Origin of the sequence: Breoghania sp. JC706 (genome assembly GCF_037026715.1) — a bacterium.
Taxonomy (GTDB): domain Bacteria; phylum Pseudomonadota; class Alphaproteobacteria; order Rhizobiales; family Stappiaceae; genus Breoghania.
Genome location: NZ_JBANCG010000001.1, coordinates 343,156 through 400,826, shown reverse-complemented (window position 1 = coordinate 400,826; position 57,671 = coordinate 343,156). Strand labels below are relative to the sequence as shown.

General features: G+C 64.9%; 46 protein-coding genes (2 of these 46 only partly in view). 25 read left to right on the top strand and 21 right to left on the bottom strand.

Annotated features, from left to right (window positions below):
• The 7 genes from V2L18_RS01720 to flgB form a co-directional block, all read right to left on the bottom strand.
• On the bottom strand, nucleotides 1–2,556 hold the 5' portion of the coding sequence (locus tag V2L18_RS01720) for a response regulator (protein WP_336176021.1). 36 nt of this gene lie to the left of the window's left edge; 2,556 of the gene's 2,592 nt are visible here — the first part of the coding sequence; it begins with the start codon at nucleotides 2,554–2,556; its stop codon lies beyond the left edge, outside the window.
• Nucleotides 2,557–2,794: 238 nt separating this feature from the next.
• Entirely contained in the window at nucleotides 2,795–3,871 is a 1,077-nt protein-coding gene (flhB, locus tag V2L18_RS01715; protein WP_336176020.1) for a flagellar biosynthesis protein FlhB, read from the bottom strand.
• 12 nt (nucleotides 3,872–3,883) lie between these two features.
• Complete coding sequence (fliR, locus tag V2L18_RS01710; protein ID WP_336176018.1) at nucleotides 3,884–4,648, bottom strand: flagellar biosynthetic protein FliR; 765 nt, start codon at nucleotides 4,646–4,648, stop codon at nucleotides 3,884–3,886.
• Between the two features lie 11 nt (nucleotides 4,649–4,659).
• Nucleotides 4,660–4,929, bottom strand: coding sequence for a flagellar biosynthesis protein FliQ (fliQ, locus tag V2L18_RS01705; protein WP_336176016.1), 270 nt, complete (start codon nucleotides 4,927–4,929; stop codon nucleotides 4,660–4,662).
• 372 nt (nucleotides 4,930–5,301) lie between these two features.
• The gene (locus tag V2L18_RS01700) at nucleotides 5,302–5,619 is read right to left on the bottom strand and encodes a flagellar hook-basal body complex protein FliE (RefSeq protein WP_336176014.1); all 318 of its coding nucleotides are present in this window, start codon (nucleotides 5,617–5,619) and stop codon (nucleotides 5,302–5,304) included.
• A gap of 69 nt (nucleotides 5,620–5,688) precedes the next feature.
• Entirely contained in the window at nucleotides 5,689–6,099 is a 411-nt protein-coding gene (flgC, locus tag V2L18_RS01695) for a flagellar basal body rod protein FlgC (RefSeq protein ID WP_336176012.1), read from the bottom strand.
• Nucleotides 6,100–6,170: 71 nt separating this feature from the next.
• Nucleotides 6,171–6,572 carry a flagellar basal body rod protein FlgB gene (gene flgB, locus V2L18_RS01690; RefSeq protein WP_336176010.1) on the bottom strand — a complete coding sequence of 134 codons (402 nt, stop codon included), beginning with the start codon at nucleotides 6,570–6,572 and terminating at the stop codon, nucleotides 6,171–6,173.
• A 602-nt stretch (nucleotides 6,573–7,174) separates the two neighbouring features.
• Here flgB and V2L18_RS01685 point away from each other — a divergent pair.
• Together V2L18_RS01685 and fliP are read left to right on the top strand one after the other, a co-directional pair.
• Nucleotides 7,175–9,487 (top strand): flagellar biosynthetic protein FliO, encoded by a 2,313-nt coding sequence (locus tag V2L18_RS01685; protein ID WP_336176008.1) that lies wholly within the window; start codon nucleotides 7,175–7,177, stop codon nucleotides 9,485–9,487.
• On the top strand, nucleotides 9,484–10,248 hold the full coding sequence (gene fliP / locus V2L18_RS01680) for a flagellar type III secretion system pore protein FliP (RefSeq protein WP_336176006.1): 765 nt from the start codon (nucleotides 9,484–9,486) through the stop codon (nucleotides 10,246–10,248). The genes V2L18_RS01685 and fliP overlap by 4 nt, the downstream gene beginning before the upstream one ends.
• A gap of 446 nt (nucleotides 10,249–10,694) precedes the next feature.
• On the opposite strand, the gene V2L18_RS01675 is transcribed toward fliP, so the two are convergent.
• The 5 genes from V2L18_RS01675 to V2L18_RS01655 all read right to left on the bottom strand — a co-directional run bounded on the left by V2L18_RS01675 (nucleotide 10,695) and on the right by V2L18_RS01655 (nucleotide 17,957).
• On the bottom strand, nucleotides 10,695–14,696 hold the full coding sequence (locus V2L18_RS01675; RefSeq protein ID WP_336176004.1) for a hypothetical protein: 4,002 nt from the start codon (nucleotides 14,694–14,696) through the stop codon (nucleotides 10,695–10,697).
• Nucleotides 14,697–14,873: 177 nt separating this feature from the next.
• Complete coding sequence (locus V2L18_RS01670) at nucleotides 14,874–15,659, bottom strand: hypothetical protein (protein ID WP_336176003.1); 786 nt, start codon at nucleotides 15,657–15,659, stop codon at nucleotides 14,874–14,876.
• Nucleotides 15,656–16,192 (bottom strand): DUF6468 domain-containing protein, encoded by a 537-nt coding sequence (locus V2L18_RS01665; RefSeq protein ID WP_336176001.1) that lies wholly within the window; start codon nucleotides 16,190–16,192, stop codon nucleotides 15,656–15,658. Before V2L18_RS01665 ends, V2L18_RS01670 begins: the two co-directional genes overlap by 4 nt.
• Nucleotides 16,189–17,427, bottom strand: a complete 1,239-nt coding sequence (gene fliM, locus V2L18_RS01660; RefSeq protein ID WP_336175999.1) for a flagellar motor switch protein FliM — start codon at nucleotides 17,425–17,427, stop codon at nucleotides 16,189–16,191. The genes V2L18_RS01665 and fliM overlap by 4 nt, the downstream gene beginning before the upstream one ends.
• Before the next feature lie 11 nt (nucleotides 17,428–17,438).
• The gene (locus tag V2L18_RS01655) at nucleotides 17,439–17,957 is read right to left on the bottom strand and encodes a flagellar basal body-associated FliL family protein (protein ID WP_336175997.1); all 519 of its coding nucleotides are present in this window, start codon (nucleotides 17,955–17,957) and stop codon (nucleotides 17,439–17,441) included.
• A gap of 336 nt (nucleotides 17,958–18,293) precedes the next feature.
• Here V2L18_RS01655 and flgF point away from each other — a divergent pair, with 336 nt between their 5' ends.
• From flgF to flgH, 4 genes are read left to right on the top strand one after another with little or no spacing between them, the layout of a single operon-like run.
• The gene (gene flgF / locus V2L18_RS01650; RefSeq protein WP_336175996.1) at nucleotides 18,294–19,043 is read left to right on the top strand and encodes a flagellar basal-body rod protein FlgF; all 750 of its coding nucleotides are present in this window, start codon (nucleotides 18,294–18,296) and stop codon (nucleotides 19,041–19,043) included.
• A gap of 36 nt (nucleotides 19,044–19,079) precedes the next feature.
• Nucleotides 19,080–19,859, top strand: coding sequence for a flagellar basal-body rod protein FlgG (gene flgG, locus V2L18_RS01645; protein WP_336175994.1), 780 nt, complete (start codon nucleotides 19,080–19,082; stop codon nucleotides 19,857–19,859).
• A gap of 19 nt (nucleotides 19,860–19,878) precedes the next feature.
• On the top strand, nucleotides 19,879–20,898 hold the full coding sequence (flgA, locus tag V2L18_RS01640) for a flagellar basal body P-ring formation chaperone FlgA (protein WP_336175993.1): 1,020 nt from the start codon (nucleotides 19,879–19,881) through the stop codon (nucleotides 20,896–20,898).
• Nucleotides 20,895–21,635 (top strand): flagellar basal body L-ring protein FlgH, encoded by a 741-nt coding sequence (gene flgH, locus V2L18_RS01635; protein WP_336175992.1) that lies wholly within the window; start codon nucleotides 20,895–20,897, stop codon nucleotides 21,633–21,635. Before flgA ends, flgH begins: the two co-directional genes overlap by 4 nt.
• Before the next feature lie 692 nt (nucleotides 21,636–22,327).
• Here the strand turns inward: flgH and dksA are convergent.
• Entirely contained in the window at nucleotides 22,328–22,744 is a 417-nt protein-coding gene (gene dksA / locus V2L18_RS01630; RefSeq protein ID WP_336175991.1) for an RNA polymerase-binding protein DksA, read from the bottom strand.
• A 267-nt stretch (nucleotides 22,745–23,011) separates the two neighbouring features.
• A complete protein-coding gene (locus V2L18_RS01625) occupies nucleotides 23,012–23,437 on the bottom strand; it encodes a flagellar assembly protein FliX (RefSeq protein WP_336175990.1) in 426 nt (141 codons plus the stop codon).
• 283 nt (nucleotides 23,438–23,720) lie between these two features.
• Here V2L18_RS01625 and V2L18_RS01620 point away from each other — a divergent pair, with 283 nt between their 5' ends.
• The 9 genes from V2L18_RS01620 (at nucleotide 23,721) to flaF (ending at nucleotide 33,818) form a co-directional block, all read left to right on the top strand.
• Nucleotides 23,721–24,833 carry a flagellar basal body P-ring protein FlgI gene (locus V2L18_RS01620; protein ID WP_336175988.1) on the top strand — a complete coding sequence of 371 codons (1,113 nt, stop codon included), beginning with the start codon at nucleotides 23,721–23,723 and terminating at the stop codon, nucleotides 24,831–24,833.
• Nucleotides 24,833–25,168 carry a rod-binding protein gene (locus tag V2L18_RS01615; protein WP_336175987.1) on the top strand — a complete coding sequence of 112 codons (336 nt, stop codon included), beginning with the start codon at nucleotides 24,833–24,835 and terminating at the stop codon, nucleotides 25,166–25,168. Before V2L18_RS01620 ends, V2L18_RS01615 begins: the two co-directional genes overlap by 1 nt.
• Nucleotides 25,165–25,665, top strand: a complete 501-nt coding sequence (locus V2L18_RS01610) for a flagellar protein FlgN (RefSeq protein WP_336175986.1) — start codon at nucleotides 25,165–25,167, stop codon at nucleotides 25,663–25,665. Before V2L18_RS01615 ends, V2L18_RS01610 begins: the two co-directional genes overlap by 4 nt.
• Nucleotides 25,666–26,104: 439 nt before the next feature.
• Nucleotides 26,105–26,527 (top strand): flagellar protein FlaG, encoded by a 423-nt coding sequence (locus tag V2L18_RS01605; protein ID WP_336175985.1) that lies wholly within the window; start codon nucleotides 26,105–26,107, stop codon nucleotides 26,525–26,527.
• 750 nt (nucleotides 26,528–27,277) lie between these two features.
• Nucleotides 27,278–28,831: a flagellin gene (locus V2L18_RS01600; RefSeq protein ID WP_336175984.1), complete on the top strand. Its 1,554-nt coding sequence runs from the start codon at nucleotides 27,278–27,280 to the stop codon at nucleotides 28,829–28,831.
• A gap of 406 nt (nucleotides 28,832–29,237) precedes the next feature.
• A complete protein-coding gene (locus tag V2L18_RS01595; RefSeq protein WP_336175982.1) occupies nucleotides 29,238–30,794 on the top strand; it encodes a flagellin in 1,557 nt (518 codons plus the stop codon).
• Nucleotides 30,795–31,317: 523 nt separating this feature from the next.
• Nucleotides 31,318–32,877, top strand: a complete 1,560-nt coding sequence (locus tag V2L18_RS01590) for a flagellin (RefSeq protein WP_336175980.1) — start codon at nucleotides 31,318–31,320, stop codon at nucleotides 32,875–32,877.
• A 193-nt stretch (nucleotides 32,878–33,070) separates the two neighbouring features.
• Nucleotides 33,071–33,544 carry a flagellar biosynthesis repressor FlbT gene (gene flbT / locus V2L18_RS01585; protein WP_336175979.1) on the top strand — a complete coding sequence of 158 codons (474 nt, stop codon included), beginning with the start codon at nucleotides 33,071–33,073 and terminating at the stop codon, nucleotides 33,542–33,544.
• Nucleotides 33,447–33,818 (top strand): flagellar biosynthesis regulator FlaF, encoded by a 372-nt coding sequence (flaF, locus tag V2L18_RS01580; protein WP_336175978.1) that lies wholly within the window; start codon nucleotides 33,447–33,449, stop codon nucleotides 33,816–33,818. The genes flbT and flaF overlap by 98 nt, the downstream gene beginning before the upstream one ends.
• A gap of 214 nt (nucleotides 33,819–34,032) precedes the next feature.
• Here the strand turns inward: flaF and V2L18_RS01575 are convergent, their stop codons facing one another.
• From V2L18_RS01575 to V2L18_RS01565, 3 genes are all read right to left on the bottom strand, one after another.
• A complete protein-coding gene (locus V2L18_RS01575; RefSeq protein WP_336175976.1) occupies nucleotides 34,033–35,526 on the bottom strand; it encodes a flagellar protein in 1,494 nt (497 codons plus the stop codon).
• An 8-nt stretch (nucleotides 35,527–35,534) separates the two neighbouring features.
• Nucleotides 35,535–37,409: a flagellar hook-associated protein FlgK gene (gene flgK / locus V2L18_RS01570; protein WP_336175974.1), complete on the bottom strand. Its 1,875-nt coding sequence runs from the start codon at nucleotides 37,407–37,409 to the stop codon at nucleotides 35,535–35,537.
• 78 nt (nucleotides 37,410–37,487) lie between these two features.
• A complete protein-coding gene (locus V2L18_RS01565) occupies nucleotides 37,488–38,882 on the bottom strand; it encodes a flagellar hook-basal body complex protein (RefSeq protein WP_336175972.1) in 1,395 nt (464 codons plus the stop codon).
• Nucleotides 38,883–39,194: 312 nt separating this feature from the next.
• Here V2L18_RS01565 and V2L18_RS01560 point away from each other — a divergent pair, with 312 nt between their 5' ends.
• The 7 genes from V2L18_RS01560 to V2L18_RS01530 all read left to right on the top strand — a co-directional run bounded on the left by V2L18_RS01560 (nucleotide 39,195) and on the right by V2L18_RS01530 (nucleotide 46,748).
• Nucleotides 39,195–40,040 (top strand): MoxR family ATPase, encoded by an 846-nt coding sequence (locus V2L18_RS01560; protein WP_336175971.1) that lies wholly within the window; start codon nucleotides 39,195–39,197, stop codon nucleotides 40,038–40,040.
• A gap of 3 nt (nucleotides 40,041–40,043) precedes the next feature.
• Complete coding sequence (locus tag V2L18_RS01555; protein WP_336175970.1) at nucleotides 40,044–40,595, top strand: hypothetical protein; 552 nt, start codon at nucleotides 40,044–40,046, stop codon at nucleotides 40,593–40,595.
• A 55-nt stretch (nucleotides 40,596–40,650) separates the two neighbouring features.
• Nucleotides 40,651–41,205: a histidine phosphatase family protein gene (locus tag V2L18_RS01550; RefSeq protein WP_336175969.1), complete on the top strand. Its 555-nt coding sequence runs from the start codon at nucleotides 40,651–40,653 to the stop codon at nucleotides 41,203–41,205.
• Nucleotides 41,206–41,348: 143 nt separating this feature from the next.
• Nucleotides 41,349–42,890, top strand: coding sequence for a YcjX family protein (locus tag V2L18_RS01545; protein ID WP_336175967.1), 1,542 nt, complete (start codon nucleotides 41,349–41,351; stop codon nucleotides 42,888–42,890).
• Nucleotides 42,887–43,948, top strand: coding sequence for a TIGR01620 family protein (locus V2L18_RS01540; protein ID WP_336175965.1), 1,062 nt, complete (start codon nucleotides 42,887–42,889; stop codon nucleotides 43,946–43,948). Before V2L18_RS01545 ends, V2L18_RS01540 begins: the two co-directional genes overlap by 4 nt.
• 216 nt (nucleotides 43,949–44,164) lie before the next feature.
• Complete coding sequence (locus V2L18_RS01535; RefSeq protein ID WP_336175963.1) at nucleotides 44,165–45,472, top strand: sulfatase-like hydrolase/transferase; 1,308 nt, start codon at nucleotides 44,165–44,167, stop codon at nucleotides 45,470–45,472.
• 97 nt (nucleotides 45,473–45,569) lie between these two features.
• Nucleotides 45,570–46,748 (top strand): VWA domain-containing protein, encoded by a 1,179-nt coding sequence (locus tag V2L18_RS01530; protein ID WP_336175961.1) that lies wholly within the window; start codon nucleotides 45,570–45,572, stop codon nucleotides 46,746–46,748.
• A 237-nt stretch (nucleotides 46,749–46,985) separates the two neighbouring features.
• On the opposite strand, the gene V2L18_RS01525 is transcribed toward V2L18_RS01530, so the two are convergent.
• Nucleotides 46,986–47,411 (bottom strand): universal stress protein, encoded by a 426-nt coding sequence (locus V2L18_RS01525; protein ID WP_336175959.1) that lies wholly within the window; start codon nucleotides 47,409–47,411, stop codon nucleotides 46,986–46,988.
• A gap of 217 nt (nucleotides 47,412–47,628) precedes the next feature.
• Here V2L18_RS01525 and V2L18_RS01520 point away from each other — a divergent pair, with 217 nt between their 5' ends.
• The gene (locus tag V2L18_RS01520) at nucleotides 47,629–49,008 is read left to right on the top strand and encodes a glutamine synthetase family protein (RefSeq protein WP_336175958.1); all 1,380 of its coding nucleotides are present in this window, start codon (nucleotides 47,629–47,631) and stop codon (nucleotides 49,006–49,008) included.
• Nucleotides 49,009–49,089: 81 nt separating this feature from the next.
• Here the strand turns inward: V2L18_RS01520 and V2L18_RS01515 are convergent, their stop codons facing one another.
• The 3 genes from V2L18_RS01515 to V2L18_RS01505 all read right to left on the bottom strand — a co-directional run bounded on the left by V2L18_RS01515 (nucleotide 49,090) and on the right by V2L18_RS01505 (nucleotide 51,540).
• Nucleotides 49,090–50,097: a glycosyltransferase family 2 protein gene (locus V2L18_RS01515; protein WP_336175957.1), complete on the bottom strand. Its 1,008-nt coding sequence runs from the start codon at nucleotides 50,095–50,097 to the stop codon at nucleotides 49,090–49,092.
• Between the two features lie 569 nt (nucleotides 50,098–50,666).
• Nucleotides 50,667–50,990 (bottom strand): 2Fe-2S iron-sulfur cluster-binding protein, encoded by a 324-nt coding sequence (locus tag V2L18_RS01510; RefSeq protein ID WP_336175955.1) that lies wholly within the window; start codon nucleotides 50,988–50,990, stop codon nucleotides 50,667–50,669.
• Between the two features lie 181 nt (nucleotides 50,991–51,171).
• Nucleotides 51,172–51,540, bottom strand: coding sequence for an Hpt domain-containing protein (locus V2L18_RS01505; protein ID WP_336175954.1), 369 nt, complete (start codon nucleotides 51,538–51,540; stop codon nucleotides 51,172–51,174).
• A gap of 786 nt (nucleotides 51,541–52,326) precedes the next feature.
• Here V2L18_RS01505 and V2L18_RS01500 point away from each other — a divergent pair.
• Both V2L18_RS01500 and V2L18_RS01495 read left to right on the top strand, forming a co-directional pair.
• Entirely contained in the window at nucleotides 52,327–52,470 is a 144-nt protein-coding gene (locus V2L18_RS01500) for a hypothetical protein (RefSeq protein ID WP_336175953.1), read from the top strand.
• Between the two features lies 1 nt (nucleotide 52,471).
• Nucleotides 52,472–57,671: the 5' portion of an antitoxin gene (locus tag V2L18_RS01495; protein WP_336175952.1), read on the top strand. It continues 296 nt past the right edge of the window; only the first 5,200 of its 5,496 coding nucleotides appear in the window; its start codon is at nucleotides 52,472–52,474; the stop codon falls past the right edge of the window.

The following is a 57,671-nucleotide window of genomic DNA, read 5'->3' as shown; positions in this document are numbered from 1 at the left end:
CAGCTCCTTCAGCGAGAAGGGCTTGGGCAGGAAGGAAAACTTCTCGTTTTCGGGAAGGTTCTTCTCGAACGCGCCCTCCGCGTAGCCGGAAATGAAGATGATCTTCAGGTCCGGCCGCGTCTTGCGCAGCTCGCGCAACAGGCTCGGGCCGTCCATTTCCGGCATCACCACGTCGGACACGACGAGATCGACCGCCCCTTCCGTCTCCTCCATCACCTGAAGCGCCTCGGTGCCGGAGCCGGCCTCGTGCACGGTGTAGCCGCGCGAGGCGAGCGCGCGGGCGGCGAAGGCGCGGACGGCTTCCTCGTCCTCCACCAGCAGGATGGTGGCCGACCCGGTCAGGTCCGTCATCGTCGGTTCCGCGACGATCTCCTTCGGCAGCACCTTTTCTTCCGAAACATGGCGCGGCAGGAAAATGCGGAAGGTCGTCCCCTCACCGACAATGGAGGAGGGATAGATGTAGCCGCCGGTCTGCTTGATGATGCCGTAGACGGTGGAAAGACCGAGCCCCGTGCCCTTGCCGACCTCCTTGGTGGAGAAGAACGGATCGAAGATCTTCTCCATGATTTCCGGCGGAATGCCCGTGCCGGTGTCGGTCACCTCGATCAGCACGTATTCGCCCACCGGCATGCCGCGCACGTCGTCCAGCGTCGCCGACTGCGCCGCATCCACGTTGGAGGTGCGGATGGTGAGCCCGCCGCCCTCCGGCATGGCGTCGCGCGCGTTGACCGCGAGGTTCACCACCACCTGTTCCAGCTGGTTCTGGTCCGCCATGACCGGCCACAAATCGCGCCCGTGCACGACCTTCAGCTCCACCTTCTCACCGAGCAGCCGGTCGAGCAGGATGGAGAGATCGGCCAGCACGTCGTTGAGCGCCAGCTCCTTGGGGCGCAGCGTCTGGCGGCGCGAGAAGGCCAGCAGCTGCCGCACCAGGCCGGCGGCCCGGTTGGCGTTCTGCTTGATGTTCATGATGTCCTGGAAGGACGGATCGGTCGGCCGGTGATTGGCGAGCAGCAGGTCGGAAAAGCCGATGATGGCGGTCAGCACGTTGTTGAAGTCGTGCGCCACGCCGCCGGCCAAATGACCGATCGCCTGCATCTTCTGGCTCTGGGCGAACTGCAGCTCCAGCGCGCGCTGCTTGGTCGTCTCCAGCGCATAGACCACGGCCGCCTCGTCGTCGGCGTCGCCGTCCTGCACGGCGGAGATGTAGAAGGTGGCTGAGCGCTCGCCGTCGTGTGAGAGCTCGATATCCATCGGGTTGATCTCGCTGCGCCCTTCGGCTGCCGCCTCCAGCGCCGCCGACAGGATATCGCGCCCGCTCGCGGCGACGAAATCGGTCAGCCGCCGCGGCCCGTTCTCCTCGCCCGCGTCCGGCCCGGTCTCCGGCTTGCCAAGAAGCCTGAGGAACGGCGCGTTGGAGCGCACCACCCGGCCGTCGCGATCGACAGAGGCGATGGCGATGGGCGTGTTGTTGAAGAAGCGGGCGAAGCGAACCTCGGCCGCGCGCAGCGCCTCCTGCGCCTCCTCCCCCGGCGAACGGTTGAGCACCAGCGTGCGGCTTTCGCCGGCCATTCCGTCGGCGCCGAAGGGCACCCGGTGCAGCAGGCGGACGGGAACGGTCTTGCCCTGGCGGGTGACGAGATCGAGATCGATCGTCTCCGACTTCACATCGCCCGGCTGGCCGGTGATGGAATGGATGAGCTCCGCCCCGTCGCCGCGCACGATGTCGGAAAGCGCCAGTGCGCCGGCCTCGAACTGGGCGAGGTCATGGCCCAGCCAGTCGGCGAGCGTGGCGTTCAGATAGACGATGCGGCCCTGGCCGTCGGCGGAGAAGAAGCCGGCCGGCGCGTGGTCGAGGAAATTGATGACGCGCTGCAGCTCCTGGAAGGAGGATTCCTGCTCCACACGGTCGCGGGTGATGTCGGCGACGAGCCATGTGGTGCAGGTGCGCGCGCCGGCGCCTTCCTCCACCTCCAGCGGACGCACGCGGATGCGATACCAGCGCGCCGGGCCGTCGGACTGGCCGATCGGGTGCGGCAGGCGCACCTCTTCCTGCGCGCGCATGCCGCTCTTGGTCGCCTGCGACAGCCGGAAGATGGCATCGGCCGCATCCGGGTCGCTGGCGAAGACGCGTTCGACCGTGCGCACGTCACCCGGCCCGCTCATTCCCGTGAGTTCGGCATAGGCCGCGTTGGCGTAGATGATGCGACCGGAAGTATCGGTGATGACCGTGCCGATGTCGTTGGTATCGAGGAAGGCCTGGGCGAGCGGATTGGCCCGCGCCCGCGACGAGAACCGCAGGAGCCCGATGGCGCCGGCGAACAGGCAGAACACGCCGACGACTGCGAGAAGGCCGAGCAGGCCGAGCACATAGGGCTCCGCCTGCTCCCGGCTCATGACCGCGATCGCGCCGGCCGCCACAACCAGCGCCAGCGCCAGCAGCACAAGCAGGCCGATGCTGCCGGTGCGCTCGGAGCGGTCGACGACCGGTCCGCTCACGGATCCGTTCGCGGGCCCCGCGCTCGGCGCGGACGGTCGCAGGGAGGGTTCGCTCATGGCCGCTCGTTCTCCTGAAGCCCGCCTTCCGGCTGCCGATGGGCTCGATCGTTCAAAAACACCACATGCCGCCCGCCCCGGCCCCGCCGGGCATCGCGGACGCTCACGCCCGGCATCGGCTGTCGCAGCGCGCCGGCGCGAAGCTGACGGATACCACGATTCCCGCGCGATTCACCCGTTTTCGCGAAATGCGGCGCCCGAATTCGGCGCGTCAACTTGAAGCCTGAGGCATTCGGGATCAATTGCGCCGCCACGATTTCTTCTTCTTCAGGCGCATCACGTAGCCGATCACCTCCGCGACCGCGCGGTAATGCTCTTCGGGAATTTCCTGGTCGATCTCGATCTGCGCGTAAAGGGTGCGGGCAAGCGGCGGGTTTTCCACGATCGGAACGTCATTGGCCTTGGCGATCTCGCGGATCTTCAGCGCAACCTGATCGGAGCCCTTGGCGACGCAGAGCGGCGCCTGCATGCCGTCCTCGTATTTCAGCGCCACGGCATAGTGGGTCGGGTTGGTGACGACCACGGTCGCACTCGGCACAGCCGCCATCATGCGCTTGCGCGCGCGTTCCATGCGGATCTGGCGGATGCGGCCCTTGACCATCGGGTCGCCTTCCGACTGCTTGTACTCGTCCTTGATCTCCTGGATCGTCATTTTCTGGCGCTCGTACCACTTGTGGCGCTGCCACAGGAAATCGGCCGCCGCCACCACCGCCATCAGCGCGATGATCGCACCCAGCAGCTGCAGCGAGATCTCGCGCGTCTCCGGCAGGATCATCACGACGTCGCGCCTCACCATGGTGTCCAGCTCGTCGCGCATCGGCCACAGCACCGCGAACATCAGCGCGCCGACCGCGGCGATCTTGACCACACCCTTGGTGAAGTTGACGAGGCTGTCCTTGGAGAAAATGCGCTTGGCGCCGGAAAGGGGCGAGACCTTCGACAGCTTCGGCTTCATGTTCTCGCCCGACCACACGAAGCGGTGCTGCACCAGGTTTCCCGCCACCGCGAGCACCACCAGGAACAGGAACGGCAACCCGACGGCCGCGATGATCATCATGCCGGAGGAGAAGAACAGTTCCCGCACGCCGCCGGAATCGATCGGGATCTGCCAGGAATTGGCGAGAATGCCGGTCATGTCGCTGCCGAGCCTGCCGGCGATGGAGGGAGCGAACATGGCGACGACGAGGGCGGCGCCGACGAGCGAGAACCAGGTGGAGACCTCCTGGCTCTTGGCCACGTCGCCGCGCTTCAGCGCCTCGTCGAGCTTCTTCTGTGTCGGGTCTTCCGTTTTTTCGGATTGATCGCTCTCGGCCATGGTCCGGGCTCCCTAGCGCACCACGAACCGGCCGAGCACCTGCTCGATATGGCCCATGTACCAGGTCATAAGGGTCGCCAGCAGCAGCATCAGAAGGCCGATGCCGAGAAAGATGTTCGCCGGCATGGCGATGAAGAAGATCTGCATCTGCGGCATCAGGCGGTTGAGCAGGCCGAGCCCGAAATAGAAGACGAGCCCGAACACCATGAAGGGCGAGGAGATGCGCATGGCGATGGAAAAGGCCGCGGCCACCGTGTCGACCGCGCTTTTCGCCAGATCGCCGACCGGCATCCACTGGCCCGGCGGAAACAGCGTGAAGCTGTCGTTGAGCGCGGCGATGACGAGATAGTGGAGGTTGGTGGCGAAGATCAGCGTGACCGCCAGCAACGACAGGAAGTTGGCAAACAGCACGCCCTGCTGCGCCTGGGTGGGATCGAAGGCCATGGCCATGGCGAGGCTCGACTGCTGGGCGATGATCGTGCCGGCGATCTGGATGCCCGCCATGATGAGGCGCACCGACAGGCCGATGAACAGCCCGACCACGAATTCGGAACCGAACATGACGATCAGCGCGCCGAAATTGTTGGGCACCGCGGCCGGATAGCGCCCGGCCAGCATCGGATAGAGCAGCATCGCCAGAAGCAGCGCCAGCGACAGGCGGATGCGCGGAGGGATGTTGGATTCGCCCAGCGCCGGCAGCAGCATCATCATCGTGCCCAGCCGCGCGAAGATCAGCATGAACAAAAGCGCGATCTGGGGCAGGAAGGAGACTGTCACCCGCCGCCCCCTCAGCCCTGGCCCTGTATGATCAGCGTCATGATCTGGTTCATGTAGGTCGCCAGCGCCTGCCCCATGAACGGCAGCACCAGCATCAGCGTGAGGAAGATCGCCAGGATCTTCGGCACGAACACCAGCGTCATTTCCTGGATCTGGGTCAGCGCCTGGAACAGCGCGACGATGAGCCCGACGCCGAGCCCCACCACCATCACCGGGGTCAGCATCTTGATCAGCACGAAAAGGCCTTCTCGGCCGATATCGAGCACTTCCGCTCCGTTCACCTCAGATCATCCCGCTTGCTGCTGGTGTCGTTCGCCAACGTGGTCCGGCCGGCCACGCATGGTTAATGACCGGTTATCATCCTAGACGGAGTCGCCCCGCCATGCACACCTGTCCGTTGTCGCGATGCGCGGGGCGGATCGGCATGTGGTTCGGGTGCCTGTGGCCCATCCTTCGAGACGGCGTCTGCGACGCCTCCTCAGGATGACGTCCTCGGGTGGCTGGTTTTGAAGACCGCATCAACACACACAACGTCATCCTGAGGAGGCGCGAAGCGCCGTCTCGAAGGATGGGCCGCAAGCGAAAAAGCCGCGGATCGAAAAGCCGCGGGCAAAGGCTCCGAACACGGCCGCACGCCCCACCCAGCCGAGCGCTCAGATCGACATGCGCATGATCTCTTCGTAGGCCGAGATCACCTTGTCGCGCACCGAAACCATCGTCTGCAACGCGACTTCCGTCTCCGACACCGCCGTTACCACGTCGATGACGTTGGCCTTGCCGTTCATCATGTCGACGGTCTTGGTATCGGCAACCTTGCCCTGATCGACCACGCCTTCCACGGCCGACTTGACCATGTCGCCGAAGTTCGGAGACAGCGCGTCGTCCTTGACCTCGGTGTTGAGCGCGGCCCCCTTGCCGGCGAGGCGGGCGGCGTTCTGGTAGGCGTTTGCGGCGATCGACGGAAGTGTCATGGCCTTGAGGTCCGTATTCGCTTGGGTGTCTTGGCAAGGCGGTCACGCCCTGCTGCGGCGTGCCGCCGTTCAGGCGCGAAGAATGTCGATGGTCCGCTGCAGCATGCGGCGCGTCGACTGGATGACGTTGAGGTTCGCCTCGTAGGAGCGCTGCGCCTCTCGCATGTCGACCGTCTCAATCAGCGTGTCGACATTGGGAAGCCGCACGTTGCCGTTCTCGTCGGCGGCCGGGTTGCCCGGCTCGTAGCGCGTCTTGAAATCCGACCGGTCTTCCTGAATGCGGCCGAGCTGCACCGTCTTGGCGTCGAGTTCCCGGTCGAGCTTCGACTGAAACGTCGCGATCTTGCGCCGGTAGGGATCCTCGTTCGGCGTGCGACCGATGGAATCGGCGTTGGCGATGTTCTCCGCGATGACGCGCATGCGCCCGCTCTGGGCCTTGAGGCCCGAGGCGGCGATCATCAGCGACTTCATGAAATCCATATCCGGCCTCCAATCAGGGCCTCGCGGGACCTATGTCCCGCCGTTCTCTTCGGTACCGGCTCCGACCTGCGTCAGCTCTTGCCGATCGCGGTCTTGATCATGCCGAGACCGCGCGAATAGAGGGTCGCCGCCGCCTGGTAGTCCATCTGGTTGGAGGTGACCTTCATCATCTGCTCCTCCAGCACCACGGAATTGTCGTCCGGCGTCACCTCGAAGGAGCCGACCTTGCGCGGATCTCCGAGCCCCCGCGAACTAGAGGCGTGCATGTGACCCGGCTCCGTCACCGCCAACGTCACCGGCTTCACGCCGGAGCGGTTCAGCGAATCGCTGAAGGTGGGCGCTTTCAGATCGCGGCCGATGTAGCCGGGCGTATCGGCGTTCGCGACGTTCTCCGACAACACCTGCTGGCGTTCCTGATGCCACTGCATCTTTGTCTTCAGGGCCTGAAAGACGGAAAGATCTGAAATGCCCATGCGACGGCTCCTGAAACACCCCCGCCGGCTTGCGGGGACGTTATTAACATTTGGTACATCTTGCCGCCCCGATGGTTAACGAGGTGTTAACGCCGTTAAGTTTTCGGTAACGCAAAACTGGCGCAAAACCTCGGTCTTTCACGTAGCAGACCGCCTCAAGCCTGCCATCCGCATTGTTTCTGACCGGCAAATTTTTCCCACATCTGTTAACCTTGAGCGACCGTGAACGGCTTCCGTCGCCGCAATCGCGGGGAATATTCCGCACGCGGCAACCCGGCACGAGAAAGGGTCAAAAAAAGCGAACGCGGAGGGCGCATGGGCCCTTGCAGGGCCGCGCCCGGGCGCGGCGGGAGACAAACAACGCGGGCTGCGCGGGCGAAAAGCCGTTGAATTTGCCTTGGTGAAATGCGGGAATCTGCTCGAAAACGGGACAAAGCGACGCCAAGATTGTAAGAGAAACTCCGAATAGGATGCGGCGACGACTCAAAAGCCGCAGGCCGGCGCGACTTTTCCGCCTTGCCGCGTGCCCGCTAGACGGCCCGCGCGACGGATGGTTGCTCAAGGCGCACAACGGGCAGCGATAAAACGACAGTGAGGACTTAATGAACACCTGGCTGGAGGAGGCATTCAACCTCGACCCCGGCTTTGCCCGCGGGCTGCAATTCGTCATCGCCCTGCTGGTCGTTCTGGGGTTGTTTGCCGTGGTCATCTGGATCCTGCGCCGCGTCGGCGGCGGCGGGATGGGGCGCGTGCCGCGCAACCGTCAGCCGCGCATCGCCGTGATGGACCATGCCGCGCTCGACGCCCGCCGCAGGCTGATCCTGATCCGGCGCGACAACATCGAGCACCTGCTGCTGATCGGCGGCCCGTCCGACGTGGTGGTTGAGCAGAACATCGTGCGCGTTCAGCCGGCCAGCAGCTATCCGCGCGCCGGGCAGAACCATCACCAGCCCTATCCCGGCCAGATGCCGCAGCAGCCGGCGCCCGCACAGCGCCAGCTGCAGCCCGCGCCGCAGCCGGCCATGCCGCAGCCGCAGGTTTCGCCGCCGGCGCCGACGGTCGCCAACGAGGCCGGGCAGCATCAACGGCCCGTACCCCAGACCATGCCGCTGCACCCGGCGGATGCGCAGGCCGGCGCCGCCCGCCCGCTGCCTCCTCAGCAGCCGAACTTCGGGCGCCCCCAGGCACAAGCGCCCCAGGCCCCGCACCCTCAGGCCCCACATCCTCAGGGCCAGCATCCTCAGCCGCAGCATCCGCAAGGCCAGACCTTCCGGCGCGACGACGCCGCGCGCTTTGAGCCATCGCGCCCCGAAGCGCAACAGCGCCCCGGCAGCCAGCAACAGGCGCCCCAGCAGGCCGCGCCGCAGCAGCCTGCCGAGGCCGGTGCGCCGGAGCAGCGCAAGCGGCTGTGGCCTTTCGACGCCGCGCAGCGCGGCACAAAGACGGACGAGGCGCGCGACGCCTCCGCCGGCCCGGCAGAGAGTGGCGAAAGCGAGCGCCGTGGCGCGGCCGGCATGATGCGGGCCGGCTCCGCCGTTGCGGGCGCGGCCCAGGCGGTCGCCCGTTTCCGCACCAGCCTTTCCGAAAAACGCGGCTCCAGCACGTCGGAGAGCGGCGAGAACGGCGACGCCCGCGAGAAGACGGCAACCCCGCCGGCCCGCGAGCCCGCGAGCCCCGCCCGGCCCGCGCAGCCGTCCGCCCCCCAGGCCACGGCGCCTTCGCAGCCGGCGGCACACCCGGCCGCCGCCCAGACGATGCCCCGTCAGGAGCCCCGCCCGGAATCCCGCCCCGAACCCCGCCCCGAACCTCGCATGGAGCCGCGCGCCGAGCCCCGTCCGCCGGCGAACTTCGGCAGCCTGAACCAGCCCTACCGCGCAAGCGCCCATCCTCAGGGCCCAGCGGCTCAGGGCCCAGCGGCTCAGGGTGCAGCGGCTCAGGGTGCGCGGGGGAACGGCGTTCCGGGAAATGGCACCCCCGGCAACGGAACGGCGAAGGAAAACGGCAACGGGGCACGGTCCGACCAGCGCCCCGAGACGCGCCCAGGGACGGGCCCAGGGACACGCAATGAGCCTCGTTTCGAGATGTCGCGCATCACGCCACGTCCGGTAAGTGTCGACGTATCGCCTTCGCCGGCAGCGGCGGACGCAGCGCCCCAACCTCAGGCCGAAACCGAACCGCAGGCCGAGCCGAAACCCGCCCCCCAGGCGGCAGCGGCATCCGGCCCCGCGCCACAGAGTGCTCAGGAAGCCGTCCAGCGCCCGGAGAGCCCGGCCACCGCACGCGGTGCAGAGCCCGAACCCGCAAAGGCTCCGGACGCGGGCCCGAAGACACCCGGCGAAGCTACCGACAAGGCGACGGAAGCAACCGGTGCAGACGAAAAGCCGAAGGCCGAGGAAGCTCGTCCGGCGGCAAAGGCCCCGGCCTTCTCCGGCGGCGAGCTCGATCTTGCCGCGGGTCTGGAGGAAGCCCTGCTCGGCCCCGCCCCGGAACCGGTGAAGCCCGCGCAGGCGGCACCTGCGCCCATCAAGCCGGACGAGGCCAAGGCGGACGAGGCCAAGCCGGAAGCCGCGACGCCGGAGACGGCGCGGCAGACGGAGCCCGATGCGCCAAAGCCCGAAAATCGGCAGGAAACCCGACCGGAGCCGGTGAAGGCAGAGCCGGCCGAACCGAAGCCGGCCAACGATGCCGGCGCGGCTTCGCAAGCTCAGGCAAAGGCGGAGCCCGCGCCCGTCAAGCCGGCGGAGCCCGCCGCGCCAGTCGCGCCGAAGGTCGCCACTCCCGCACCCTCGCGCACCGATGAGCCCTCGGCGGAAGATGAGGAGAGTTCCGGCCCGAGCGGCGATGTCACCATCGACACGATCGAGGAAGAAATGGCGAAGCTCCTGAAGGAGATCGGCGGAAACACGAAGTCATGATCAAGGTGCGATCCGGCCGCATCAGCCGTCCGGCGGCGATTGCGATAGCGGCGGCAGCCGTCGTCGCGCTCACCGCCGGCGCCGCATGGGCGCAAGGGGTCACGATCAACTTCGACGACAACACGACGCTGACGGAACGCGCCGTCCAGCTCGTCGCCCTGATCACGGTGCTGAGCCTGGCGCCGTCGATCCTGATCATGGTGACGAGCTTCACGCGCATCATCGTGGTGCTGTCGCTGCTGCGCTCTGCCATCGGCCTGCAGACTGCGCCGCCGAACTCGGTGATGATCAGCCTCGCGCTGTTCCTCACCGCCTTCATCATGGCGCCGACCTTCCAGACCGCCTACCAGACCGGCGTGCAGCCGCTGGTGGCCGGCGAGATCGATTTCGAGCAGGCTTTCGAGCGCTCCGTCGTGCCGTTCCACGCCTTCATGCGGGCGAACGTGCGCGAGAACGACCTGGCCCTGTTTCTGGAAATGGCGAACCAGGAGCCGCCGGCGAGCCCGGAGGACCTGTCGCTGCGCGTGCTGGTCCCGGCCTTCATGATCGGCGAGTTGCGCCGCGCCTTCGAGATCGGCTTCCTGCTTTACCTGCCGTTCCTGATCATCGACCTCGTCATCGCCTCGGTGCTGATGTCGATGGGCATGATGATGCTGCCGCCGGTGGTGATCTCGCTGCCGTTCAAGCTGATCTTCTTCGTGCTGGTGGACGGCTGGAACCTCATCGCGGGAAGCCTTGTGCGATCCTTCGCAGGCGGCTGAGGCCGCACGCGCCGAGAGGCGGTGGCCTTGGCGATGACCGGAGCAAGCGGTCGGAGAAGGCGGTCCATCCTTCGAGACACCTGCGTTGCAGGCTCCTCAATATCTGGCCCGAAAACGCTATCGCGTTATGCGCTTTCGCTATTTTCCCTTACGCCCATCTGTCGTCATTGCCCGGCGAAGTCCGGGCAATCCATTGCCAGCCGCAGCATTCGGGGCGCACTGGATCACCCGGACTTCGCCGGGTGATGACGATGGAAGGGGTTGAAGGGGCTCAGAATTCGGGAAAAAGAAAGCACTGCCATTTTCGAGCCAGGCTCGCAGGATGACGTTGTGTCTGTTGCAACTTCCGCTGCATCGACAACACAATAGCGTCATCCTGAGGAGCCCGCTTAAGCGGGCGTCTCGAGGGATAGGCAGCTTGCTCAGCTCATTCCACGTTGCGTAGCTCAGGACGCGCTCGGACTGGCCTCTGCCATGCCGACGGGCACGTCGCTGGAGCGGTCGGAATTCAGGTAGTGGCGGCGGTATTCGTCGAGGAAGCTTTCCATCGTGTCCACCGCGGCGATGTTCTTCACCACGCTCATGAATTCAACGCCCTTGCTGTCGATCGGACGCGTCACAACCTCGAAGGCGGCGCCAGACGGGCTGTTGGCCATCTTCGACACGTACTTAGACCGCAGCCGGTCGAGGCCGAGCTGGTCGCCGGCGAACGAATAGGCGATGGCCGCGCGCAGGATGTCGAGCCGCTCACGGTCCTCCAGCGCGATGTCGTCGGCCCAGCGCACGCCGTGCATGCGCTCCAGCTGCTCGCCCGCCTCCTGCCAGCGCTTGGCCTGCCACAGGGTGTCGGCCCTCAGCCGGTCGACCTCGGGGCCGCGCAGGTTGGAGACGAGCTCCATGGCGAGATCGGCACGGTCGGTGTCGGCGAGCGCGCGCGCCTCCACCAGCCGGCGCTGGCGGTCGAGCGTCTTGGGCAGCTGCGCCTGGCGCGTGCGGTTGAGGACGGACAGCGCGCGCTCCGGCTGGCGGTCGAGCAGATAGACCAGCGCCAGGTCGGCCGCGATCTGTGCGCGCGCCACGCCCTTCAGCCGGTGATCCACCTGATATTGCAACAGCTCGGCCGCCTGATCGAGGAGATCGACGGAAATCAGCCGGTCAGCCAGCCGGCGCACCATCTCGTCGCCATCGGCCCCGATCGGCGTCAATTCGCGGAAATCGTAGTAGAGGGCCAGCGCATCGATGGGCTCAAGCTCGTCCGCCTTGCCGTCGAGAAACAGCGAGGAGAAAACCGCGTGCATTTCTTCCTGCAGGAGCCGGGTCGTCTGCGAGGAGGGATCGGCCTCCACCGCCGCGCGCATCGCCTCGAAGGCTTCGCGGTAATCGCCGTTGGCCGCCGCGAGCTGGGCGAGGAAGCGCAGCGACTTCAGTTCCGTCTCATCGCCGCGCCAGATGGTGGTGAGCCCCTCGAGCCGCTTCTTCGCCTCCTCCGCATCAATGCCGCCGTCGCGGTAGCGGATCCTGAGCGCGCGGTAGGTCGCCTCCGCCGCGCGCGGACGGTCGGAGGACCGGGCAACGATGTCGAAGGCGCGCAGCGCTTCTTCCGAGCGGCCGGCCGCATCGGCCACCCGGCCGCGCAGCACATCGTAGCGCGCGGCCTGCGTCTTCGACAGAGAGGTCGGGTCGATTTCCGACAGGAAGCCGGAGGCGGTGCCGAAATCGTTCAGCTCGACCAGCGCCTTGGCCCCGGCCAGATTGAATTCGGCCTGGAACGTCACCGGATAGTTGCCGATCACCGCCTGCGCCTTCGGCAGCGCGACGCGGGCGTCGGCCCACTTGTTGAGCGCGACGTCCGCCATCATCCGCCACACCGCCGCGTCCGGGCTGTCCTCCAGAATCGGCTGTTCCAGGTATGACAGCGCCGCCTTCGGGCGCGCCGCCATGACGTTCGCCGCACCGCTCGTCAGGTTGAAGACCGCGTCGTTTACGACCGCCGGATTGTCCGATTTCACCAGATCCAGCATGCCCAGCGCCTCGGCCGCGAAATTGTTCGCGACCTGGAACTGGGCGAAATCGAGCCGTGCCGGTCCGCGCTCTTCCGCCGGCAGCGCGGCAAGTGCCAGCTCGCGGCGGCGCAATTCGTGCACGTATTCGGTCGTGCTGTTGGTGACCAGACGGGTCAGGTCGCCGTAGGTCGGCGCATTGAGAGGTTCGCCGTTGCCGAGAAAGGCGCCGTTGCGCGCGTTGGCGCCCGACAGGGACAGGCCGCCCTCCTTGCGCTGCACGAGCACGTCGTCGCCGGAGAAGACCACCTCCAGATCGTCCACATGCGGCACGATCGCGATGCCGTGGGCGGAGGACAACGTGTCGAGCTCGACGAAGGACTGCCCCTTGATGAGGCCGCGGGCCGGACCGAAGCCGGTGACGACCTCGATCTTGTCGCCGATGACGGGATCGGTGAAGACGTGGTGAGCGACCGGCTTGCCGAAGGGAATGCGCAGGATCGAGCCGCCGTTGCCGCGCATGTTGCGGTTGACCTCAAGCGGCTTGGACGGCTCCAGGATCATCTCGCCGATGGTCAGCACCCAGCCCGAGCCTTCCGTGCCGACGGTGGTCAGCACGCGGTCGGACAGTTCCACCCGGAGCGCCTGCCAGTCGCCGTGCTTCTCTATCTCCATCGATTTCGTCGTGCCCTTCAGCGCCGTGCGTGCCGCGCCGAGGTCGATGGGAACGTCGGTATCGAAGATCAGCCACAGCGTGTCGCCACGGCGGAAGACGGCGGAGGAAACGGGATCAAGGAACGGGAAGACGATGCGCACCGTATCGCCGATGCGGCGCGCCTCGACGCTGACGAAATTGCGGATGGCCGCAAATTGCGCGTCGTTGGCAAGCTCCGGGTTGGGGCGCGCGTCGGGCAGGCTCGCCGGCGGCGGAGAGGCCCGCGTATCCGGCTGGAAGGTGTTGTCCGCGATGAGCTTGGAGATGTCGTCCCCGGAAGACGCGGGCGCCTGGGGAGCTTGCGTCTGTGTGGCCACAGTCTCGGGTGCGGCGGCAGGGGCCGCTTCGGCTGAAGCTGCGGGGGCCTCGACGGGCGACGAGGCTGGCGCGTCAGTGGCTGCGGCCTGTTGCGGCTTGGGCTCCGGCAAGCCGCGCTGCGCCGCAGCCCCCTCGGCCGGCGAGGGTGTCGCGGCAGGCGGGTTCGCGGCAGCAGGCGGCGTCGCGGGCGGTGCGGCAACAGGCGCGGTGGCGGTTTCAGGCGCAGCGGGTGCCGGCGTGGCCGGGACCTGAGCTGCCGGCGTGGCGGGGACCTGGGTAGCCGGCGCCGCGGCAACCTGTGCCGGGGGTGCGGGGGCCGGGGGTGCGGGGGCCGGGGCTGCGGGGTTCGTGGCTGTGGTTGCCGGGGCAGCTGCCTCGGGCGCCGGCGCATCGGCCTGGCGGTTCTCCTGGGCTGCGACGACCGCATCGGCGGCCAGGAGCTCTGCCGGCTGGGCCTCCGGATCCTGCGCCGTGTCCATGGAGCCGTCCGCCTTCGCCGTATCGATGCCGGCGGCCGTAACCATTTCCTTCACGCCCGACGGCGCGTCGCCCGACAGCGCCTTGCTCATCTTGGCGTTGACCGGATCGGACGGCCCGACCTGTCCGCCGACCACGTCGAGCACATAGTTGCCGCCCTCGCGGAAGGCGCGGATATCGACGGACGGGTTGACCCGCATGAGGAAGTTCAACCGGTCCTCGGCCTTGAAGGCGGTGACGTCCACCACGCCCGGCGGCAGGTGGACCTTCAGATCGGAGATATCGAGATCGACGGCGTGGTTGAACAGCACCTTGACCAGATCGCCCTCGCGCACGAATTGCGAGTCGAACGGTACCGTCCATTCGAAGACCAGCCGCGTGAAGGTGGGATGCTCGCCGACGCGCAGCTCCACCCCGGGCAGCTTGCGGTTGTGAAGCTGCGCCTGCTCGATCTCGCGCAGCTTGCGCATGGCCGCTTCGGCGCGCTTGGCCAGTTCCTTGACCACGTCGTCCGGCAGGCTCGGCGGCAGGCCGGACCAGTTCGCCGGCAGCACATCGACGAACAGTTTCTCGCCCGCCTCCATCGTGTTGATGCGGGCGTCTCCGGAAAGCGCGAGCCTGAGGCCGGAACCATCGGGATCGAGCCGGACCACGGACACGTAGTTGGAAAGCGCACTCGAGATCGATCCCTGCACCTGCAGGTCGACCGGTTCGGGAAAGGTGATGCGCAGCACGCCGCTGGCGATGCGCGCGTCATAGGTCGGCAGGAGCGTGCGGTCGCGGAAGGTGATGACGATCCGGCCGTAGCCGTCCTGCTGGCTCGCCTGGACATCGGCCACCGGCCGCTCGGCCGCATTGGCGGCACCGGCCAGCGGCAGGGCAATCACAACCAGAAGGAGCAGGAGCAGGAGCAGCGCGACGGCGCCCCGCAAGGCCATGCCCGCGCACGCTTGCGCAAGGCGCGCGGGACACACGCCGTCTGGGCCTTGCAACGCGGGTGACCGCTCCGTCATGCACACACAATCCATCGTCCGGAAAGCCGCCCCCAAACCTTCACCCTACGCGAGCCGGCTTAACGCGCTGTTACATCGATTCGCCAAAGTCGCGACAATCGGTTAATTGCCGCGGATCTTCGGAAGGTCTCCCGCCGAGGCGGCCAGCCCATCGTCGCGACTGGTCGCCAGCTCGATCGTCAGCCGCTCCGCCACTTCCGGCTTCATCTTGGCCATGACGTCGGCGACCTTGGCGGGCTTCATCGCACGCGCAACCTTGACGAGAATCGGCAGATCGAGCCGATCGAAGATGCGCGCCGCATCCTTGGCTCGCATGGATTCGTACATCCGCGCCAGGGTCTTGAATTCCTCCTCCTGCTTCTTTTTTTTCTCGTCGACCGCAACCCCGATGCGATCTTCCAGCTCCTTCAGCTCGTTCACGCGCTTCTCGATGCGCGCCTCCGCCGCCTTCAGCAGATCCTCGCGCAGCTGCTGGCGCGCGTCGCGTTCGTCGAGTTCCTTGCGCCGTGCCCGCAACCGCTCCAGCACCACCCGCTCCGAGCGCGAGCGGCCGAGATCGTTGCCCTGAATGACGGTGCCATCCGCCGGCATCTGGCCGTTGCCCATGCCGGCCTCGCCGGGAAGCGGCAGGTTGCCCGCATCGGTCCCGGGGGCGCCGCCCTGCCCCGCGTCGCCCGGCTGCCCCGCGTCCGCCGGCTGCGGCGCGGGTTCGGGCATCGTCTGCGCCCCGTCTCCGGCCGCAGGCACCGCCGGGTCTGCGCCCTGGGCCGATGCCTCAAGCACCGGGCTCAGCACGAAACCGGACATGGTGACGATGCCGATGCCCTTGAACACCAGCAGCGCACCGGTCGCCAGAAAGACCAGATGAAGGAGGCGCAGTCTGCTCAAGCCGCCCGCTCCCCGCTACGCTGACGGAAACGCTCCAGACGGGCTGCGGCCTCGGCGGCGGCGGCGCGCAGGTCCTGGGCGGAGATCGACTTCGGCGCTTCCGGCTGCTGCGGCTGCTGGGCCTGCGGGCGCTGCTGCGGGGCGACTGCGGCACGCATCGCCTGCGGCGCGTGCGCTCCCCCGATGCCCGAAGCCTGGCCGCGCCCGGCCGCTTCCGCGATCTGGGTAATGCGCGTGAGCACGGATTCGCCGGTATCGAGCTGGCGCGCAAGTTCCGCCGACAGGTGTTCGGCCTGGCTGAGGCGCTGGGCGATGGTCTGGTCGCATTCCGCCGCCGTGGTCTTGAGACCGAGAATGGCGCGCTCGGCGATCTCCGTCGTCGTGATCAGCTCGGAAATGGTGGCCCGCAGCTGCTCCTCGTCGGAGCGCAACCGCTTCAGCCGGCCATTGAGCACCGCGCAATAGGCGATGGTCAGGACGAGAAGGACAGCGACGAGGCTTTCGATGACCAGGCCCAGGGGAAGGTGACTCACGACGACGACTCCATCTCTTTTTGCATCGCCTTCTCGAAGGCGGAAAGTGTCATTTTCGGCTTGCGCAGCCCGCGGCTCACGGCGATCGAGATATTGTCCTCCACCCGCCCGAGATGCCCCTCGGTGAGCGGAATGTTGCCGCACTTGATCGAGACCGGATCCTGGGGACCGATATCGAACATCAGCGTGTCGCCGAGCCCCATCTTCATGATCCGGCTGATCGGAACCTCGGTCTCGTAGAGCACGGCATCGACCTCGATCTCCGCCGAATAGATTTCGGTCGCCAGATGGCCTTCCCACGTCGTGTCGCGGCCGAACTTCTCGCCCATGAACTGCTGCAGGAGCAGATCGCGGATCGGCTCCAGCGTCGCGTAGGGCATCATGATTTCGATCTTGCCGCCGCGATCCTCCATGTCGATGCGCAGTTCCACGAGGATGGCGGCATTCGCGGGGCGCGAGATGGCGGCGAAACGCGGATTGGTCTCCAGCCGCTCCAGATTGAAGTGAACCGGCGACAGCGGCGCGAAGGCAAGCTCGGCATCGGCCAGGATGATCTCCACCATCCGGCGCACGAGGTTGGTCTCGATCGTGGTGTAGGGCCGGCCCTCGACGCGCACCGGCGCCCCGCCGCGCCCGCCGCCCAGCAGAACGTCGATGATCGAGTAGATCAGGCTCGATTCCACCGTCGCCATGCAGAAGCCGTCCCATTCCTCGGCCTTGAAGACGGTGAGGATGGCCGGCAGCGGGATGGAATTCAGGTAGTCGCCGAAGCGCACGGAGGTGATGGAATCGAGCGACACCTCGACGTTGTCGGACGTGAAGTTGCGAAGCGAGGTCGTGGTCAGCCGCACCAGGCGGTCGAACACGATCTCCAGCATCGGCAGACGCTCGTAGGACACCATCGAGGAATTGATCAGCGCGCGGATGCCGCTGGTCTCGCCGGAAATGGTGTCCTCGATGTTGAAGCCCAGGAGGTTGTCGATTTCCTCCTGGTTCAGGATGCGGTCGGCGCCGCGCGAGGCGCTTTCCAGCTCCGGCTCGCTCTGGTCGACCATAGAGGCCCAGTGGGCAGCCATGTCGTCGGCGCTGCCGGCGCCCTGCTCTTCCAGAGCCGCGCCCCAGGCCGCCGCCAGATCGTCGTCCTCGGACTCCCCGCCCCCCTGTTCGGCGAGCGCATCGCCCCAGGCGGCGTCCAGGTCCTCGACCAGCATGTCGTCGTCGTCATCGTCGGCCATGAACGTCGGTCCTACTGGATCAGGATTTCCTTGAAGAGAACGCCATCCACGCGCGCCGGATAGACCGCCACGTTGATGCGCCTCAAAAGCTCTTCCTTCAGCCGGAACAGGCCGGCGGAACCTTCCAGATCGATGGGCCTGAGCTCGCGCATGTAGACCTGAAAGGCATCAATGACGCGCGGCAGAAACGGCTCGATCTGGTCAGCAACGCTGCGATTGGCCACTTCCAGCGAAATGTGCACCTTCAGGTACGTCGCCTGGCCCTGCGTGGCGAGGTTCACCGTCATTTCCGGCAGATCGTAGAAGTAGACTTCCTTCTGCGGAACAACCTCGGCCTCGCCCGCGCCTCCGGCCTGGGGCACACCGGAACCGCCGTCGCCACCGAACAGCCCCAGAAAATAAGCGGCGCCGCCCGCAACGAGCAGCAGCACCACCACGGCGGCAGCGATGACGATGATCTTTTTCTTCTTGGACGGCGCTTCGCCGTCGGCGACGACCTCTTCGGCCGCGCCCTGTTCCGCATCAGACATTAACGGCTCCCCGCCGTGTTGTGGACGCAGAATGCTCCCCGTGCGCCCGCGTTCCTTAATATAGGGGTCATAATGGTTAACGAATGGTTTCCAAATCGTTGCCGTACTGTCCCGTATGTGGCCTCCGCAAGGCCGGAATGCGGCTCGTCAACAGCCGGGCAGCCTTTGCCCGCGGGCAGGAAAAGACGGCAATTATTGCCGGCTGTTAACCAAGGCGTCGGAATTTTCCCTTTGTTTTCAATGCCCGCGCAACTGGCACGGCTCGTGCTCATGTAAGGGCGGCCACGTCGTCTGGGGAGATTGGCGTGGCGTTGGGGAGCATAAGGAAAGTTAACGATGGAGAATGCGGAGCTCATCGGGCTGACGCGCCAGACCGCGCTCAAGCGCCAGCTGGCGGTCATCGCCAACAATCTCGCGAATCTGAATACGAGCGGCTTCAAGAACGAGAAGCTGCTCTATGAGGAATACCAGATGCCGGTCGCCCGGATGAGCGAGTTCCCCCGGCGCATGGACCGGCCGCTGTCGTATGTGCAGGACTTCAGCTCCTTCCGCGACATGAGCGGCGGCGAGATCCGCGTGACGGGCAACCCGCTCGACGTCGCCATCAACGGCGATGGCTTCTTCGCGGTCGAAACCCCCGAGGGCGAGCGCTACACCCGTGCCGGCAACTTCCAGATCAACGGCAACGGCGAGCTTGTCACCCCGGACGGCTACACGGTGATGGGCGACGGCGGTCCTATCGTCTTCGCCGATGACGAGACCGACATCAACATCGCCCGCGACGGCTCCATCTCCACCAATCAGGGCCAGCGGGGAAGCCTGCGCATCGTGAATTTCGAAAACGACAGCGCCCTGACGCCCATCGGCTCAAATCTGTTTGAGACCAGCGACGCGATGCCCCCCGCGGACGTGGTCACGCCGCGCCTGCAGCAGGGCGCGCTCGAAGGCTCCAACGTGGAAAGCGTGACGGAGATGACCCGCATGATCGAGGTCACCCGCGCCTATACGACCGTGGCCCAGCTGATGAAGGACCAGAACGATCTGATGACCAACGCCATCCAGAAGCTCGGCACCACCGACAGCTAATCCGGCCCGCAGCACAGAATTTCAGGAGACGAGCCCATGAGAGCTCTCCACATCGCCGCCACGGGCATGAAGGCCCAGGAACTGAACGTCGAAGTCATTTCCAACAACCTCGCGAACATGCGCACCACCGGCTACAAGCGCCAGCGTGCGGAGTTCCAGGACCTGCTCTACCAGAACCTGCGCCGCGTCGGTTCCGACACCTCCACCGCCGGCACGTTGGTGCCCACGGGCGTGCAGCTCGGCTCCGGCGTGCGCACCGCGGCGACCAGCCGGATCATGTCCCAGGGCACGCCGGAGTTGACCGAAAAGGAAACCGACATCGCCATCAAGGGCGAGGGCTTTTTCCAGATCGACCTGCCCGACGGCACCACCGCCTACACCCGCGACGGCTCCTTCGAGCTCGACTCCACCGGTCAGCTCGTCACCGTGGATGGCTATACCGTGCAGCCCGGGATCACGATCCCGGATACCGCGCTCGATATCACCATCAACACCGAAGGCACAGTCCAGGGCACGGTGAACGGCACCAACACCACCTTCGGCCAGCTCCAGCTCGCCCGCTTCACCAACAAGGGCGGCCTGCAGGCGATCGGCGACAACCTGTTCCTGGAAACGGAAGCCTCCGGCGCACCGATCGTCTCCACTCCCGGCGACGGCAGCACCGGCACGCTGCTGCAGAACTACCTGGAGGCCGCAAACGTGGAGGCGGTCACCGAAATCTCCGACCTGATCTCCGCCCAGCGCGCCTACGAGATGAACTCGAAGGTGATCCAGGCTGCAGACGAAATGATGCAGACGAGCTCCCAGCTTCGCTAACGCCCGGGGAACCTGAGCCATGAAGCGTCATCTCCTCCTTCTCGCCCTCGCCGCGGCCCTGCCGCTGGCTGGAAGCCTGTCCGGCGCGCCCGCGCTGAACGCGGCCGCCGAGGCGGCCCCCCTCGTCGCACAGCGCCCGACGCTGCGCGTTAAGGTTACCGCGACCCGCGAGATCGTCACCGTCGGCGACTTCTTCGAAAACCCCGGTCCCTATGCCGACCGCGCCCTCTTCCGCGCGCCCGATCTCGGCCGCACCGGCACGGTGTCCGCGTTCGATGTGGTTCGCCGGGCCCGCGCCGCAGGCCTTGGCGATGCCGATGCGGGAAGCGTGCGGGAGGTCGTCGTCCACCGCGCTGCCCTATCCGTCGGTCCCGAGGCGCTCGCCAAGCTGATCCGCACCGCACTGGCGGCGCGCACCGGATCCCAGAGCGCGGACGATCTGGAAATCGAGTATTCCGACCCGCTGCCGACGCTGACCGCGGACCCGGCCGCACTTGAGCCGGTGAAGCTCCTCCGCCTGGAATATTCGTCCTACAACGGCCGTTTCGACGCCCTCTTTTCCGTGGAGAACGGACACGAGAACGCGCGTTTCACCGTCTTCGGCGTCGCACGGGAGACGGCGGAGATCGTCACCTTCGCCAAGCGCATCGCGCGGGGCGAAACGGTGAGCGCCCACGATCTGGAAACGATCCGCGTGCCGAAGACCGCGCTGCGGGACGACACGGTCACCGATCCGGCCAACATCATCGGCATGGCGGTGCGCCGGCCGATGGCACCCGGCCGCCCGCTGGCCTCGCGCGACTTCGAGGAGCCCCTCGCGGTGGAGCGTCGCTCCAAGGTGATCATCACCTACAAGGTCGCAGGCCTGACGCTGACGGTGCAGGGCGAAGCCATGGCCGACGGCACGAAGGGCGACGTCATCGACGTTCTCAACATCCAGTCCCGCCGCACCATCCAGGCGGTCGTGACCGGGCCGGGCCGGGTATCCGTCCAGCCGCGCACCGCACGCATCGCAAGCCTTGAGGAGGCCCGCAAGTGACCCCCTTCCGCACCCTCCTCGTGTGTTCCGCCGGCCTTCTGGCGGCCGGCTGCGGCACCGCCGACAAGCTGAAGAACATCGGCCAGACGCCCGCACTTTCCGCCATTCAGGATCCGACCACCACAGCCGGTTACCGGCCGGTGAAGATGCCCATGCCGCATCCCGAACCGGTCCACTACGCGGCGAATTCGCTGTGGCAGTCGGGTTCCCGCTCCTTCTTCAAGGACCAGCGCGCCCGCCAGATCGGCGACATCCTCACGGTGGTGGTGACAATCACCGACAAGGCGGAAATCGACAACGCCACCAAGCGCACGCGCACCGGCTCGGATTCGGTGGGCGCCGGCGGCGCGGTCGGCAGCGCCATCAATACGTTCCTGCTACCGGCCGGTTCCAGCGCATCCGACCTCGTCAGCACCGACAGTTCCTCAAGCCAGGCCGGATCCGGCACGGTCGACCGCTCCGAGACCCTTGAGACCAAGGTCGCCGCCGTCGTCACACAGGTGCTGCCGAACGGCAATCTGGTGATCGAGGGCCGGCAGGAGGTCCGGGTCAACTTCGAGGTTCGCGAGTTGATCGTCGCCGGCGTGATCAGGCCGGAGGATATCGGCGCGGAGAACACTATCGACAGCTCCAAGATCGCCGAGGCCCGCATCGCCTATGGCGGCCGCGGCCAGATCACCGACGTGCAGCAGCCGCGCTACGGCTCCCAGGCGCTGGATATCCTGCTGCCCTTCTGATCCGTCTTGCCTCGCGCCGCCGCCCCCGGCGGCGCGCCCCCGGCTCCCCGGAGAACTCACTCCCCAGAGTTCTCCAAGGCCGTTCCCGCCACTCCCCGGGCCGGACGGCTTGAAGAAGGGCGCGGTGCCTTGCTCCCCAACGCACCGCGCCCTGACCTTTTCATTCGAGATGACGCAGGGGAGGCCCAGACGCGCGGGACGAACGGGCGCAAGTGGCCGATCCTTCGAGACGGGCCTTACGGCCCTCCTCAGGATGACGTTGTGTTTGTTGATGTTTTCTTCAAAACCATCAATACGAGAACATCATCCTGAGAGCCCCGCCCGGAAATGGTATCGGGCTATCCGCTTTCGGCTATTCCCCCTCATGTCCCTCCGCCGTCATTGCCCGGCTTCGTCCGGGCAATCCACCGCCGGCCGCAGCATTCGGAGCACGCGCTGGATCACCCGGACTTCGCCGGGTGATGACGATGGAGGGGTATGAAGGCGCTTAGAGTTCGGTGCGAAGAACCAGCTACCATTTTGGGGCCAGACACTGAGGAGCCGTCGCGAGACGGCGTCTTAAAGGATGGGCCACACAAGGAAAACGCCGCCCCCCCTCTCACTTGCGTGCCGTCGCCCAAAGAAAAAGCCGCCCGAAGGCGGCCTTGAATTCAGTCCCAGTTTGTTCGCGTTCTGGAAGGAGGTCCCGGGCTTCAGTCGTCCCGGTAAACCCGCTCGCGCCGCTCGTGACGTTCCTGGGCTTCCAGCGACAGGGTCGCGATCGGGCGGGCGTCGAGGCGCTTCACCGAGATCGGCTCTCCCGTTTCCTCGCAATAGCCGTAGGAACCGTCTTCGATCCGCTGCAATGCAGCATCGATCTTTGCGATAAGTTTACGTTGCCGGTCGCGTGCACGTAGTTCAATAGAACGATCCGACTCCGAAGATGCACGATCGGCGAGATCAGGGTGGTTCTGGCTTTCCTCCTGCAAGTGAGCGAGAGTTTCCTTACTCTCACGCAGGATATCTTCTCTCCAGGCGAGCAGCTTCGAGCGGAAATACTCGCGCTGCCTCTCATTCATGAACGGTTCGCCCTCGTGAGGACGATAATCAACTTCGACTTCAACCGTCATGGATCACTCCGAAAACCTAACGAGGCCGCGCGGAATATAGCGATCACGCCTACAACCCGCAACGACGATGTCGGGAAAAAACAAACCCTTCCGCGATACCAGTCGGTTAGGCCATTCAGAGCGCGCATCCGGAGCTTCCGTTACGGCGCTGCGCACCCGTTCGCCGCCAGCGATTCCCGATTGCACCTGCCGGTTGAGACGGGCACCCCGGGCGACCGGCACGACGTCCGGTCGCGGCTTCTGTTCCGCAATCGCCCGAAGGCGGGATCAGTCGGGAAAGCGGCCGAGCTTTGCCAGTTCCACCCGCGCCCTGAGGTCGATCTCGTCGATCACCGCTTCCAGCTGCGGATCGCCGGAGGGAAAGCGCGTCTGCACCAGTTGCAGGATCCGGTCGAGCCGCCCTTCGGGAATGAGACCTGCGAGAAGATCGGCCTTCATTTCCTCAAGCGCGTCGAGAAGGTCATGGCCGCGCCGGGCAGCATTCTTGCGCTTTCCGGTGAGCGGATCTTCCACCTCCTGCAACGCGAGCAGCGCGTCGACCCCATAGGCCGAACTCACACCGCCGGACACCCCGGAACGCTCCGTCTCCGCACCGGAAGCCGGTGCGAAGCTCGATCCGGACTTCGATGTTCCCTTGGTCCCCGACCGTTTCTGGACACCGGAGCCCGAGGTCGGTCCGCCGATCCGTATCATCCCTGTCCCGCCGTGTCTCGCCCGGTCGGATGCCACCGTCCCGCTCAGGGCCGGCGACAACCGATTCATCGGGCAGAAATTTCCGAATTCTTAAGGCATTCCCGGGTGCTAGGCAGATTTTGCCGGGCACCTACGGACACACTCACTCTATCATTGTGTAGAGAACACACCAAATTGCTTTCGTTTTCAATCCGTTAAAGACGGGACACGATCGCCTTACGGACTGGCACGCTCCTCGCATTGTTGTTGTGCGAACTCGAAACACGCTTTGCGGATTGCCCAGATGTCCCTCGTCTCCCGTCTCCGCCTGATCGTCCTCGTGGCCGCGACGCTTGCCACCACCGCCGCGTGGCCCGCCTCGCGCATCAAGGACATCGCCGACTTCGAAGGCGTTCGCGAAAACCAGCTGATCGGCTACGGGCTGGTGGTCGGCTTGCAGGGCACGGGCGACACGCTGAACAACACGCCCTTCACCAAGCAGAGCATCCAGGCGATGCTGGAGCGGCTTGGCGTCAACATCCGCGGCACCGACCTCAAGACCAAGAACGTCGCCGCCGTGATGGTCACCGCCAACCTGCCCGCGTTCACAACGCAAGGCTCGCGCATCGATGTGACGGTGAGCGCCATGGGGGACGCCGACAACCTGCAGGGCGGCACGCTGCTGGTCACCCCGCTGATCGGCGCCGACGGCGAGGTCTATGCCATCGCGCAAGGCCCGCTCGCCATCGGCGGCTTTTCCGCGCAAGGGGCCGCGGCCTCGATCACGCAAGGCGTGCCGACGTCGGGACGCATCTCCAACGGCGCGGTGGTGGAGCGCGAACTGAACTTCAAGCTCGCCTCGATGACCTCTCTCAGGCTTCAGCTGCGCAATCCGGATCTGACCACCTCGCGCCGCATCGCACTCGCCATCAACGAACTGATCGGCATGCCGACGGCGGAGCCGATGGACCCGGCCACCGTGCGTCTGACCCTGCCGCGCGACTTCGACGGCAACATCGTCGACCTGATGACCGATATCGAACAGCTGCGCATCGAGCCGGACCTGCCGGCCAAGATCGTCATCGACGAGAAGTCCGGCATCATCGTCATGGGGCAGAACGTGAAGGTCTCCACGGTGGCGGTGGCGCAGGGCAACCTGACGGTGACGATCGCCGAAAGCCCGCTCGTCGCCCAGCCTCAGCCCTTTGCCAACGGCCAGACCGCCATTGTGCCGCGCACCGACGTGACGGTGACCGACGGGGCGGAGCGCCGGGTCGCGGTCGTCAACGAAAGCGTGACGCTGCAGCAGCTCGTCGACGGGCTCAACGCACTGGGCATCGGCCCGCGCGACCTGATCTCCATCCTCCAGGCGATCAAGGCCGCGGGCGCGCTGCAGGCCGAAATCGAGGTGATCTGATGGACACCAACGCAGCCTCCCTTCTGACCCAATCGGGCGTTACCAACCTGAAGGCAGCCCGGGCGTCCGCCCTGAGCGCCGGCTCCGCCTCGGCCGACACCAAGGCCGGCAAGGTCTCGAAGGAATTCGAAGCCCAGTTCCTCCACCAGATGATCGACAGCATGTTCGAGACCATCGAGGGCGGAGGAACGTTCGGAGACTCCAATGCCTCCCAGATCTGGCGCGGCATGCTCTCCGAACAATACGCCAATTCCATCGTCGATGCCGGCGGCATCGGCATCGCTGACAGTGTCCATCGCGAACTCATCGCCATGCAGGAAGGCTCTTTCCAATGACCGCGACTTTTGACAAGAGGGCGACGGCTCCGGTGCACCAGGACAACGAGCGCCAGCCGATCCACACCCGCGCCGAGGCCGAAGCGGAATGCACCGCATTGCGTCGGGCCATGGACGAGCTTCTGGGCGCCATCGAGGAAGAAACGGCGCTGTTGCGGGATGGCAAGCTGCGTGAGGCAGGCGCCCTGCAGCCGCGCAAGGCCGAACTCATGCAGAACTACATCCAGTACCTGAACCGCACCCGCGAGAACTCCGTGGCGCTCGGCAACCTCGCGCCCGTGGCGGTGGCGGACCTGCGCCGGGGCCATTCGGAGTTCCAGGCGGTACTGAAGATCAACCTCGCCGTACTGTCGACGGCACGCGAGGTGGCGGAAAAGCTGGTGCGCTCCGTCGCCGAATGCGTCGGGGTCACGGAAAGCCCGAAGACCTACGGCCGCGACGGCATGCGCCCGCGCACGGACTCTTCGCGCGGCATCGCCCTCAACCGCAATCTCTGAGCCTTCTTTCGCTCACGCAGCAGCGCGCTTTCTTCCGTCACAGTGTTCGCGAAGACGAAAGACCGGCGGCACCTGCCCGGGCGGGCGCAGCCGGTCTTTCGTCCCGTACGGAATGCACCGCCCGCTTTGCAAAAAACAAAAAATCCAGACTGCGCCGGGCGCCGTGACAGCGCCCCGCCCCGGCCCCTGCGCCCGGTGCGCGCGCTCGGGCCTCCCGTTCTCGGATGCCCTGCAAACCCCTTGTAAGAGAAGGATTTTTTCGGAGGTCATTTTTCGCGATGACGGACGGAAGAATCACCATTGGCAATGCAGCGGGAGAAAATTGTTAAAATTTTCCTAAAGGTTTACCTCTTTCCTTTCCATTCCGGTCAGAAGCAGGCTATATACTTGGCGACGGTAAAAAGGGCCTCGTGAATATTTGAGCCCCAAGGAGATTGCCATGGACGCGGGATATATAAAGCCCGTTTCGACACTGGCGCAGACCGTGACATCGCAGACCCAATACGCAATGCGTGCTGCGGCGGCGAACGAGACGGAACTGCCGGCCGAGCAGGCCGTGACGGCGGTCGAGGAAAGCGACACGAGCGCGAAGCCGCGCGAGGAGCGGGAACGTCGGGACGAGCTGCCGCTGAAGCGGGAAAATCTTCTGGACGACGAGACCAACACGCTGATCTTCCGCGCCACCGATCCGGACACGGGCGAAGTCGTGCGGCAGATCCCGGAAGAGGCGCTGCTGCGCCTGCGTCAGGCGCTGGCAAGCCAGGCGGCCGCGAACGCTCCGTTCTCCAGCGCCGGTTCGGGCACGGGCACTTCGGGTAGCGGCAGCAACGTCGCCGAGCTGAGCGTCAACCGCACCCTGTAAAAACCGCGCCGGGCAACCTCCCGGACAGCGACCTTCGGGACAGCAACCTCCCGGCCCTGCGGCCGATGCGACAAGAATGTGCGTTTTACAGGCAGATCCGTTTCTGGACGCCTTGAACGCTGCCCCGCGGCAAATTCTGCACTTCTCTCCCCCTCACCTCCGCAGCGACCTATTCCCTCGCACCTCCCGCATCTGCGGGACGCGCCCCTAGGTTCCTGCGCATTCGCGCTGTCCTTCCGGGAAAACGGGAACCGCCGCCACCTGACGGATCGAACGCGCCCGCCCCGCGGCACCGGAAAGATGCCGACCCGCACCAGGCCGAACCGCGCCGGCGCTACGAGCCCCGCCCCCATCAAGCACCCTGGCAAGCACCCCGGCAATCACCCCGGCAATCAGCCCGGCAAGCGACCTTGGCAGGCGTGGCGCAAAGGGCTGCGCGGCATTTCAAAAGCGTCACACAGACGCCTCCGCATGCCAAACAATGCGATTTACGACATATCTCTAAATACGTATTCGCCGCCTGTTTTTCTTCTTATTTTTTATCATTTTTAATCGATTTTCGTCTTACTCACCGTTACTTATAGCGATATTTGGGCCCTTTTGCCCGAAAAATAATCGTCATAAATGACATACGTATTGATATTTACTTAGCGTTTGCAGCCATTTTTACCGCTCGTTAAGATCTGAAACTTAGCGTCTCCTGCGTTCACCCAGAACGGGTGCTCTATTCCCAGAACGAGGAAAACTGTAATGGCTGATATCACTCTCTCCGCCGGCGTCCGTCAGAACCTGCTCTCCCTGCAGTCGACCGCAGACCTGATGGCCACGACCCAGAACCGTCTTGCCACCGGCAAGAAGGTCAACTCGGCGCTCGACAACCCGACCAACTTCTTCACCTCCTCCTCGCTGCAGTCGCGGGCAGGCGATCTCGACTCGCTGATGGACAGCATGTCCAACGGCATCAAGACGCTGGAGGCTGCGGACAACGGTCTGACATCGATCACCAACACGCTGGAATCGATGCAGTCCACGCTGCGTCAGGCCCGTCAGGACAAGTCCTTCGAGACCGCGTCCTACACGGTGAATGTCGGCTCCACCCCGGCCGGCACCGAGCAGCTGTCGCTGTCCGGCGGTTCGGTCGGCACCACTGCCGTCGATATCGACCTCACCCAGTCGCAGGGCGTTTCCACCGGTTCCGGCTTCGCTGCCCTCGACTTCGACAGCGCCGCCGACAACTCCTATGCCGGCTCGCTGACCTTCGATGTCGCGATCGACGGTGGCACCGCACAGACCGTCGCCATCACCGCGACCGATGCCGACACCCTGTCGATCACCATCGACGGCGGCTCCGCGACAACCTTCGACGTCGCCGACGTCGAGGCGGTCACTGCTGACGAACTGGCTTCCGTGATCAACGCCGGCTTCGATGCCAACAGCGTTGCCATCACCGCCAGCACGGATGGCGGCGAACTCGTGCTCACCTCCGACACGGCCTCCGACAGCTCCACCGCTGCTGTCACCGTGTCGAGCGTCGCGGAAACCCTGGCAGGCGCCTCCGACTCCGGCCTTGGCGCCGCGGCCGACAGCCTGGCCAACACCACCGCCAAGACTGTCGATACGCTGGTTGCCGAGATCAACGCCAACACTTCGCTCACCGGCGCCGTTCGTGCGTCGAACGACAACGGCAAGCTGCGCCTGGAGAACCAGTCCACGCAGGACCTGGACGTGACCGGCGTCAATGCCTCGACCGGCGTCGCCGATGGCGGCACGGGCACGGGCACGATCGGCGGCAACACGGTGCGTGCGGATCTGGCCGACCAGTTCAACGAACTGCGCGACCAGCTCGACAAGCTGTCGGATGATGCCTCCTTCAACGGCATCAACCTGCTGCGCGGCGACAACCTGAAGATCACCTTCAACGAGACCGGCACTTCGACGATCGACATCCAGACCAAGAACGGCGAGACCATCAACGCCGGGACCCTGGGTATCTCCGACATCGAGGCCGTCGATCTGGATAGCGACACCAACATCGACACGTTGCTCTCTGGTGTGAAGGACGCGATCAACACGGTGCGTTCGCAGTCGTCGGCTTTCGGCTCGAACCTCTCGATCGTGGAAAACCGTCAGGAATTCACGACCGCGATGATCAACACGCTGGAAACCGGTGCCGACAATCTGGTGCTGGCCGACGGCAACGAGGAAGCGGCAAACATGCTGGCCCTGCAGACCCGCCAGCAGCTCTCCTCCACCGCCCTGTCGCTGGCCTCTCAGGCCGACCAGGCGCCGCTGCGTCTGTTCTAAGACGACGCGGACATCGCGGAGACGACATCAAGCGGCGGGGCCTCAGGGCTCCGCCGTTTTGTTTTGCCCCCCCGCCCGACTGCGATTTCCCCAGCCGATCCGCATGGTGAGACACCATGTCGCACCCTAGTGCGCGAGAAAAAGCGCCTGGTGCGCAAAAGGCGCACGATTTCGCGGGTTCCGATCCCGCACGCCCTCTCCTTCCCGGACAAGACAAGCCTTTCTGACCTAGCGGCAGGGTGCACACAATCCGCGCGCGACACCTATCGCCGTTTCATTCGCGGACTTAAGGTGTGCTCCGAAAACTGACAGGTACGTAGGTATTAAACCGTTGTTAATATTTGCCCGTCAGTTTTTGCCAGTCCCCAGAAAGGGGGCCTTTGAGTTCCAAGAAAGGAATGAGTAAATGTCCGATATCACTCTCTCGTCCGGCGTTCGCCAGAACCTGCTCTCGCTGCAGAACACTGCGGATCTGATGTCCACGACGCAGAACCGCCTGGCCACCGGCAAGAAGGTCAACTCGGCCCTCGACAATCCGACCAACTTCTTCACGTCTTCCTCGCTGCAGTCGCGTGCAAGCGATCTGGACTCGCTGATGGACAGCATGTCCAACGGCATCAAGACGCTGGAAGCGGCCGACAACGGCCTGACCTCGATCACCAACACGCTGGAATCGATGCAGTCCACGCTGCGTCAGGCCCGTCAGGACAAGTCCTTCGAGACCGCGTCCTTCACGGTCGACCTGGGCGCCACGCCGACGGGCACCGAGAAGCTGTCCCTGTCGGGCGGCGCCATCGGCGACACGGCGGTCGATATCGACCTGACCAATTCGACCGATACCGGCACTTCGGGCACATCGACGGCCCAGAATGCTTATGCATCATTCGACCTGGACGAAGCAGGCGATAGCGTCAGCTTTGATGTGACGGTTGACGGTGCGGCTTCGCCCCAGACGATCACCTTCACTCAGGCGACGGTTGCGGCCGCTGGCGGCGATGGCTCCGACGGCGTGGACATTGATGAGGCAATCGCTACCATCAATGATCAACTGTCCGGCGCAACGGCCTCTAAGGACAGCGGCAAAATCGTCATCACGTCCGATACCAAGGGTACGACTTCCAGCGTTGCCGTCAGCAACTTTGCGTTCACCGAAGACAGCGCCACAGGCAGCAGCGGCACTGACTTGACATCAGCGGCTGACCTTGGCTTCGGCACTCCTGTCGAAGCCCCGGGTGCGGCAACTGGCGGTACCGTTACCTATACCGCAAAGACCGTCGACGAACTCGTCTCGACGATCAACAACAATACCGATCTGAAGGGCAAGATCCGCGCGTCGAACGACAACGGCAAGCTGCGTCTGGAAAACCAGTCCACGCAGGACCTGACCGTGACCGGCTCGACGACCACCGGCAGCATCGACGGCTCCACGAGCACGTCGACGATCGACGGCAACGATGTTCGCGCCGATCTCTCCGACCAGTTCAACGAGCTGCGCGACCAGCTCGACAAGCTGTCGGATGATGCCTCCTACAACGGCATCAACCTGCTGCGCGGCGACAACCTGACGATCACCTTCAACGAGACCGGCACCTCGACGATCGACATCCAGACCAAGAACGGCGAGACCATCAACGCCGGGACCCTGGGTATCTCCGATATCGAGGAAGCCGATCTGGACAGCGACACCAACATCGACAACCTGCTGAGCACCGTGAAGGACGCGATCAACACCGTGCGTTCGCAGTCGTCGGCGTTCGGCTCGAACCTGTCGATCGTGGAAAACCGTCAGGACTTCACCAAGTCCATGATGAACACGCTGCAGACCGGTGCCGACAATCTGGTGCTGGCCGACGGCAACGAGGAAGCGGCGAACATGCTGGCCCTCCAGACCCGTCAGCAGCTGTCCTCCACCGCCCTGTCGCTGGCCTCCCAGGCCGACCAGGCGCCGCTGCGTCTGTTCTGATCGAGGCGGATATCGCGAAACGACATCAAGCGGCGGGGCCTCAGGCTCCGCCGCTTTTCGTTGCCCTCACCGCCTAGAGCAGCTCATGACTGGACGGAAACGGGTCGCGGGTATTTCAGCTCGCGGCCCATCCTTCGAGACGGTCGCGTTGCGACCTCCTCAGGATGACGTTATCCGTGTTGCTATTTCTGCAAAACCAACACCAAACACCACGTCATCCTGAGGAGGTCGCGGAAGCGACCGTCTCGAAGGATGGGCGACCTGCTTCCGCCCGACCGTGAACAGCTCTAGCCGCCTCCCCTGCGGCATAATGCGCCTGCGCAAACGGCAGCTCGCGCCCCCCCAGGGCGAAAGCCACCGACTTTCTTACGTATCTCCACGAAGAAAATGCGCCTGGTTAGACTTTTTTTTACGTATATGAGGGTGAAAGCCTCCTCAGCACGGGCGTCGTTTACAAAGCGTTAACCATTTCGATGTCATCCGTTAACCAGTCTTAACAAGTTCCTGCCTTTTTCAGGATTGGATGGCGACCGTGTCTGACATCACTCTCTCCGCAGGCGTGCGGCAGAATCTTCTCTCCCTGCAGAAAACAGCAGATTTGATGGCCACGACCCAGAACCGTCTTGCGACCGGCAAAAAGGTGAATTCCGCCCTCGACAACCCGACGAACTTCTTCACCTCCTCGTCGCTCCAGTCGCGCGCGAACGACCTGTCCGCGCTGATGGACAGCATGACGAACGGCGTGAAGACGCTGGAGGCGGCCGACAACGGCCTGACGTCGATCACCAAGACGCTGGAATCGATGCAGTCGACGCTGCGCCAGGCGCGACAGGACAAGACCTACCAGACCGCCGCCTACACGATGGACCTCGGCGCCACCCCGGCCGGTACGGAGACGCTGTCGCTTTCCGATGGCGCCGTCGGTTCCACGCCTGTCGACATCGACCTCACGACCGCCCAGGGCGTTTCCACCGGTTCCGGCTTTTCCGCCCTCGACTTCGACAGCGCCGCCGACAATTCCTATGCCGGTTCGCTGAGTTTCGACGTGGCGATCGACGGCGGGACGACGACCTCGGTTTCGATCACCGCGACTGATGCCGACACTCTGTCGATTTCCATCGGCGGCGGCCCGGCCACGACCTACGACGTCGCCGACGTGGAAGCCGTGACCTCGGACGAACTGGCATCCGTCATCAACGCCGGCTTCGACGCCAGCGATGTCGCGATCACCGCCTCGACCAGCGGTGGCGAACTGGTGCTCACGTCGGACACGGCATCCAACAGCTCCACCGCCGCGGTAACCGTGTCGAACGTCGCCGAAACGCTTGCCGGCGCCTCCGACTCAGGCCTTGGCGCCGCATCCGGCAGCGTCGCGAACGTCACGGAGAAGACCGTGGCCACGCTCGTGTCCGAGATCAACAACAACGCGACCCTGAAGAACAAGGTGCGCGCCTCGAACGACGACGGAAAGCTGCGGATCGAGAACCAGTCGACCCAGGACCTGACCGTCACCGGCACCACCACAAGCGGCACGGTGGACGGATCGACCGGCACCACGACCATCGACGGCAACAGCGTGCGCTCCGATCTGGCCGACCAGTTCAACGAGCTGCGCGACCAGCTCGACAAGCTGTCCGACGACAGTTCCTATAACGGTATCAACCTGTTGCGCGGCGACAACCTGAAGCTCACCTTCAACGAGACAGGCACCTCGACGATCAACATCCAGACCAAGAACGGCGAGACGATCAACGCCGCCTATCTGGGTTTGAGCGATCTGACGAGCTCCGATCTCGATCTCGATTCCAACATCGATTCGCTGATGAGCACGGTCAAGGAAGCGCTGAACACGGTGCGCTCGCAGTCCTCGGCCTTCGGCTCGAACCTGTCGATCGTGGAAAACCGCACCGAATTCACCAAGATGATGATGAACACGCTGGAGACCGGCGCCGACAGTCTGGTGCTGGCCGACGGCAACGAGGAGGCGGCGAACATGCTGGCCCTCCAGACCCGTCAGCAGCTCTCCTCCACGGCCCTGTCGCTGGCTTCCCAGGCCGACCAGGCGCCGCTGAGCCTGTTCTAGGCGGGCATGCGTATCCTGCCGCTGTTCCGTTCGTCCGGCCCGGCAGAACCGGTCCACCGGAAACGGTCGCGGGGCGTTTCGCGCGGCGTGCTTTCGCGTTAAGGTAAGGGGACAGGCACGCTTGCACCGCGCCTGTCCCTGCTCGGCACAAACAGTAAAGATCCCTCAACCAAATGCGGCGAAACTCTTCGTCATGGCGCTGAAAATCGAGCTAAAACCCGGCGAACGGTTCATACTGGGCTCCAGCGTCATAACGAACGGAGACCACCGGACACGCCTGTTCATTTCCGGCGAAGCTCCGATCCTTCGCGAAAAGGATATCCTTACAAAGGAAACTGCGGACACCCCGGCCAAACGCGTCTACCTGGTCGTTCAGCTCATGTATCTGGACCAGGATTCGGGCCCGCATCAGAATATATATTTTGACCTTGTAAAAGATATCCTTGAAGCAGCGCCTAGCACATTTCCAATTATCGACCGCATCAATAACAGGATCTTAACCGGATCTTTGTATCATGCGCTCAAAGAGGCGAGAGCGCTCATAGACTACGAGCAGGAGCTGATCGGGCATGTACAATCAGGCGACGGCAGCCTACCAGAAAATGAGCCAGACCGGCGTCAACCCGCGGGATCTGGAAGCGACCCTGTTGATGAAGGCGGCCGGTAAACTGCAATATGCCGTGGACAACTGGGACGACATTTCCCGCGGCGAGCTGACCGACCATCTGACCTACAACCGCCGGCTCTGGACTTTCCTGCTGGCCGCGGTAAGCGAGGCGGACAACCCTCTGCCCGACGCCATCAAGGTCAACATCACCAATCTCGGCGTGTTCATCATGAACCGTACGATCGACGTGATGCGCGCGCCCGATCCGCAGCGGCTCGCCTCGCTGATCTCGATCAACCGCAACATCGCCGAAGGCCTGCGCGGCCACGGCTGACGCGCCGGACCGGCACCGCCGGCCGCGGATCCCCCTTCCCGCTTGTTGCGATCCCGCTCTTTCGCGCGGCCGGACACGCCCCGGCCGGCGCCCGCCAGCCGGTGGCGATAAAGCCGGTTCAAAGCCCCAAACGAAAAAGGGCCGTCAGGTGATCCCCTGACGGCCCTTTTTCGTCTGTCGAATGCTCCGCGCGCCCTGGCGGATGACCCGCCGCCTACATGTAGTTGGCGAGCGACAGCTGATAGCCGATTGCCGTGGTCTGGTAGCTGATTTCCATCATCGTCTTGAGCTGGAGCATCTGCGCCGCGACCTCGGTGACGTTGACGCCCTCGATGTCGTCGACGGCCGTCTGCAACGAGTTCTGCGTCGTGGTGTGACGCTCGTCCACCCGCTTCACCGCCAGATGCGTGGTGGCAAGCTCCTTCTGGATCTTCTCGATGCCCGACGTCTTGCCCTCCGCATTCTGGAGCGGGGCGCGGGAGCGTTCGGCCATGGCGGTGTAGAAGCCGTGATCCTCCTCGCTGTCGCTGGAGAAATCGGCCACGACGAAGGCCGCCAGCGACTGCACCACCTCGCGGATGCCGTCCTCGTTCGCCCGCGCACCATAGTTCACGGTGAAATTGTCGTCGATGACGGCACTGGAGCCGGCGCGTGGATCGGCCACCGACTGGTCGCCCACATACCACGCCACCGTATCCGCGCTGCCGTCGCGCGTGGCGGTCGCGGTGTCGAAGGGCGGACCGTCGACGCGGGCGACCGGATTGCCCTGATAGGTGTCGAAGAAGGCTTCGGAGCCGCGGGCATGGGACGCGGCCTTCAGCTCGCTGCCGGCCTTGTCCGACAACGCGCCGTTCAACGCGTTCTGGAAGTTCTGCGCGGTGTCGGCCGGCGTGGCACCAAGCTCGAACCCGCCGTTTTCTCCCGGCCCTTCCGCGACATGCAGCTCGACCGTCGTCTGGGTCCCGTCGGGCAGGTCCAGATACACCTTGATGCTGTCGCCGACCTCCGGCTGTCCGGCGAAATCGATGTCCTGGCTCGCCGGCGGACCTGCGGTATAGGTCGTCGTCGCATTGGTGAGATCGGAGGTCACGCCGGCGATCTTGAAGCCGAAATCGTGAACGCCGTCCTCCGCCAGCGTCACCGTGGTGCCGGCGAGCGAACTCGTCAGCCGGCCGTTGTCGAGCGGCCCGGCATCGGCCTGGACGTATTCATTGATGACCTGCTTGAGCCCGGCATGGGTGAGGTCGCCGTCCATGATCAGATCGTAATCGGCCACAGGAGGCGTATCGACCTTGGCACCGCCGTAGAGCTGGCGTCCGCCGACGTCGGAGTTGAGCAGGCCCAGCAGCTCCACCAGCGACACCTTGGCCGCGGTCTGGCTGTTGGTGCCTCCGTCCGACTGCTGGACGAAATTGTTCGGATCGATGGCAGTGCGCGCCTCCGAGCGGATGTCGTCCATTCGGCTGATCGTGCTGTCCAGCACGTTCATGCGCAGATCGACGAAGTCGATGGTCGACTGATAGCCGCCCACCTCGTTCATGCGCTGCTTCAGCGACAGATCGAGGCTGCGGTTGTTGCCGATGCCGGCATAGGTCGTGGAGACCTTCTGCGTGTCGAACTGCTTCTGCAGCGCGTCGAACTTCGCGCGCATGTTCGTCAGCTGATCGATCATCGACGAATTCTTGAAGAAGACGGTATTGACTGCCATGACAGGCCTCACGCGTTCATAAGAACATCAAACAATTCGCGAACCACCGTCATCACCCGAGCATTGGACGAGTAGGCGTTCTGCAGCTGGATCAGGCGTGCGAGTTCCTCGTCCATGTTCACGGCGGAGGAATCGTCCAGCCTGTCCTTGAGATTGTTGGTGACGACCTTCTGTCCCGCGAGCGTGGTCGCCGCGTTTGCGGCCTTGGCCGACTGACGGCCGACGATCGCGGAAAGGTAATCGGTCACGGAGCCGTCGAAGGGCGCCGTCTTGCTGCCGAGCCCGGCCGAACTGTCGTAGTCGTAGGACGTTTCGGTCAGCGCCTTCAGCATCGCCAGCGGACGGGTCGGATCGCCCTCTTCCGTCGGCGTCACCGTGTCATAGATCACAAGGCGCGAATTATCGGCAAGGATCGCGGGATTGACCGAGATCCGGCCGGCGTAGCCCACCTTCTGATCCCGCCCTTCCAGCGCGTCCGTGTAGGGCTGGCCCGCCAGTCCGTCGGTGAACAGCGGCAGGCCGGTGCCCTCGTCGGTCAGACCGGTTGCGGTCACCGTGGCATTCAGCCCCGTGAGCGTGGACGTCGTGCCGCCATCGTCGACGAAGCTGAATGTGGAGCCGGAATTGGAGACCGTCAGACCGGCCGCCGCGAGCGCCGCCTGCATCTGGGTCGCCGCGGAGGCGTTGCCGCCGGAAAAATCGATGCCGTAGACCGTATCGTTCGGGTCGGCCGTCTCGCTGTTGGAAAGCGGCAACTGGCTCGGGTCGTCGACGCGGATGAGACTTACCGTGCGCTGCTCGCCGGAAGCGGCATCGGTGTAGGTCACCGTGACCTTGTTGCCCTTTTGCAGCGACGCCAGATCCACCTGCAGCCCGTTCTGCGGCGGCGTCGCACCGGCATCGGTGCTTTCAACGGTGTTGCTCGACAGCGCCAGCGACATCTGGCTGGCAAGCTCGTCGAGCTGGCTCTGCACTTCCACCAGATAGTTGTCGCGCATGTCCACGAGCGCGGCGAGCTTGCCCGAGGAAAGCCCGCGCGTCGATATCATGTCGATGGTCGAACCGCCGGGGGTGACGAGCGTCAGCGTACCCACCTGCCGGAGCGCGGGATCATCATTCCACTGCGCCTCGGCCGTGATCGTCGCCCGCTCATCGAACCGCAGTTCGGAGGGATAGACGTCGAGCAGCGACATGCCGTTGGTGGTGTAGATCCGCACGGAACCGTTCGGATCGTTGCGGACGTTGATGTCGATCAGACCCGACAACTCGTCGAGATAGCGATCCCGCTCATCCTCCAGATCCACGACCGACTGGTTGCCGGCCTGCTGCGAAACGATCTGGTTGTTGATGTCGGCCACGGAGGAGATGATCTGGTTGACCCGGTCGACGGTCGCACCGATCGTCGTCTCGGTTTCCTGACGCATCTGCTGCACGGCAGCGGTGGCGCTGTTGAGTTCGGAAGCCAGCGCCTTCGCGCTCTGGACCGTCTGAAGGCGAACCGTGTAATCCTCCGGGGAGGTGGTCAGCGCCTTGAGATTGCCGACGAAATCGTTCCAGACCTCTGTCAGCGCGCCGGGATCCTCGATCGAACCCAGCAGCTCGTCGACGCGCGAGGCGTAGGAATCCATCAGCTTGGCATAGCTGTAGTCGGCGTTGCTTGAACGAAACTGCCGCTGGACATTCTCGTTGAGCGAACGGGTGATCTTGTCGGCGGTAACGCCGATCACCTGGCCGTTGTTGCCGTAATCGACGGAGGCCTGGAGGCTCTTCTTGGTATAGCCGACAGTATCCGCGCTGGCGATATTCGCCGACGTGACGTCCAGCTGCCGCTGGTTGTATTTCAGACCGTAAAGAGCGGTGTTAAGCGCCGAACTCAGACCCATGGCACGACCGTCCTGACGAGAGGTTCATGAAAGCGCCGCCGGTTGCCCGAAACCGGAACCGGCGGCGAAGGGCCCGCCCTAGCGGACCATGTTGAGCGCTTCCTGCAGCATCTCGTCGCCCGACGTGACGATGCGCGTATTCGCCGAATAGGCCTGCTGCGTGATGATCAGCCTGGAGAATTCATCCGCGATGTCCGTGTTGGAAGCTTCCAGCGAATTGCCCTTAACGGACCCGGTGGCGCTGTAGAGCGGCTCGCCGGAATCGGTGGTCTGGGCAAAGGCGCCGCCAGGCAGGCGTTCCAGACGGCTATCGGCGGAGAAGGACGCGATCGGGATCTCGTAGAGATCGCGCGTCTGTCCGTTGTTGTAGGTGGCCACGATGCGGCCCGACCCGGAGATCTGGACGCCGGTCTGCTCACCGGAGGCATAGCCGTCCTGGGCCAGCGTCTTCACCTTCGCCGAACCGTTGGGGTCGGCGTACTGGGTCAGACCGTCACTGCCGAACGCAAACTGCAGGTCGCCGATATTGTTGCCGGCAACGGTCACGTCCGAAAGGGTCATGCTGGAACCGGCCGGCGTCGACGTGGTGCCGGTGTCGTCGGTGGTGGAGACCAGAGCGCCGGAACCGTCGAACTCGAACTGGCCGGCGTGCGTCCACATGGCATCCGTGCCGGTCGCGGTCGGGTCCGCCATGTAATAGAGTTCCCACTGCGCATTCTGCGGCACCGAAGAGTCCGCGTTCTGCGACTTGGCCCAGCGGAACTGGACGTTCACGGGGGAACCGTTCTCGTCGTAGACGGTGATGGCCTCACCTGCCAGCGAAGAGCGCAGGAAGGCGGTGTTGTCGTTTGCCGTGATATCGGTACCGGGCGTGATCGAGCTGTCGAGCAGCTCCGAACCCGGCGTCGTGGAATCGGACTGCGCCGTGATCGGATAGGTCGGCAGATTGCCGCGATACTCGATCTGCGTCGTCTGCCGGGCCCCCATGAAATCGTTGGTGATCTGGATCAGTTCCGGCACGGTGCCGGAGACGTTGCCCGTCGTCTCGTCGATCGGATTGCCGAACAGGTAGTAGCCGGCGCCGTTGACGAGATAGCCTTCCTCGTCGATCGTGAAGTCGCCGCGCCGGGTGTAGACATTGTTGCCGGAGAAGATCGAGCGGCCGTCCGTCTGGCCAAGCTTCTCCTGCACGACGAAATAGCCGTCGCCCTTGATCGCCATATGGGTGTCGATATCCGACCGCTGGATATCGCCCGGGATCTCGTTCGTCGCCCGCGAATTGGCGTTCACCGTACCGGCTTTCTGCGTGGTCTGGTCGTTGCCGCCGCTGGCCACGAGATCCGAAAAGCTGGTATCGAGGCGCTTGTAGCCGGTTGTCTGCGAATTGGCGATGTTGCCCGAGATGTTCTCAAGCGCATAGGACTGGGCCTTCAGACCCGAGATCGCCGCATTGATGGCGCCATAGATGCCCATCGACTTCTCCTCACGAGTGATCGCTAGTCAGCGAGGGATACAAAAACTCAAGCCCCTCAACGCAACCGCCGTGCCAAGTCGAAAAAAAGCGCCTGGTTTGTGCTTTTCCAACGTACTAGGGAGCGTTGGGTGGCATTTTAAGCTTTTCCGGTCGGGACATTTGTGCCGCCTTCGGGCAAACTTTGCCGGGCGGCAGGCAAGTTTTGACGGGATCCGGCGCGGCGAAGCGGGCTGGCGGCGCGCGCCCTTGCGTCATATGCTGCGCGCACCCCTTCCGAGGTTCAATCAGCCACTCGACAACAGGACAACCGCATGCGTTTCGAAGGCACCGCCGACTATGTCGCGACCGAGGATCTGCGTATCGCCGTCAACGCGGCCATCGCCCTGGAGCGACCGCTCCTCGTCAAGGGCGAGCCCGGCACCGGCAAGACCGTTCTGGCGCAGGAGGTCGCGACCGCGCTCAATGCTCCCCTCATCGAATGGCACGTGAAATCGACGACAAAAGCGCAGCAGGGCCTTTACGAATACGATGCGGTCTCGCGCCTGCGCGACAGCCAGCTCGGCGACGAGCGGGTGCACGACATCAAGAACTACATCCGGCGCGGCAAGCTGTGGGAGGCCTTCGTCTCGCCCGAGCGCCCCGTTCTGCTGATCGACGAGATCGACAAGGCCGATATCGAGTTCCCCAACGACCTGCTGCTCGAACTCGACCGCATGGAGTTCCACGTCTACGAGACCGGCGAGACCATCCGCGCGGAAAAGCGGCCGCTGGTGATCATCACGTCGAACAACGAGAAGGACCTGCCCGACGCCTTCCTGCGCCGCTGCTTCTTCCACTACATCAAGTTTCCCGACGAGGAGACGATGCGAGAGATCGTGGACGTGCATTTCCCCGGCCTGAAGGGCCTGCTGCTGCGCGAGGCGCTGACGCTCTTCTACGAGGTGCGCGAGGTGCCGGGCCTGAAGAAGAAGCCGTCGACCTCCGAACTGCTCGACTGGATCAAGCTGCTGGTCAACGAGGACGTGGACCCGGCGACGCTGAAGGAGCGGGACGCCTCGAAACTGATCCCGCCGCTGCACGGCGCGCTGTTGAAGAACGAGCAGGACGTGCATCTGTTCGAAAGACTGGCCTTCATGGCCCGGCGCCAGGGGCGCTAGCGGATGCCGCACCGCGTTCTCGCAGCATTCCCTGCCCTGCTCCGGCCGGCAGCTGCCCTCCTGCTGGCAACGCTTTTCGTTCTGGTATTACCCGCCCCGCGTCCGGCCATGGCCGACGGCGGGTGGCGGGAGGATTTCGGCAGCCTGAAGCACTACAGCGGCCTCACCTGCCCGGAGCGCATCGGCGCGCTGGAGCGGTCGGAGGTGGCGGGCACGGCCTCGCTGATGCTGGCAAGCTGTACCTACCGCACGGGCGAGGTCTTCGTCGTCGTGCAGCTGTGGGAACAGGGCTACCTCAAACGCGCGCTGGAGGACTATCGCGCGCGGTTTTCGACAATCGGCTTCAAGCAGGTCGGCGGGGCGGGACTGGCCTCGCGCGGGCTGACCTTCGTGGTGGGCTACGACGGCAAGGTGCAGCGCCGCGAAACGATCTGGCCGGTATCTGTCGGCCGGCGAGGGCTGGTGGTATGGATGAACTATGCCTATCCGCTCGATGAACGGCGGATGGAAACGGCCTATACCGACATGGTGGAAATGCTGCGCGCAATGAAATGACCGCGAGGGTATCGATCTGTGCCCTCGGGACCACGTATGCGGACGGAGACCGTCGATGCCCCGCCTGATGCTGCTGCGCCATGCCAAGTCATCCTGGTCGGAGGAGGCGACCGCCGATTTCGACCGCCCGCTCGCCCCGCGCGGGCAGAAGGCGGCCCCGCTGATGGGCCACTACATGAAGGAGAACGGCCTGCTGCCCGACCGGGTGCTGTGTTCGTCGGCGTTGCGAACGCGCCAGACCTTCGCCGAGACACTGCCGTTCCTCGCGGGGGAGTTCGACGTTCTGTTCCTGCGCGCGATCTACGACACGCTGGACGATGACTATCTTGACATCATCCGTGAACACGGTGGCGATGCCGCGACGCTGCTCGTCATCGGCCACAACCCGGCAACCCACGAAACCGCGCTGGCGCTGGCCGGAACGGGAAACACAGAAGATATCGCAAGGCTGGAGGGCGGCTTCCCGACAGCCGCGCTTGCCATTCTCGATTTCGAGGGGGCCGACTGGTCAGGGCTGAAATCGGGCGCCGGGCACCTTGTCAGCTTCATCAAGCCGCGCGAGCTGGAAACGGCCAACGGTAGTGACGACGGGAGCGAGACGGCGGACTGAGGAGAGAACCGGGGCGGCTGGCATTTCCGCACTCTGCGGCGTCGTCGGGAACGCGACGGCATTTGCACCGGGTCTCCTGCCTCCCTACATCTGGCACGACCAAGGGCGCCGGGATGCGGCGTCTTTTGCCCGGGAGGTTCGGCATGGTCCTCCCGACAGACATCATGGACGCCACCACAACCGCGGAACCGGCGTCCCGCCGCCCCACCCACGGAGTGATCCGGCCGTTGATCAGACTGAGCTCAATCGCCGACGAGGCGCTGAACACCTTCGAGAACATCGTGGAGGGCGCGCAGGCACTGTCGGTGCCGACGTTGCGCCTGGGCGTCACGGGGCTGTCGCGCGCCGGCAAGACCGTGTTCATCACCGCGCTCGTCCACAATCTCGTCCACGGCGGGCGGCTGCCGCTTTTCGAGGCGGCCGCGAGCGGGCGGCTGGCGCGGGCATTTCTCCAGCCCCAGCCCGACGACGCCGTGCCCCGCTTCGACTACGAGGCCCATGTCGACACGCTGCTCGATGAACGCATCTGGCCGCAATCGACCCGCCAGACATCGGAACTGCGCCTCACCATCGAATACGAATCCGCGACCTTCCTGAAAAACATGCTGGGGCGCGGAACGCTTCATCTCGACATCGTCGACTATCCCGGCGAATGGCTGCTCGACCTGCCGCTCCTCAACAAGGACTTCGCCACATGGTCGCACGAGGCGCTGGAGCGTGCCCGCGATCCGGCCCGCTCAGAGCTTGCCGCCGATTGGCTCGCCGCCCTGTCCGCGACCGATCCGGCGATGGAGGCCGACGAGGCCCGCGCGCGCGATCTGGCCGCCCGCTTCACCGCCTATCTCGCCGCCTGCCGGGCCGATGACCGCGCCTTCTCTCTGCTGCCGCCGGGCCGCTTTCTCATGCCCGGCGACATGGAAGGCTCCCCCGCACTGACCTTCTGTCCGCTCGATCTTGAAACGGGCGGATCGGCGAAGCGCGGCAGCCTGCACGCGATGATGGAGCGGCGCTTCGAGGCCTACAAGAAGCACGTCGTGCGGCCGTTCTTCCGCGAGCATTTCGCCCGCCTCGACCGCCAGATCGTGCTGGTCGACACGCTCGCCGCGCTGAACGCGGGGCCGGCCGCCGTGCGCGATCTGGAGGCGGCTCTCGCCGGCATCCTGTCCTGCTTCCGTCCCGGGCGGAACTCCTGGCTCTCCGGCATTCTGGTGCGCCGTATCGACCGCATTTTGTTTGCCGCCACCAAGGCCGATCATCTCCACCACGCCGACCATGACCGGCTGGAGGCGATATTGGCGAAGCTCGTCGAGAAGGCCGTGGCGCGCGCCGAGTTCGCGGGCGCGGAGGTGGAGGTGACAGCGCTCGCCGCCATCCGCGCCACCCGCGAGGCGCAGGTGCGCCAGGACGGCACGACCCTGCCCGCCATTCTCGGTACGCCGCTTCCCGGCGAGAGGCTGGAGGGCGAGATCTATGACGGAGAGAGCGAGATCGCGCTCTTTCCCGGTGACCTTCCCAACGATCCCGCCGCCATCTACGAGGCCCCGACTGGCCCCAGCCCCGATCTGCGCTTCATCCGTTTCCGCCCGCCGAAACTGGAACGCACGGCCGAAGGGCTGACCCTGTCGCTGCCGCACATCCGGCTTGATCGGGCACTGCAATTCCTTGTTGGAGACAAGCTCTCATGAGTGGCGAACAGCCGCGCCGTGCCCCGCGCGCCTTCCGTATCGATGGCGACCGCATCGTGGAGGACGCCCAGCGTCAGGGCGCACGCGAGAACGGCGGCCATGCGCGCAAGGCGCAGGCCGAGATCATTCCCGAGCCGCCCCTGCCGGAGGAGATCGCCGCTGTCCCCATCGCGCCGCCGCGTTCGCGACGCTGGGGCCGGGTGCTGGCGATCGGTCTTGGCGGGCTGATCTCGCTGGCTGCAGGGCTTGCGATCGACAGCCTCATCCGCGATCTGTTTGCCCGCACCGACTGGCTGGGGTGGACCGGCATCGTCTTTGCGGGGCTCGCCGTTCTGGCCGTCCTGGCCCTCGTGATCCGCGAGATCGCGGGACTTTCGCGGCTGAAGCAGATCGACCGGCTGCGAGCGAAATTCGCCGCCGCCGCCGAAGCTGACGACCGCAAGACGGCGGGCGCGGCACTTTCGGAACTCACGACGCTCTATGCCTCGCGCCCCGAGACCGCGCACGGGCGCAACGCCATGGCGGGACACGCGCGCGAGATCATCGACGGGCGCGACCTTGTGGTCCTGACCGAACGCGAACTCCTCAGCCCGCTCGATGCGCGTGCCCGCACTCTCATCGCCAATGCCTCCAAGCGGGTGTCGATCGTCACCGCGATCTCGCCGCGCGCCGTCGTCGATCTGCTGGTCGTGGCGATAGAGAACCTGCGTCTCATCCGGGCGCTGTCGCAGCTCTACGGCGGCCGGCCCGGAACGCTCGGCATCTTCCGGCTGGTGCGCCACGTTCTCGGCCATCTGGCGGTGACTGGCGGCATGGCGGCCGGCGACAGCCTGTTGCAGCAGGTGCTGGGCCACGGGCTGGCGGCCAAGGTTTCCGCCCGCCTGGGAGAAGGCGTGATCAACGGCCTGCTGACCGCGCGCATCGGCGCCGCGGCAATCGATGTGTGCCGCCCCGCCCCCTTTATCGGCACCCAACCGCCCCGGGTGACGGATTTCGTCGGCTCCCTACGCAAGGCGGCGGAGACGGTGGAGGACGAAAGGCCCGGCGCGTCCGGGTAGGGCTTTGCCTACCTGTCCATTTTGCCCAAGGCGTCAACAAATTATTCAGCGTCTACGCGTAGACCTGTACCCGTCAAGCGTTTGTATTTCTCGCGAGATTTACGGAAGCAGCGGGTAGAGATGACAATATCAGATACGGAAAATCTTGGGTCTGACGGATTTTCTTCCGCATTTTCAGACAAGTACGCTTGGTTTCTGGCTTTTTCCGGCGTCCTTGTGCCCAATCTCCCGTTCCTGGCACTGATGATATTCGCCTGCCCGAAGCGCTCGGGGGCGGTCGTCCTCTATCTCCTCGTGACCATGCTTTCCCGCAAGGTGCCGGGCTGGGCGACGGTGGCCTTGCTGGTCCTGGCCGTCTGCATCGACACGTTCATGGTGATCGCGGGCGTCTTCGACCTCGCGCCGAGCCTGTTGCTTGAATCGATCCGTTATGCCGTCGCCTTCGATTTCTTCGGCTCCGCGGCCTACATGCTGGCCGTCGCGGTTCTCGTCACGACCACCGCCGCGAGTGCCTGGCTCCTGATCCGTTTCCGCAAGCAGACGCAATCGGTGAGCCTCCTGCCGGCGATCCTCGCCGCGATCGCCATTTTCGCCACCGACGTCGCCGTCAACATGCCGAGCAAGAACATCGAGGGCCTTCTCGGCATCCTCTATTCCTCGCGCGTTCCCTTCACCTCCGCGATGGAGGAAACCGGGTTCGAGCAATCGGCGGTCGCCGACGGGCATAACCTGCTGGTTGTCGTCGTGGAGGGCATGGGCGCCTTCGCGGCCCCCGAGCACCAGGCCCTGCTCACAAGGCTTCTGGAAACGAAGAAGCTGGAGAAGCGCTACGCCGTCACGTCCGGCACGTCCTCCTATGTCGGTTCGACCACCGGCGCTGAATCGCGCGAACTGTGCAGCCGGTGGGGCGATTTCCGCGACTATCTCGGCAAGCCCCACTACGACTGCCTGCCCGCCCGCATGGTCAAGGCCGGCTACGAGGCCACCTCGTTCCACGCCTTCACCGGCAACTTCTTCGAGCGCAACACCTGGTATCCGCATGTCGGCTTCCAGCACGACCACTTCATGGAAGACCTGGTCGCCGACGGCACCGACCCCGATCCCTCCTTTTGCGGCCTGACTTTCAAGGGGCTGTGCGATGCGGATGTCTCGAAGCGGGTGCGCCGCTATCTCGACAGGAATGACGGCAAGCCGCGCTTTGCCTACTGGCTGACGCTCAACACCCACATGCCGATCGCACCGGGCACCGGCACACCGCGGCTTTCCTGCGACACGGCCAACCCGTTCGCCGATCACATGGTCTGCGACATGACCGAGATGTGGATGGACGTGATGGACGACATCGCGGCGATCGCCAGCGATCCGGACCTGCCGCCAACCGATATCGTCATCGTCGGCGACCACACGCCGCCGCTGTGGACCCGCTCCGGCCGCAACGCCTTCGCCCCCGGCAAGGTCGCCTGGTACGCCCTCAAGGCGCGGACGAACGGGCAGGTCGCCCACGACGAGACGAGCCGGCCTTGACCTCACGGCCGGGGCAAGGGAACCTGATCCTCCAAATGGCCCGGAGCGGGTGCGGCGGGAAGCTGCCCACCGCCCTCGGCCTCCACAGGGATCAGCGATGTTCGTTCACTTTTTCCAGGAACTGAAATCCGCGGGCCTTCCCGTCTCCTTGCGCGAATACCTCATGCTGATGGAGGCGCTGAAGGCCGACCTCGCCGAACGGCGGGTGGAGGACTTCTATTATCTCGCCCGCGCGAGCCTGGTGAAGGACGAAGCCAACCTCGACAAGTTCGACCGGGTCTTCGGCCATGTCTTCAAGGGTCTCGACCTGATGAGCGAGGCGGTGGAAGGCGCCGAGATCCCGGAAGAGTGGCTGAGGAAGCTCGCCGAGAAGCATCTCACCGACGAGGAAAAGGCCGAAATCGAGGCGCTTGGCGGCTGGGACAAGCTGATGGAGACGCTCAAAAAACGGCTGGAGGAGCAGAAGGGCCGCCACCAGGGCGGCAACAAGTGGATCGGCACCGCCGGCACATCCCCCTTTGGCGCCTATGGCTACAACCCGGAAGGCGTCCGCATCGGCCAGAAGGAGAGTCGCCACCGCCGGGCGGTCAAGGTCTGGGACAAGCGCGAGTTCAGGGATCTCGACGAGACGGTGGAGCTTGGCACGCGCAACATCAAGGTGGCGCTGAAGCGGCTGCGCAAGTTCGCCCGCACGGGCGCTGCGGAGGAACTGGACCTCGACACCACCATCAAGGCGACCGCCCACCAGGGCTATCTCGACCTGAAGATGCGCCCCGAGCGGCGCAACGCGGTGAAGGTGCTGCTGTTCTTCGACATCGGCGGATCGATGGACGACCATATCCGCGTTTGTGAGGAGCTGTTTTCCGCCGCACGCACCGAGTTCAAGGTGATGGAGCACTTCTACTTCCACAATTGCCTCTACGAGGGCGTGTGGAAGGACAACCGCCGCCGGCACACCGACGTGACGCCGACCTGGGACGTGCTGCACACCTATCCCGCCGACTACAAGGCGATCTTCGTCGGCGACGCGTCGATGAGCCCCTACGAGATCGCCTATCCGGGCGGCGCGGTGGAGCACTGGAACGCGGAGGCCGGCGAGACCTGGCTCCGGCGTGTCACCGACCTCTATTCGCATGCGGTGTGGCTGAACCCGGTGCCGGAAAAACACTGGGCCTACACCCAGTCGATCGAGATGATCCGGCAGCTCATGGACGGCCGGATGTACCCGCTGACGCTCGAAGGGCTTGATGCCGCGATGAAGGAGCTGACGCGGTAGATCGTTTCATGGCCCAGCGAGAGAGAAACGCCGGCGTTTCCGTTGCCGCCCATCCTTCGAGACGGCCTTGTCAGGCCTCCTCAGGATGACGTTGTGTGTGCTTTTAGTTTCTCTGAAATGACAACACGATAACGTCATCCTGAGGAGGCGCTTCAGCGCCGTCTCGAAGGATGGGCGGCTTGCTTGCGCCAACCACGCAATACTCTGAAACAAACGCCCCCCGACCGCTCCGCCCTCTCAGTCGCGCACCACCAGCACCGAGCATTCCGCATGGCGGACGATCTTGGCGGCGTTGGAGCCCAGCAGATAGGTGGCGAAGCCCGGGCTGTGGGAGGCGATGACGATCAGATCGGCATTGAAGGCCTGCGCCTCCTCCAGCACCTCATGATAGACGGCACCCGAGCGCACGGAGATGCTGACGCTTTGCGCGGGCAGTTCCAGCCGCGCGGCGATCTTGGCGAGCTGTTCGCGCGCATCCACGACGATACGCGAATCGTAATCCGCATCGAGCGCTTCGGTGACGAAGCCCCGGATCGGCGATACGACGGAAACCAGCCGCAGCACCGCATCATATTGCCGGACGAACTCGACCGCCTTTGCAAGCGCGCTGTCGGCGAAGGCGCATTCCGCCGGATCGACCGGTACGAGAATCGAATTGTACATCAGCTGTCAGTAACCCCGTCGGCTTCCCCCTGTTGACATCCGACCGCCGGCGACCGCCGGATGACGGTGACGCCATCACATTTGCAATCGCCATATATTGCGAGTGGGTAGGAATACGGATGTGCGCGGGGTGTTCGAGCCTTGCCATACGATCCTGCTTGACGCAAGAGCGCAGACAGCGCTTTCTCCCCTGCGTTCAACTCGATGGAGCCGACCGATGCCCTCCGAAGACCTCGCGACCCACGTTCCCTCGAGCCCCGACGATGCCGTCCGCTGGCTGCGCGAGGCCCGCATCGACGAAGTCGAATGCATCGTTCCCGACATGAATGGGATCATGCGCGGCAAGATCATCCCGCGGGAGGATTTCATCCGCCTGATCGGCGACGGCGTTCGGCTGCCGGAATTCCTCTTCTTTCAGGCGGTGACGGGGGATACCGCCGACGAGAGCACGATCGTCAATCCGCTCGACCGCGACATTCGCGCGGTTCCGGACCTCTCCACGATGCGGCTGGTGCCGTGGTACGAGGAGCCGACGGCCCAGGTCATCTGCGACTGTGTCTTCATGGACGGCACGCCGGTCGATTTCGCCCCGCGCCAGGTGCTGCGCCACGTGCTCGACCTCTACGCCAAGCGCGGCCTGCGCCCGGTCGTGGCGCCGGAGCTGGAATTCTACCTGACCGGTCAGAACATCAATCCCGACCTGCCGCTGACCGTGCCTGCAGGCCTGTCGGGGCGCAAGGAATCCGGCCATCAGGCCTACGGCATCGAACATGCCAACGACTACGACCACGTCGTCAACCTGATCTACGACTATTGCGAGACGAGCCGGATCGAGATCGCCACCATGGCGCACGAGGCCGGCCCCGCCCAGCTGGAGATGAACTTCCGGCATGGCGATCCGGTGGAACTCGCCGACCAGACGTTCCTGTTCAAGCGCTCCGCCCGCCTCGCCGCCCGCCGCCACGACATGGTGGCCACCTTCATGGCCATGCCGCACCAGGACATGCCGGGCTCGGCGACGCACATCCATCAGTCGATCGTGCGGCTTGAGGATGGCTCCAACATCTTCGTCAACGACGACGGCAGCGACGCGCCGGCGCTGCTGCATTACATCGCCGGCCTGCAGACCTACGTGCCGGCGGCGATGTCGGTGTTCTGTCCGAACGTGAACTCCTACCGCCGCATCCGGCTTGAATCCGATGCGCCGATCAACGTCCACTGGGGCCGCGACAACCGCACCTGCGGCTTGCGCGTGCCCGATTCCGCACCGATCTCGCGCCGGGTGGAAAACCGGGTGATCGGCGCCGACAGCAACCCCTATCTCGCCATGGCGGCGACGCTCGCCTGCGGTCTTCTGGGCCTGGAGGAGGAACGCCTGCCGGAACCGATGGTCGAGGTCGATGCCCACACGCTCGGCGTCTCTCTGCCCTGGCACATTCACCAGGCGCTGTCGGTTCTGCAGGAATCCGAGCCGCTGCGCCGCGTGCTCGGCGGCCGCTTCGTCGACGCCTATGTCGACGTCAAGCAGCTGGAATGGCACCTCTACAACAAGGTGATCTCGTCCTGGGAACGGGAGTATCTGCTCTTGAACGTGTGAGGCTGCAGCGGGAAGCGGGGAAGGCCCGCAATCCTGCGGCCACGTGACAGGCTCCGGAGCAGACCCGGCGCGGCGGTGCAATCACGCATTCAGAACGATGCAACGATCATCCGTGATCCTCATGCACCGCCTGATCGTGGCAACATAGAGCCATTTTTTCTTCCGCAAGCGGTTGACGAAATCGGCCTCCGCCTGTCTGGCTGGCACCACCTCGCCCCGCGGGCACGCATCCAGTCTCGCGTCCCAGTCGGCAATGCACTCTTTCAGATCCCGGAAGAGATGGACTTCGTCCATGGAGAAATTCCCGGCGCAGACGTCGATGGCTTCGCCCCTGTTGCGGTAGTTGGCGACAAGCCACGTGAAGTCTGCCGTCTCGATGTCTTTTTCGAGCCAGTCAGGTCCGTATTTCTCGACCAGAAGCCGCGCCGTGCCGTTTATCTTTTGCCCGAATTCCTTTGGCGGACAGCTTCGTATTTTGTCTCTCAGGTTACGGAAGCTCAGGAAGGGAATATGGAAAATCGAATGGGAAGAGTCCTGGGCAACACGTTTTCTGAAATTCCTGAGGATGCCCGAATTGAGGTTCAAGGGACGGTGATTGCCTTCCGTTATCAGGAAATTTCGAAACAGGCGCATGTTATACGCCATCTTGCTCGTTCCCGACGGCTCATGCTGGAAGGACAACAGAGTGGCATCGTCCAGATTTGCAACGGTTCCTGCAGGAACGCCGTTACGCCAACGCAGACAGACGACACTGTCATCCGAATGCATCGCCATGAATTCCCTCGTCTCGGACAAATTTGAGAACGGGAGGAACTCGTCGATGTCGAGCACGAAAACCCAATCGAACCCCCGGATCTCGGGGAAATTGGACAAGACTGTGTTGATATTCACATCCGACGCGAAAATCGCCATGCGGGACCTGAACACCGAGACCCGATCGGTTGCCAACCCGCGATAGTCCTTGTCGGAGTTGTGATCGATCAGGAATATCTTGTCGACACATCGCAGGTGGTAAGCAAGAAACGCCGGAACGTATTGTCTACTATTCTTCGTCTGAACGACTATGCACGATTTTTTATCAGCGATCATAATTCTTATATTCTTATTTCATACGCAGCACACAGCTTCGTAATGCCCCGTTGAGGGGACATGTTATCTATCGCGTGCACGATCACGCGCATGGGGTTCGAGGGACCGGCCGGGAGGTTACGGGACGAACCTGTGGGAGGGCTTGGGAGGCTGTATCGAGGGGTCTCTTGGTGGGGCGACGGACCAGTATTGCGCGGATTACGGGAACATCGACAGGCGCGGAAGATCTGGCCTTCCCACGTTATGCCGCCGGTTCATCTGTGAAAATGTCCAGAGCAGCACACTGTCCGCCTGTCTGCGGAGGAATTCGGGATCATGCGCGCCAAGTTATCAGCACGGCATTGGGGGGAATAATCAGTCATCATGCCGCATGTGGTGACGAACTCCTGAAAAGGATGATCCTGGGGACAAGGTTACGGCCGGAGCCCTGCCGACGGCCGGGCGGCGGAGCCCGGCAAGTTCCCGAACCGGATTCCAGCTGCAGGAAATACGAGCCCGCGGCTCGTCAGGATTTCACCGGACAGCTTTCTGGCGCGACAGAACGAATGAAAGGCGTGAGGCGGGGAGCCTCAGGCCTGGCGCTCGGGGATCTGCACGACGAGACCGTCGAGCGCGTCCGTCACCTTGATCTGGCAGGACAGCCGCGACGTGGGGCGCACGTCATAGGCGAAGTCGAGCATGTCCTCTTCCATCGGCTGCGGCGACCCCGTGGCCTCGACCCACTCGGGATCGACATAGACGTGGCAGGTCGCGCAGGCACACGCGCCGCCGCACTCCGCTTCGATGCCGGCGACCATGTTCTTGATGGCGTTTTCCATGACTGTGGTGCCGACGGCGGCCTCCACGGTTTTCCGTTCGCTGCCGTCCGCGCTGACATAGGTGATCTTGGGCATGAAGCTTCGCTGACTGGTGTATTCGGGAGGATGACAATGCCTTCCGACATAACCACTCCGCAGCGCCAGTCAAGTCAAGCAAAAGGGCAAGGGCGACGAAAAACGAGGCAAGAGGCCCGCGGCGGCTGACGCCGAAGACACACGGGCGCAGCGAACAGGTTGCCTCAGGCCGATGCCCCGCTCAGCCGTTCTCGTCCAGCAGATGGCGGATATATGTGTTGGCCGCGGCGATTGCTGCCTCCAGGTCGCCTGACAGACCGTCCGTCATGGCCTGTGCATCGCCCTCCACCCGCTCGGCGAGTTCCGCGACCTGCCAGGCGCCGATGCCGCGGGCCGAGCCCTTGATGGTGTGGGCCGCCTCGCTGCGCTGCCCTGCATCGGGCGCCCGCTTCAGCTTCTCCAGCCAGATTTCCGACTGGCGCGAGAAGAGACGCAGCACCTCCTGCTCCAGCGCCCGGTTGCCGAAGGTGTGGCGCGCCAGGTGGACAAGGTCGACCGGTGCGGCCGACGTGCCGCCGTCGCCCGAAGAGGCAAGACCGGATGAAGCCATATTGGTCTCCGCATGGTTGCCCGCCTGCGCCCGGACGGCGGACAGCGGGTTTCGATGGAGGCCGATCATGCCCCCCACCGGCAAAAACCCGGTTAAGAATAGATCGTGTTTTCCCCGCACTGATGCGCCTGAGCACCAACAAAGTGAATTTTTGGTTAACGTCGCATCCGCCGCCACCTCTCTCCGCAACGTGAGCACGGCACAGGCTACCGCAGCTCGCGCGCCACGCGCATCTGGACGGGCGGCCGCCTTGCCCGAAAGATCGTCACGCCAGCGAGAGAGGCGCCACCACCCGCGCTCGATTGACGGTCTTTCGCGGCGACTTCGAATAATAAGTAGATTCAATGTCTTGAGAAGACGGTCCGAGCATTGCGGCGCTCAACGCCGGCCTGTTCATCGCACGCACCAGATGAGCAATGCGGTAGTATGAAACCTTATCCAATGTCCGGGGAATGACCCCGCCCGAGCCGGCCGCAGTGACATGGGAACACCCTGGAACCGGGCGCCACACCAACCGTGAATATCGTCATTTTTTACGATAAAATATCTGCCGAGAGGACCCTTCCGGCCGCCTGCCGGCCGGCTCCGCAGCCCGAGATTTCTTGTCCATTTACCCTGTTTGTGCCAATAACATGGAGGATGCGGCTGAATGCGAAGAACGTGCTGTCAGCACAAGGCCTTATTAAGGGCGGATGTGTTAGCGGCAGGATCGTGTACCGGGACGGGGCACGAACGCTCTTCGGGCCGCGGGGGTCGTGCCTAACATTGACCATGATGACAAGGTTCATGGCGGCCGAGCCAGAAATGGCCGCATTTGCGATTGCTCCGGCGGTGGCGGCCGCCGGGTTTATCGATGTGTATCGCGATTGCGGCAACGGCGAACGGCAATCTGTCGCCGGCAAGTACAGAGTACCGACAGAGGCGATCTGACATGGCGGGTAAATCGCAAAAGTCCAACGATCCGGCGGAAGCGGCCCTTTCGGCCGTCGAAGAGGCGCTGAAGCTCGAATTCGAGAGCGACGCGCGCAGCTCTTCCGGCACGGGCGTGGACACCGGAGAAAGCGGCGCTTCAGGGGAAGGCGACGCGGTCGATGCGATCGCGGCGGCGGTAAACGCGCGCGAGCGTGAGGAAAAGAGTGCGCCGCGGCGCGGCCGCAGGGCCCGCTCCACGCGACAGAGCGCGGCCAACGACGACCGCCGATCGATCGGCAACCTGATCTATGCGCTGCAGCGCCAGCCCTCCACGGCGCCGGTGTGGATCGCCTTCCTGCTGTCGATCGCCTGGGTCGGCATCGGCGGCGGCATCGTCTGGTCCGCCTTCAACACCGAAATCAATTCCATCGCGACGCTGAGCGAGATCGCCCGCTTCCCCTCGCTGATCGCCGCCGGCATCGCGCTTGTGCTGCCGGTCGTGTTCTTCCTGGTGCTGGCGATCATGATCCGCCGCGCCCAGGAGATGCGCATCGTCGCGCACGGCATGACGGAAGTGGCGCTGAGGCTCGCCGAGCCGGAGGACATCGCCAAGGAATCCGTGCTCAACGTCGGCCAGGCCATCCGCCGCGAGGTCGCCGCCATGGGCGACGGCATCGAGCGTGCCATCGCGCGTGCGAGCGAACTGGAGGTGCTCGTCCACAACGAGGTCGCCTCGCTTGAACGCTCCTACAACGACAACGAGCTGAAGATCCGTGCGCTGATCGACGATCTGGTCAGCCAGCGCGAAGCCATCACCGCCAATGCCGACCGTGTGCGCACCTCGATTTCCGGCGCGCACGAGAGCCTGGCGACCCAGCTGTCGACCACCGCCGAGCAGATCGACACAGCGGTGAGCGCCGCCAACAGCCGCCTGACCGAGACGTTCGATTCCCGCGCGATGAACTTCACCTCGGCGGTGGACGAGCGTCTGCAGAACATGACCGCGTCGCTCGATGCAGCCGGCCGCGATCTCGTCGATTCGCTCTCCTCGCGCGGCGAGGACTACGTCGACCGGCTGACGCGTTCCTCCTCCGAGCTTTCGGAAGTGCTGAGCCTGCGCGGCAGCGAGATCAACGTCCGCCTGTCGGAGACAGCCGACAGCCTGGTCACGACGCTGATGGATCGCGGCAACGCGATCAACAAGCTGCTGAGCGAGACCGGCGAAAGCGTGTCCGAGACGATCGGCCTGCGTTCGGCGGAAGTGAACGACACGCTGACCATCGCGGGTTCCACGATCACCGAGGCCTTCGCCCGTCACTCCGAGGAGATCACCGCCCGCCTCGACACAACCGGCCGCACGCTCATCGACAGCATGGACGAGAAGGTCTCGACCCTCGACGAGCGCATGCAGACGACCGGCGAGAACGTCATCTCCACGATCACCCATCACGGCGGCGAGGTGGCCGACCACATCGCCACCAAGGGTGCGGAGATCATCGACACGATCACCAGCCGCACGACGGAAGTTGCCGACATCCTGCAGGGAACGGGCGAGTCCATCGTCGTCGACCTGTCGCTGCGCGGCGGCGAGATCGCGGCCAAGCTCGACAGCACCGCAAGCCACCTCACCGAGACGATCACGGTGAAGGGCGGCGACCTGGCCGAACGGCTCGGTTCCATCGGCGAGCGCATCCACGAATCGATCACCGTGGAAGGCGAGCTGCTCGACAAGCGGCTTGCCTCCCGCGGCGAGGCGATGGGCGAGCTCATCGCCCGCCACGCGGCTGACTTCGACGCCACCGTCGCCTCCGCGACCACGGAAATCAGCGCGGCTCTGGGCGAGCGCTCCTACGAACTGGGCCAGCGCCTGTCTGAGACCGGTACCGAGCTTGCCCGCCTGATGGGCGCGCGCGGCGACGCCATCGCCAACGAACTCGGCACCATCGGCGGCCGGATTTCGGAAACGGTGGACGTGCGGGCCCGTGTCATGCACGACAGCCTCGCCAGCCGGCTTGCCGAACTCGACACGCTCATCAACGAGCGCGGCGGCGAACTGGTCGGCTCCTTCGGCAACCGCACGGCGGAACTCTCCACCGCGCTGGAAGGCCATCTCGGCGCCATCGACGGCGCCCTGGAAGATCGCACCCGCGCGCTCAACGAGAGCCTCGACAAGCACCGCCAGACCATCGACGGCACGCTGGAGGAGCGCACCGGCTCGATCAACACCGCGCTGGAGCGCCGCATCGGCGCCATGGACCGCGCCCTTGCGGAACGCACCGAGGCGCTGGATGCCGCGCTGGAAAGCCGGTCCAACACGCTGGATGCGACCTTCGAGAACCGCAGCCTCGCCCTCAACGAGGCGTTGGAACAGCGCACCACGGCGCTCGCCTCCTCGCTGGAAAGCGGAACCGCCCGCATCACCGAGGCGCTGGAGACGACCGGCGGCAGCATCGGCGAGACGGTTCAGACCGCATCCACCCGCATCGCGGAAACGCTGGAGAGCGGCGCAACCCGCATCGGCGAGACGCTGGACAGCGGCGGCGCCCGCATCGCCGACACGTTCGACGACAAGACGGCGATCGTCTCCGACGTTCTCAAGGCTCGCGTGGAGGAAGCCGGCGCCGACTTCGACCGCCGCACCGACGAGATCGCCAAGCAGCTCGACGCACGCTCCCAGGCGATCGGCGAGACGATGGCGGAGAAGCTGGAGTCCTTCGACAAGGCCGTCGGCGACCGCATCGACGGTGCCGCAAGCCACATCAACGAGCGTTCCGAGAAGCTCGCGGAGACGATGAGCACCAACATCACCCGCGTCGACGAGACGCTGGATGCGCGTGCCCGCCAGATCTCCGAGACGCTGATCGCCCGCACCCGCGAGATCGCGGGCGCCTTCGTCGTCGGCCAGAACGAAATGACCGACGCGCTCAACGGCCGCCTGGACGAGGTGAGCAAGGTGCTCTCCCGCCAGACCCAGCAGCTCACCGAGATGCTGTCGGAGCGCATCGCCGAAATCAACGTCTCGCTCGGCTCCAAGGTGTTCGAGGTCGCCGAGACGCTGGACGGACGCGCCGGCGAGATCGAGCGCATCCTGAACGACCGGCTTTCCGCCATCACCGGCTCGCTGGCCGAGGAAAGCGAGAAGGCGCGTTCCGTCGTCACCGAGGCCATGACGCGCGCATCGCAGGTCATGGAAGGCGAGAGCGGCAAGGTGCGCGACCTGGTTCTCCAGGCCGTGGAACAGGCCGGACGCTCGATGAACGCGGAAAGCGAGAGGGCCCGCACGCTCTACACCGCAACGCTCGCCGAACTTGGCGGCGCGCTGTCGGGCGAGAGCGAGCAGGTGCGCGAGACCATGGCCCGCACCATCGCGGAAGTCTCCGGCAGCCTGAACGCGGAAAGCGAGCACGCCCGCATCATTCTGGAGAAGACCTCCGAGCAGCTTCACCAGCTGGTCTCCGGCGAGGCGGACGAGTTGCGCGACCGGGTCACGCTGGCCGTACGCGAGGCGGCCCGGGTCCTCACCGACCGCAGCCGCATCGTCACCGAGGATCTCAAGGAACAGGCAAGCTCCTTCAACGAGACGCTGGCGGCCCGCTCGACCGAACTGTCCACCCTGCTGGGCACGGACGGCAACGAGCTGGTTTCCGCCATCGAGGCCCGTTCGCGCGACCTCACCGGCCGCATGGACGAGGTCCACAACGCCATCCTCGACGCGATCACCGTCAAGGGCCGCGACGTCTCCGAGAACATCGCCCGTCAGGGTCTGGAGACGACACGCTCCATGGCCGCGACCGGCGAGGAGATCGCGGCCGCGATCGAGGCCCGCTCGCGCGATGCGGTGGCGCTTCTGGGCTCCACCAACGATCGCCTGCAATCGGAGATCGCCGGCATTCTCGACCGTCTCAACCAGTCCAACACCGGACTGCGCGAGGTGCTGTCGAGCGCGGGCGAGAACCTCAACGAGATCGAGACCAAGCTCACCCAGCGCGCCGGCGAGTTCCGCACCGCGGTGGACCGTGCGGTCACCGATACCAACGAGTCGACCGCGATCATCGGCGATCAGGTGGCAGCCCTTCGCACCGTTTCCGGCGCGATGCTCACCGACATCACCGGCCTCGCCGACCGCTTCGAGGAGCAGAGCCAGCAGATCACGGCGGCCGCGCGCCAGCTCGACGATACCCAGCGCACCGTGACGCGCTCGGTGAGCGAGCAGGCCTCGACCATCGAGAACGCGGCGGAAAGCCTGGTGACCAAGACCGGCACCGTCGACGAGCTGATGCAGAACTTCGCGCAGCTTCTGGCCGGCACGCTGTCGAGCGCCGACGACAAGGCCCGTGCCGTCGTCAACCTGCTCGGCCGCACCGCCGACACCGCCACGCAGACGCTGAACGACCAGCTCACCACGCTGGAAGAGACCGCGTCCGCCCATGGCGACAAGGCCCGCGAGGCCGTCAAGGCCGCACAGGCCCAATTCGTGGAAGAGGTCGGCCGCACCGTCGGCGAGGCCTCCGAGCGCTTCAACGAGGCGACCAAGCGCATGCGCGAGGTTGCCCGCGAGGTGCAGCGCGAACTGGAAGCCACCCGCGCCGAACTGAAGCGCGGCGTGCTCGATCTGCCCGAGGAGACGCAGGAATCCACCGCCACGATGCGCAAGGTGGTTTCCGAGCAGATCCGCGCGCTGAACGAGCTGTCGGAGATCGTGGCGCGCCAGTCGAACGCGCTCGATGTCGCGGCACCGCAGGCGGCTCAGGCCCAGCAGGCGCATTCGCCGCGCCAGCCGGTCCCCGAGGCCCCGGCCTCCCGCTGGCAGGCGCCGCAGGCCTCCCAGCCGTCAGCCGCACCGGCGCAGACGGTTGCCCGCACCCCGCAGCCGGCCGCTCAGCCCCCGGCCCAGCCGGCACAGAACTATCAGCGCCCGGCCACACCGGCTCCGGCGCCCGCCAAGGCGGCGCCCCAGCAGCCTCAGCCGGCCGCGCGTCGCCCGGCTCAGCCCGCCTCGCAGCCGGCGGAACGCGCCCCCCAACGCGGCACTCAGGCCGGCCAGCCCAAGGGCTGGGTTTCCGACCTGCTGCGTCGTGCCTCCGAGGACGAACGCGAACAGCCGGAGGCCGAGGCCCCGCGCCGCGACCGTTCCGCTCCGGCGACCGGCACCGGTGGCCGTTCGCAGCTGCACATGGTGGAATCGCTGAACTCGCTGTCGATGGACATCGCCCGCGCCA

Coding starts and splice junctions, on each gene's coding strand:
- V2L18_RS01525 (WP_336175959.1), bottom strand. CDS start 47,411: ATGTACAATTCGATTCTCGTACCGGTCGATCCGGCGGAATGCGCCTTC.
- flbT (WP_336175979.1), top strand. CDS start 33,071: ATGGCGCTGAAAATCGAGCTAAAACCCGGCGAACGGTTCATACTGGGC.
- V2L18_RS01520 (WP_336175958.1), top strand. CDS start 47,629: ATGCCCTCCGAAGACCTCGCGACCCACGTTCCCTCGAGCCCCGACGAT.
- V2L18_RS01545 (WP_336175967.1), top strand. CDS start 41,349: ATGGTCCTCCCGACAGACATCATGGACGCCACCACAACCGCGGAACCG.
- flhB (WP_336176020.1), bottom strand. CDS start 3,871: ATGGCCGAGAGCGATCAATCCGAAAAAACGGAAGACCCGACACAGAAG.
- V2L18_RS01605 (WP_336175985.1), top strand. CDS start 26,105: ATGGACGCGGGATATATAAAGCCCGTTTCGACACTGGCGCAGACCGTG.
- flgB (WP_336176010.1), bottom strand. CDS start 6,572: ATGGGCATTTCAGATCTTTCCGTCTTTCAGGCCCTGAAGACAAAGATG.
- V2L18_RS01555 (WP_336175970.1), top strand. CDS start 40,044: ATGCCGCACCGCGTTCTCGCAGCATTCCCTGCCCTGCTCCGGCCGGCA.
- dksA (WP_336175991.1), bottom strand. CDS start 22,744: ATGACGGTTGAAGTCGAAGTTGATTATCGTCCTCACGAGGGCGAACCG.
- V2L18_RS01500 (WP_336175953.1), top strand. CDS start 52,327: ATGGCGGCCGAGCCAGAAATGGCCGCATTTGCGATTGCTCCGGCGGTG.
- flgF (WP_336175996.1), top strand. CDS start 18,294: ATGGAGAATGCGGAGCTCATCGGGCTGACGCGCCAGACCGCGCTCAAG.
- V2L18_RS01540 (WP_336175965.1), top strand. CDS start 42,887: ATGAGTGGCGAACAGCCGCGCCGTGCCCCGCGCGCCTTCCGTATCGAT.
- V2L18_RS01530 (WP_336175961.1), top strand. CDS start 45,570: ATGTTCGTTCACTTTTTCCAGGAACTGAAATCCGCGGGCCTTCCCGTC.
- fliM (WP_336175999.1), bottom strand. CDS start 17,427: ATGGCCGACGATGACGACGACGACATGCTGGTCGAGGACCTGGACGCC.
- flgG (WP_336175994.1), top strand. CDS start 19,080: ATGAGAGCTCTCCACATCGCCGCCACGGGCATGAAGGCCCAGGAACTG.
- flgK (WP_336175974.1), bottom strand. CDS start 37,409: ATGGGTCTGAGTTCGGCGCTTAACACCGCTCTTTACGGTCTGAAATAC.
- V2L18_RS01655 (WP_336175997.1), bottom strand. CDS start 17,957: ATGTCTGATGCGGAACAGGGCGCGGCCGAAGAGGTCGTCGCCGACGGC.
- V2L18_RS01575 (WP_336175976.1), bottom strand. CDS start 35,526: ATGGCAGTCAATACCGTCTTCTTCAAGAATTCGTCGATGATCGATCAG.
- V2L18_RS01550 (WP_336175969.1), top strand. CDS start 40,651: ATGCCCCGCCTGATGCTGCTGCGCCATGCCAAGTCATCCTGGTCGGAG.
- V2L18_RS01515 (WP_336175957.1), bottom strand. CDS start 50,097: ATGATCGCTGATAAAAAATCGTGCATAGTCGTTCAGACGAAGAATAGT.
- V2L18_RS01610 (WP_336175986.1), top strand. CDS start 25,165: ATGACCGCGACTTTTGACAAGAGGGCGACGGCTCCGGTGCACCAGGAC.
- V2L18_RS01675 (WP_336176004.1), bottom strand. CDS start 14,696: ATGGCCTTGCGGGGCGCCGTCGCGCTGCTCCTGCTCCTGCTCCTTCTG.
- flgC (WP_336176012.1), bottom strand. CDS start 6,099: ATGGATTTCATGAAGTCGCTGATGATCGCCGCCTCGGGCCTCAAGGCC.
- V2L18_RS01600 (WP_336175984.1), top strand. CDS start 27,278: ATGGCTGATATCACTCTCTCCGCCGGCGTCCGTCAGAACCTGCTCTCC.
- V2L18_RS01620 (WP_336175988.1), top strand. CDS start 23,721: ATGTCCCTCGTCTCCCGTCTCCGCCTGATCGTCCTCGTGGCCGCGACG.
- V2L18_RS01510 (WP_336175955.1), bottom strand. CDS start 50,990: ATGCCCAAGATCACCTATGTCAGCGCGGACGGCAGCGAACGGAAAACC.
- V2L18_RS01560 (WP_336175971.1), top strand. CDS start 39,195: ATGCGTTTCGAAGGCACCGCCGACTATGTCGCGACCGAGGATCTGCGT.
- fliP (WP_336176006.1), top strand. CDS start 9,484: ATGATCAAGGTGCGATCCGGCCGCATCAGCCGTCCGGCGGCGATTGCG.
- V2L18_RS01625 (WP_336175990.1), bottom strand. CDS start 23,437: ATGATACGGATCGGCGGACCGACCTCGGGCTCCGGTGTCCAGAAACGG.
- V2L18_RS01700 (WP_336176014.1), bottom strand. CDS start 5,619: ATGACACTTCCGTCGATCGCCGCAAACGCCTACCAGAACGCCGCCCGC.
- flaF (WP_336175978.1), top strand. CDS start 33,447: ATGTACAATCAGGCGACGGCAGCCTACCAGAAAATGAGCCAGACCGGC.
- V2L18_RS01615 (WP_336175987.1), top strand. CDS start 24,833: ATGGACACCAACGCAGCCTCCCTTCTGACCCAATCGGGCGTTACCAAC.
- V2L18_RS01685 (WP_336176008.1), top strand. CDS start 7,175: ATGAACACCTGGCTGGAGGAGGCATTCAACCTCGACCCCGGCTTTGCC.
- V2L18_RS01505 (WP_336175954.1), bottom strand. CDS start 51,540: ATGGCTTCATCCGGTCTTGCCTCTTCGGGCGACGGCGGCACGTCGGCC.
- V2L18_RS01565 (WP_336175972.1), bottom strand. CDS start 38,882: ATGGGCATCTATGGCGCCATCAATGCGGCGATCTCGGGTCTGAAGGCC.
- flgA (WP_336175993.1), top strand. CDS start 19,879: ATGAAGCGTCATCTCCTCCTTCTCGCCCTCGCCGCGGCCCTGCCGCTG.
- V2L18_RS01595 (WP_336175982.1), top strand. CDS start 29,238: ATGTCCGATATCACTCTCTCGTCCGGCGTTCGCCAGAACCTGCTCTCG.
- V2L18_RS01590 (WP_336175980.1), top strand. CDS start 31,318: ATGGCGACCGTGTCTGACATCACTCTCTCCGCAGGCGTGCGGCAGAAT.